This window comes from Candidatus Chlorohelix sp., assembly GCF_037138995.1.
Taxonomy (GTDB): domain Bacteria; phylum Chloroflexota; class Chloroflexia; order Chloroheliales; family Chloroheliaceae; genus Chlorohelix.
Genome location: NZ_JBAXHI010000004.1, coordinates 1 through 57,671, shown reverse-complemented (window position 1 = coordinate 57,671; position 57,671 = coordinate 1). Strand labels below are relative to the sequence as shown.

General features: G+C 46.8%; 40 protein-coding genes (1 of these 40 running past the window's edge). 22 read left to right on the top strand and 18 right to left on the bottom strand.

The features are described from left to right. The 3 genes from WCK19_RS03185 to WCK19_RS03175 form a co-directional block, all read right to left on the bottom strand. Positions 1-3,043, bottom strand: the 5' portion of a protein-coding gene (locus tag WCK19_RS03185) for a hypothetical protein (protein WP_342395909.1). 257 nt of this gene lie to the left of the window's left edge; only the first 3,043 of its 3,300 coding nucleotides appear in the window; it begins with the start codon at positions 3,041-3,043; the stop codon falls past the left edge of the window. 353 nt (positions 3,044-3,396) lie between these two features. Next, the gene (moaC, locus tag WCK19_RS03180; RefSeq protein WP_342395908.1) at positions 3,397-3,873 is read right to left on the bottom strand and encodes a cyclic pyranopterin monophosphate synthase MoaC; all 477 of its coding nucleotides are present in this window, start codon (positions 3,871-3,873) and stop codon (positions 3,397-3,399) included. Between the two features lie 163 nt (positions 3,874-4,036). After that, positions 4,037-6,598 carry a PA14 domain-containing protein gene (locus WCK19_RS03175; protein WP_342395907.1) on the bottom strand — a complete coding sequence of 854 codons (2,562 nt, stop codon included), beginning with the start codon at positions 6,596-6,598 and terminating at the stop codon, positions 4,037-4,039. 560 nt (positions 6,599-7,158) lie between these two features. On the opposite strand from WCK19_RS03175, the gene WCK19_RS03170 reads away from it, so the two are divergent. The 8 genes from WCK19_RS03170 (at position 7,159) to WCK19_RS03135 (ending at position 17,288) form a co-directional block, all read left to right on the top strand. Further along, positions 7,159-8,619: a M23 family metallopeptidase gene (locus tag WCK19_RS03170; protein ID WP_342395906.1), complete on the top strand. Its 1,461-nt coding sequence runs from the start codon at positions 7,159-7,161 to the stop codon at positions 8,617-8,619. Positions 8,620-8,865: 246 nt separating this feature from the next. Beyond that, the gene (locus WCK19_RS03165) at positions 8,866-9,159 is read left to right on the top strand and encodes a hypothetical protein (protein WP_342395905.1); all 294 of its coding nucleotides are present in this window, start codon (positions 8,866-8,868) and stop codon (positions 9,157-9,159) included. Positions 9,160-9,272: 113 nt separating this feature from the next. Continuing rightward, positions 9,273-10,454, top strand: a complete 1,182-nt coding sequence (locus WCK19_RS03160; RefSeq protein ID WP_342395904.1) for a phosphoglycerate kinase — start codon at positions 9,273-9,275, stop codon at positions 10,452-10,454. A gap of 87 nt (positions 10,455-10,541) precedes the next feature. Then, a complete protein-coding gene (tpiA, locus tag WCK19_RS03155) occupies positions 10,542-11,342 on the top strand; it encodes a triose-phosphate isomerase (RefSeq protein WP_342395903.1) in 801 nt (266 codons plus the stop codon). A 73-nt stretch (positions 11,343-11,415) separates the two neighbouring features. Further along, complete coding sequence (locus WCK19_RS03150; RefSeq protein WP_342395902.1) at positions 11,416-12,366, top strand: hypothetical protein; 951 nt, start codon at positions 11,416-11,418, stop codon at positions 12,364-12,366. Between the two features lie 29 nt (positions 12,367-12,395). Continuing rightward, complete coding sequence (locus WCK19_RS03145; protein WP_342395901.1) at positions 12,396-12,827, top strand: cupin domain-containing protein; 432 nt, start codon at positions 12,396-12,398, stop codon at positions 12,825-12,827. A 7-nt stretch (positions 12,828-12,834) separates the two neighbouring features. Beyond that, positions 12,835-13,755, top strand: a complete 921-nt coding sequence (locus tag WCK19_RS03140; protein WP_342395900.1) for a dihydrodipicolinate synthase family protein — start codon at positions 12,835-12,837, stop codon at positions 13,753-13,755. A gap of 329 nt (positions 13,756-14,084) precedes the next feature. Then, complete coding sequence (locus tag WCK19_RS03135; protein WP_342395899.1) at positions 14,085-17,288, top strand: PAS domain S-box protein; 3,204 nt, start codon at positions 14,085-14,087, stop codon at positions 17,286-17,288. Positions 17,289-17,377: 89 nt separating this feature from the next. On the opposite strand, the gene lon is transcribed toward WCK19_RS03135, so the two are convergent. The 6 genes from lon to WCK19_RS03105 form a co-directional block, all read right to left on the bottom strand. Further along, complete coding sequence (gene lon, locus WCK19_RS03130) at positions 17,378-19,984, bottom strand: endopeptidase La (RefSeq protein WP_342395898.1); 2,607 nt, start codon at positions 19,982-19,984, stop codon at positions 17,378-17,380. Between the two features lie 265 nt (positions 19,985-20,249). Beyond that, positions 20,250-21,530: a glycosyltransferase family 39 protein gene (locus WCK19_RS03125; RefSeq protein WP_342395897.1), complete on the bottom strand. Its 1,281-nt coding sequence runs from the start codon at positions 21,528-21,530 to the stop codon at positions 20,250-20,252. Next, on the bottom strand, positions 21,527-22,726 hold the full coding sequence (locus WCK19_RS03120) for a hypothetical protein (protein ID WP_342395896.1): 1,200 nt from the start codon (positions 22,724-22,726) through the stop codon (positions 21,527-21,529). Before WCK19_RS03120 ends, WCK19_RS03125 begins: the two co-directional genes overlap by 4 nt. Before the next feature lie 4 nt (positions 22,727-22,730). After that, positions 22,731-25,091: a polysaccharide pyruvyl transferase family protein gene (locus WCK19_RS03115; RefSeq protein ID WP_342395895.1), complete on the bottom strand. Its 2,361-nt coding sequence runs from the start codon at positions 25,089-25,091 to the stop codon at positions 22,731-22,733. Positions 25,092-25,327: 236 nt separating this feature from the next. Then, complete coding sequence (locus tag WCK19_RS03110) at positions 25,328-25,936, bottom strand: AAA family ATPase (RefSeq protein WP_342395894.1); 609 nt, start codon at positions 25,934-25,936, stop codon at positions 25,328-25,330. Positions 25,937-26,212: 276 nt separating this feature from the next. Then, entirely contained in the window at positions 26,213-26,539 is a 327-nt protein-coding gene (locus tag WCK19_RS03105) for a helix-turn-helix domain-containing protein (protein ID WP_342395893.1), read from the bottom strand. 327 nt (positions 26,540-26,866) lie between these two features. Here WCK19_RS03105 and WCK19_RS03100 point away from each other — a divergent pair, with 327 nt between their 5' ends. The 6 genes from WCK19_RS03100 to WCK19_RS03075 all read left to right on the top strand — a co-directional run bounded on the left by WCK19_RS03100 (position 26,867) and on the right by WCK19_RS03075 (position 35,306). Next, positions 26,867-28,120, top strand: coding sequence for an FHA domain-containing protein (locus WCK19_RS03100; RefSeq protein ID WP_342395892.1), 1,254 nt, complete (start codon positions 26,867-26,869; stop codon positions 28,118-28,120). 80 nt (positions 28,121-28,200) lie between these two features. Further along, complete coding sequence (locus WCK19_RS03095; RefSeq protein WP_342395891.1) at positions 28,201-29,913, top strand: Stp1/IreP family PP2C-type Ser/Thr phosphatase; 1,713 nt, start codon at positions 28,201-28,203, stop codon at positions 29,911-29,913. Positions 29,914-29,934: 21 nt separating this feature from the next. Continuing rightward, entirely contained in the window at positions 29,935-32,229 is a 2,295-nt protein-coding gene (locus WCK19_RS03090; protein ID WP_342395890.1) for a S8 family serine peptidase, read from the top strand. Positions 32,230-32,304: 75 nt separating this feature from the next. After that, a complete protein-coding gene (locus WCK19_RS03085) occupies positions 32,305-33,399 on the top strand; it encodes an FHA domain-containing protein (protein ID WP_342395889.1) in 1,095 nt (364 codons plus the stop codon). An 83-nt stretch (positions 33,400-33,482) separates the two neighbouring features. Next, positions 33,483-34,361: a DNA adenine methylase gene (locus WCK19_RS03080; RefSeq protein ID WP_342395888.1), complete on the top strand. Its 879-nt coding sequence runs from the start codon at positions 33,483-33,485 to the stop codon at positions 34,359-34,361. A gap of 21 nt (positions 34,362-34,382) precedes the next feature. Then, positions 34,383-35,306 carry a type II restriction endonuclease gene (locus tag WCK19_RS03075; RefSeq protein ID WP_342395887.1) on the top strand — a complete coding sequence of 308 codons (924 nt, stop codon included), beginning with the start codon at positions 34,383-34,385 and terminating at the stop codon, positions 35,304-35,306. Positions 35,307-35,464: 158 nt separating this feature from the next. Here the strand turns inward: WCK19_RS03075 and mazG are convergent, their stop codons facing one another. The 8 genes from mazG to WCK19_RS03035 form a co-directional block, all read right to left on the bottom strand. Next, positions 35,465-36,979 (bottom strand): nucleoside triphosphate pyrophosphohydrolase, encoded by a 1,515-nt coding sequence (mazG, locus tag WCK19_RS03070; RefSeq protein ID WP_342395886.1) that lies wholly within the window; start codon positions 36,977-36,979, stop codon positions 35,465-35,467. Positions 36,980-37,023: 44 nt separating this feature from the next. Next, entirely contained in the window at positions 37,024-38,175 is a 1,152-nt protein-coding gene (gene purK / locus WCK19_RS03065) for a 5-(carboxyamino)imidazole ribonucleotide synthase (protein WP_342395885.1), read from the bottom strand. A gap of 93 nt (positions 38,176-38,268) precedes the next feature. Beyond that, entirely contained in the window at positions 38,269-39,801 is a 1,533-nt protein-coding gene (locus WCK19_RS03060; protein WP_342395884.1) for a C40 family peptidase, read from the bottom strand. 128 nt (positions 39,802-39,929) lie between these two features. Further along, on the bottom strand, positions 39,930-41,306 hold the full coding sequence (locus WCK19_RS03055) for an ABC transporter substrate-binding protein (protein WP_342395883.1): 1,377 nt from the start codon (positions 41,304-41,306) through the stop codon (positions 39,930-39,932). Positions 41,307-41,368: 62 nt separating this feature from the next. Next, on the bottom strand, positions 41,369-42,073 hold the full coding sequence (locus WCK19_RS03050; protein WP_342395882.1) for an ABC transporter ATP-binding protein: 705 nt from the start codon (positions 42,071-42,073) through the stop codon (positions 41,369-41,371). A gap of 1 nt (position 42,074) precedes the next feature. Further along, positions 42,075-42,857, bottom strand: coding sequence for an ABC transporter ATP-binding protein (locus WCK19_RS03045; protein WP_342395881.1), 783 nt, complete (start codon positions 42,855-42,857; stop codon positions 42,075-42,077). 6 nt (positions 42,858-42,863) lie between these two features. Next, on the bottom strand, positions 42,864-44,015 hold the full coding sequence (locus WCK19_RS03040; RefSeq protein WP_342395880.1) for a branched-chain amino acid ABC transporter permease: 1,152 nt from the start codon (positions 44,013-44,015) through the stop codon (positions 42,864-42,866). A gap of 13 nt (positions 44,016-44,028) precedes the next feature. After that, positions 44,029-45,051 carry a branched-chain amino acid ABC transporter permease gene (locus tag WCK19_RS03035; RefSeq protein ID WP_342395879.1) on the bottom strand — a complete coding sequence of 341 codons (1,023 nt, stop codon included), beginning with the start codon at positions 45,049-45,051 and terminating at the stop codon, positions 44,029-44,031. A gap of 489 nt (positions 45,052-45,540) precedes the next feature. Here WCK19_RS03035 and WCK19_RS03030 point away from each other — a divergent pair, with 489 nt between their 5' ends. The 8 genes from WCK19_RS03030 (at position 45,541) to rsmG (ending at position 57,071) form a co-directional block, all read left to right on the top strand. Continuing rightward, the gene (locus WCK19_RS03030; RefSeq protein WP_342395878.1) at positions 45,541-47,439 is read left to right on the top strand and encodes a putative glycoside hydrolase; all 1,899 of its coding nucleotides are present in this window, start codon (positions 45,541-45,543) and stop codon (positions 47,437-47,439) included. Positions 47,440-47,453: 14 nt separating this feature from the next. After that, on the top strand, positions 47,454-49,037 hold the full coding sequence (locus WCK19_RS03025) for a putative glycoside hydrolase (protein ID WP_342395877.1): 1,584 nt from the start codon (positions 47,454-47,456) through the stop codon (positions 49,035-49,037). A gap of 11 nt (positions 49,038-49,048) precedes the next feature. Continuing rightward, positions 49,049-49,516: a hypothetical protein gene (locus WCK19_RS03020; RefSeq protein WP_342395876.1), complete on the top strand. Its 468-nt coding sequence runs from the start codon at positions 49,049-49,051 to the stop codon at positions 49,514-49,516. Positions 49,517-49,522: 6 nt separating this feature from the next. Then, on the top strand, positions 49,523-51,781 hold the full coding sequence (locus tag WCK19_RS03015) for a glycosyltransferase family 87 protein (RefSeq protein ID WP_342395875.1): 2,259 nt from the start codon (positions 49,523-49,525) through the stop codon (positions 51,779-51,781). Between the two features lie 168 nt (positions 51,782-51,949). Then, the gene (gene dxs / locus WCK19_RS03010; protein ID WP_342395874.1) at positions 51,950-53,851 is read left to right on the top strand and encodes a 1-deoxy-D-xylulose-5-phosphate synthase; all 1,902 of its coding nucleotides are present in this window, start codon (positions 51,950-51,952) and stop codon (positions 53,849-53,851) included. 124 nt (positions 53,852-53,975) lie between these two features. Continuing rightward, positions 53,976-55,031, top strand: a complete 1,056-nt coding sequence (gene fni, locus WCK19_RS03005; protein WP_342395873.1) for a type 2 isopentenyl-diphosphate Delta-isomerase — start codon at positions 53,976-53,978, stop codon at positions 55,029-55,031. Between the two features lie 21 nt (positions 55,032-55,052). Further along, positions 55,053-56,315, top strand: coding sequence for a histidine--tRNA ligase (gene hisS / locus WCK19_RS03000; RefSeq protein ID WP_342395872.1), 1,263 nt, complete (start codon positions 55,053-55,055; stop codon positions 56,313-56,315). A 6-nt stretch (positions 56,316-56,321) separates the two neighbouring features. Continuing rightward, positions 56,322-57,071, top strand: coding sequence for a 16S rRNA (guanine(527)-N(7))-methyltransferase RsmG (gene rsmG / locus WCK19_RS02995; protein ID WP_342395871.1), 750 nt, complete (start codon positions 56,322-56,324; stop codon positions 57,069-57,071). Positions 57,072-57,408: 337 nt separating this feature from the next. On the opposite strand, the gene WCK19_RS02990 is transcribed toward rsmG, so the two are convergent. Beyond that, positions 57,409-57,671: hypothetical protein (locus WCK19_RS02990; RefSeq protein WP_342395870.1), on the bottom strand; the 263-nt coding region annotated here is incomplete at its 5' end.

Here is a 57,671-nt window from a genome sequence, read left to right as displayed (position 1 = left end):
CCAGAAAAGGGCGGTTTCCGGTTTTGGGTGCAATGTAATAACCCAGCGTTTCGGAAGCTAGTACAATTTCAGGCGGCTTATTGCGCTGTTCCAACCAGTTCATTGCAGATAATTCATCTCGCTCCAGATAATAGGGCGCTGTAACACGGTTTAAATCTACAAAACGCCAACTGAAAAGATAAATAGTAGTAGGCAAAGCTATCAGAATCGCGCCAACGCAAAGTATTTTTGCCCAATCATTAACTGAAATTTTATCAATGGCAGCGTGAAGCCTTTTCGCTAGAGGGATAATTGCCACTATTGTTAGCATAAATAGGGGAACTTGCCAGCCATTCAGCATTTTGATTTGAAAATTGGCGGGAATATAAATGAGAAAACACCCTGCGATAAACCAGATTTTGACTAATCGCATTCGGTACTGAGAGTATTCCGAAATATTACTTTCTTTTACTGCGGGAGCTTTTAATGTTAGGGCGTAGAATGCCAGCAAAAGCAAAGGTCCTAACAATATTAGCAAATTAAACGGGTCTGGAGTAAATACACCTGCGTTTCCGTATTGCGCCAGAACACCCTTCCACGTAGGATTGGTAATCGTGATATAAGTAAAATAAATTGAGGGGAAAGCTGAAAGCAGACCGATAATAAGGCAAATTTTAAACCATAAAACGTCAAAGCTATGCTTAAGCCACATATGGCTGAACCAGAATAAACCTATCACGCTGTACACTATTAAAAGGTCGTAGGCATGTTCCAGACCGAGTATTAAAGCGATAAAGCCTGCCCCTACAGCATATTTAAGGTTACTTTCCTCACTCGCCAATAGTACGAGTTGGAAAATCCATAGAATCAAACTGGCAGAAAAAATCAGATGGGGATTTGCCAGCGCTGACAGGAAAGTATTCGGCTCTGATACAAATACAGCGAGAGGGTTGGAAAGTGTTCCTGAGAATTGTTTTATCAGTATCGGAAGCCAACCCCATCCGCAGCCGAACATTACTAGCAGATAAGCGGTGTTCCTAGAGAGAGGGCTGTTAAAAACAAAGCGCGTGAAGCGCCATAGCATTAAACTGAAGAATACTATCGAGAAGATGCGAAAAAGCTGGTAAACCCACTCTTGCCCAATGCCGATAATAAACTGTGCTTTTCCAAGTATCAGCCATAGCAAGTTAAAAAACGCCGGGTCGTTTTTCTCAGGTGTAAGCGGGTTGCCAATAATCCAGCTATCTCCAAAGCTTCGCATCCATGCCCAATACTGGGTCGTATCTGGCACATCCAACATAATCCCCATAAATGTTTTATTTGGCGGAGTTCTAAGGTAGCCGAACAGATAAGGCAAGGTAGAAAAAAGTATAACGAGCGTTGTTACTAGAGTAACCAGCCATTTTCCGTTTAGCCAGAAGCGACCTATAAAACTTGGCTTCGATTTTCCCATAGGTATAAGCTCATATTGCTTGACTTCAACGGCACTTTGAAAACCTATCAAGTTATTTTCAGATGTAACTTTCATGCGGCGGCGTGGCTTCTTTAAACGATATAAAAGAAGGTATAAGATACATAGCGCCAAGAGTAGAGGAAGAAAACTGTAAAATCCTTTTAATCCGAGGGCAGTACCGGGATTTCTAGCAAGATTCCCGGATAGTAATTCAGGTAAAAGAAAATCTCTTACAGGGTTTTCAAACTCATCAGAAGGCCAATTTCTTCCGGCAATTGAGCCGAACATTACCACCAATACTGAAAACACTGCCGGTATGCCAAACCAAAATCCCGCAAACTTCCATTTTTCTTTTGCTGCTTCTTTAAGCAAAAATACTATGCCGAAGCTCATAAAAGGAAGGCAACTGACGATATAGCGGGGACCAAAGGCATGACCGCCTGCCCACATTATGGAACTCGAATTGAAAGTTAGGAAAGCGGCAGATGCCCAAAGGCATACGATTGCTTCCAAACGATTACCGACATTACGCAAGCCATAATAAAAACCCGGAATTGCCAGTAGCAAGAATGGCGATAAGAGGAAAATACCTCGAAACTGGCTGAAGGTTATCCCCCATAATGCTTCAAGGTGAGGGAGAGTAAGGCTCATAAAGCCTTGTGAATGGCGATCCAACCAAAGAGTTGAGTATGAATAACCCACCGGAAAGGGTGTGCCAAAGGCTACCAAATCATAGGCAACCAAAATTATAACAGAGGGTAATATCCCGATTGCAATCCACAAAATACGGTGGAGCCAATGCAAGCGTTCCACTGTAGCCAACGAATATAATCCAAGCACCGCAGCTATCAGAACTGTCTCGTATTGTGAAATGATACTGAAACCCAGCAGAAAGCCCGAAAGTATTAACCAACCGGGTTGACCTTTACTATTTTGCAAACGATATAACAGGAAGAACCCGCTGAATAAAAGCGCGGCTGTCAGGGCATGGTTATAAAACATTGAACTATAGGGGAATAGTGTTGTGCCAAATATGAGCGCAAGGCTCAGCGCAAGGCTTGCCCAATAACGCCCGGTTAATTCGCAAGCCCACACCAAAAATAAGCATGCCATAATCGAAACTGGAATCGAAACCAAAAACATTGCCAAAACTATTCTTGCCAATGCTCCGATTAGTTTGTCACGCGATGTAGTAAGTTGTGTTCCAGTGTTGCTGCCCTCACTAAAGCTTTGACTGAAAGTTCTGGAATTACCTGCAATCTCCAACGCCTTGTCCGCCAATGGATTGCTAAGCGCCATTTTCAGCGCAGCGTAAGGTAGCACCCCTGCTAAGGCGGGACCGGGTGGTTTATCAGAGTAATAATGCCCATTATAAAAAGCATAATCACCTGTGTTGGCAATGAAAGCGTCAATCTGCACAGTACCCTTGTCCACAATAGCGCGTACAAGGTTTACTCTGGAGTTTTGATTCCAATCGCTCCAGCGTGGCGCAATATATGACATCACCAAGAATATAGCGATGAATAAGAAAACCAAATCCTTCCTAGAAGGGTGTTTGGCAATTATTTCTAATTTTGCTGCTGTTTTACTTTGTTCTATTGCCTGCCGCATGAATATTCCTGCCAATTGAAAAACAGAGATTAGAGCTTTATGCCAGTGTATTCATTTCCAATGAAAGAGTTATTAAAGGTGAAAGCCCGGATATGGCTAATTATCAATTCAAACTTTTTAGAGGATATATGCCATAAAAGCTGGTAGCGTTTCAAAAAGGGGAGTGCCTAGCAATGCAGAGGTAGCACGCTATGTTTGTGGCGGACGATTAAATATAAGTATGTGTTACTAAATGAATTTGAAAGCCCGAAAGAGGCACATCAAATTATCGGGGAATACAGCCGATTCTATAACGAGCAGCGAACTCATCAGTCTGCACCTCCGAATTCTGTGTATTGACAACTGGGCGTGCCTTATTGGGCTTCAAATGTACCGGATTTGCCGCCGCTCTTATGAACCAACCTAATATTCTCAATACTCATAGCGCGGTCAACCGCTTTTACCATATCGTAGATGGTCAGAGCAGCCGCGCTAACAGCCGTAAGAGCTTCCATCTCAACTCCGGTTTGGCTGGTAGTTTTCACTTCTGCCTCAATCAAAACTGCGTTTTTGGAATCGTCCAGTTCAAAGCGAAGATTAATCCCGCTCAAGAGTAGTGGGTGGCACATAGGGATAATTTCATGAGTTTTTTTTGCAGCCATAATCCCGGCTACCTGCGCTACTGCCAGCACATCGCCCTTCTTCACGCGCCCTTCCCTGATAAGTTGCAAGGTTTCAGGTTGCATCACTACTGTACCGCGTGCCACCGCGCGGCGGTCTGTAATTGCTTTTTCGGACACATCCACCATGCGGGCGCGTCCTTCTTCATTAAAATGGGTCAACTCGCTCATATTGTCGTCTGCCTATCTTGTAAATAATGTACTCAAACCCTACAAAAGATAACACGCTCACCCGAAGGCGACAAGTTCATTGCGCTAACACCAATAAAAAGGTCAACCCCTTGTAGAGATTGACCATTTCATTATAGCGATTAATTAATCAGGCAATATCCGGTTATCCGGCAGCAGGGAACAAGCGGTTCACAGGTATAATCTGCTTGCTCTGGCTAGGGCTAGACCAAGACAGTTTTGCTATTGCCGAACCACGGTTATCATAATATTCCATTCGGATGTAATACTTTTGCCCGGCGGTAAGTTGAATAGTACCGCTATTCTGAACAGAAGCGTGATTAGTCCAGTTATCTACCAACAATTGTCCGTTTACCCATAACCGCACCCCATCATCAGATTGGGTGTAGAAAGTGTAAGTCTCGGAGAACTGTGGTAGCACCTGACCAGACCAGCGTACCGAGAAAGTATCCACTCCGATTGAAGAGTCTGGTGAGCCATTACCCCAATTAAAGTTCACAGTCTTATCAACACGGGTGAGTTTAAGGTTTGTAAAATCAACATTGTCAAAATATTCGCCTTTGAGACCAGTGCCGACAGTCCCAGTTGGGGTTGTAGGAACTGGTGTAGGCGTATTGGTTGGAGGCGAAGTATTGCCAACTGCAATTGTCCCAACATCGCTAAACATTACCTGACTGCTCCATCCCGGTAAAAAGAGACCTACCTTGATTACACACTGAGCAGTAGCGTGATTTGAAGGCACGTTCCAAGTATCGGCATATGAGAGAGTTTGCCCGGCGGTAAATTTTTGCGAGTCGCGATAATTTTGGAAATCCTTAGTCCAGTTCACCTTATCGGTAGAGCAATATATTTCGGTATCTACCAACCAAGTAGCAGCGCTACTCCCTGCTTTTACAATAGTATTAAGCGTAACTGCTTGACCGGGATTGACCATTGTTTTAGAAGTAGTTACCGAAGTAGTAATACTCTGCCCACCTGCAGTAGCCGTAGCGGTTGCGGTTGGAATAGGCGTGTTAGAGCTAGGAGTGGGCGTAGCGGTTGCGACAGGCGCGGTGGTAGTAGGATTTGGTGTAGCCGTAGCGGTTGGTATCGCTGTTGCGGTAGGTGTAGGCGTTGAAATTACATTACCGCTCGTCAAAATAATGGCAGTCGTGGAATACGCTGGAAAAGTATAGTTAAAGGAAGAACCTGATACCGCCAACGCCACTGGCTTAATACCGTTAAGACTTCCGGCTACATCCATCATATTAACAGATACGCCATTGATTGTAGCCGGTGCCGTTAGGCTGGCAGCGCTAATATCCGCCGGTTTGGCGCTTCTCAACTGGTACAAGCTACCCGAACCGGCAGTAAAGCCTGTGGTATTAAGTGTAGTAGGCAACTCATTTGCCGAAAGGTTAGTGACCATTAGCTTTAACTTGGTAGTATCAGTAGAATCTCGCGAAGCCCATACAGATAAACGGGCATTGTCGTTGCTACTAGATTCCACCATCTGATCCCCGAAATAATTGGCATACATTAAATAGGCATAATAAGCCGGACGCGCATAAAGTTGGGTGGGATTAAGGCTATCATTCGGATAAATCATGCCGTAACCCTGTGTACCGTAACCTTCCCAACGAGTGGCAAAATCGGCACCATTGTAAGCCATACGTCCCAATACATCGGTAGTCCATAGCGCATTCAAAAAATTCCCGTTCATGGGATTATCATAATTACATGCGTCAAAGTTAAGCTCTGTAACACCCTGTGGAATCGAATCATGAGTAATCTCATTGGTAACCCGTAGCGGCATCAAATCGGCTTCTATACGCGAGTAATTATTGCGCCAAGAGTTGGTAGCCAAGCCACTATATTGATAAAGTTGTAAATCCGCAGCGGTAACGCTGTTACAGGCTTGATACCAGTGATACGATAAAGCCTTAATTTTATTACCCTTTGGAGAAACCATTGTATAGGGCTTGGTGAGATATTGAGAAAGCGTGGTAATAGTATCATTGTAACCCAACCGGGTTGCTTCATAGGGAGATGCCGCCGCCGATGCAGTAATGCTAATGGTTGGGTCAACGCTCATCATTGCGTCGGTATATTGACCAAGGCGAGTGACATATTCATCTGGGCTAGGCGTAGAGCTTGCTAAATCCAACTCATTGCCAATTTCCCAGTATTTGAACTTGTAATTATGCTCCACATTGGTGTATTTGACCATATCAGCCCACATAGTCGGGTTATTGGTGGAAACATTTACTTCAATCAGCACGTCCGCACCTGATAATTGTGCCAATTTAGCAAGGCTGTCAATTTCGCGTGGATTAAACTGGAACCAATAAGGACCGTTAGTGGCATTGGGCCACCCGGTATAGGGAGTCCGTTCTGCGGTACGATCCCAACCAAGAGTATTAGTCCAGTTCCCCCCGCCATATCGGATAAGACCGATTTTAGCAGCCTTTAAAGCTTGCGCCAATCCGGTAACATCGCCCGGATAGGGTTTGCCCCAAGCATGTTCCCAATTGACCATATTTACTCCCAGCATTTTGCTGGAAAAGGTGTGTTTTACCGCTGAATTATTAATTGTTAAAACGTTGGAAGCAGGGGTTGCTGCTTGAGTCTTAATAGTATCGGAACTGGAAATAAAGGCTATGAGTCCAATTAAGATGCTACTTAGCATAAGGAACAAGCCAAAAACGACAATCCGTTTGTTCTTCATCGCGATTCAATCCTTACTAGCTCCAAAACAGAAGTTTCTTTTGAAGCTGTTCAAATGCTACACACCCCAGACTACAAACCAAAAAAGACAATACGAATACAAGGCTGTTCGCCACTCAACTTTCTTAAAGCAAAAACAGGAAGAGCATTGGCGAGGATTTTAGTTAGTGAGCCTAGCTAACACGTATTTTAGAAATGTTAGAGCAGCTTGCGTTGTTGGTATGATATAGAGCTGGGACGTATTTGCTACCACTTTAGTAATGGAGTTTTCCTTTTACAAACTCTGTTGCTAGATATAAAAAGATTAAATATTCATACATAATTATTCGTATATATATAGTGTAATTTAAAGTTCTATATTTCACAATGTTACCTTAGTACCGATTCCCCGCTAATCTCAGCTACAGACTTCGTTAGTAGCAAGCCATTTGCCGCAATTTGGCATCCTAAGCTACCATTGAAAACTCCGCGTATAACAACTGCATTTTCAGCTAAAGTAGCATAAAATGGTTGCAGTTTTTATTCTCAAAAGAATCCACTTTGAATAGAGGAGTTCCAAAAGTGAAAGTGATAAGACCAGCAGGTGTATTTTTTACTTTGGTTTTCTTGCTATCAATATTGGTTGAACCTGTGCCAGCCTTCGCTGTAGCACTCGATCCGGGAGATAGCCTGCCCGCGCCATCTTCTACTGACCCTACTCGCACCTATTTTCCTGATACTGGGCATTACTTGAGTGGTGGCTTTCGCACCTATTGGCAGCAGCACGGAGGCTTGGCTCAGTTTGGCTTCCCACTATCAGAAGAATACTCGGAAACAAACCCGATTGATGGGAAAACTTATACCGTCCAGTATTTTGAGAGAGCGAGGTTCGAGTATCATCCTGAATTTAAGGGAACACCTTACGAGATAGAGTTAGGTTTGTTGGGAGTTCAAACTATTATTGGGCGTAAATTTGACCCAGCACCCTATGTGCCTAGTACCTCAAGCCGTTATTATTTCACCGAGACTCGGCACACTCTGAGCGCGGGATTTAAACGTTACTGGGATAGCCATGGGGGTTTGGCTATTTTTGGATTTCCCCTCTCGGAAGAATTTACCGAAGGTGGTTATACCGTGCAGTATTTTGAACGCAACCGCTTTGAGTATCATCCCGAATTTAGCGGGACTGAATATGAGGTGTTATTAGGATTGTTGGGTACAGACTCATTCCGGCTAACCGGACACCACTTGCCCCAAACTTTCAGTGTTCGCCCAGATTCTGGCGCAGTGGTGCAGGGACGCACTCTCAAAGTGCGGGCGCTAGGAAGTGTGCCTTCTAATGTTATCGCTAGTTTCAACGGTCAGAAATTAACATTCGTTTCTCAAGCAAACGAATTAGTTGCTTATACACCGGTTGCCAGTAATGCTGCTTTGCGTCCACAACTACTGCTAACAGAAATTATTGATAACACTGGGGTAGTGCGACGCTTTGAGCAGAACATAGGAATTCTGGCGGGTCAATTTGAACACCAAACCATTCAGCTTGACCCCGCTGTAGAATCTAGTCTTGGCAGCGATGCGGAACAGCAACGCGAACGTGACCGGGTTTACAGCTTTTACAATCAGGTCACTCCTGTAAAGCTTTGGAGTGGGCGTTTTAGCTTGCCCCTTACCGGACCCATCACTACGCCCTTTGGTTCTCGCCGCGATTATGTAGGCGGTGGAAGCGAAATCCATGACGCAATAGATTTTGGGATACCACAAGGTACACCGATTAAAGCGCCACAGCGTGGGATGGTTGTGCTGGCAGAATTTCAGAAAGTGCGGGGCGGAATTGTGATTATAGATCATGGGTTAGGGGTGCATAGCGCCTATTTCCACCAATCGGTTATCACTGTAAAGGTGGGTGATATGCTAAATCAGGGCGATTTAATCGGAAAAGTTGGCACAACCGGGCTTTCCACCGGAGCGCACTTGCATTGGGAAATACGAATTGGCGCTATTGGTGTTGACCCGGAGGAGTGGGTTAAGCGAGATTTCTAAACCGAGAACTTATATCTCTTAAAAGATTTTCAAACTGGCTGCCCCCAAACCCGCTTCCTGAGCATTTTTCTAAATTTGTGGGCAGTTCGCCAACGGTAGCATCCAAGCTTTAGAACCATAAGCATTTGGCTTAGTCCTTTAGCGCATGCTATAATAATTGAAACAAGAACACTAAGTTAGCTTTCTCTATCTAAAAAGTTAGTAACTGCTCCTCTACCCGGAAATCGTGGAAAGGAGATACCCTCAATGCCCAGCGGCATGGGTATTATCGGATTGAGGCGAAACGGTCGCCAAGCCTTGAAATTTCGAGTAGTACAGAACCCGGATGCAGTTTTAACATTGGCTGCGTTTAGTCTGACCGACCCTTTAAAAGCTGCCTATTTCCAGCTTTTTGATATTTACCAGCATTATAAATTTAATTCCCGATTTGCCAACCCGGTTGCTATGCCTGTTTCCCACGATTCCGGACAGGCTTTGACTTGCGCTTGTTCTACGTTAACAGTGCGTAAGAACTTATTCTTAGCGCCACCGTACAAATGAAGTTTGACGCAGTTTGCAGTTATAAATACTGAGTAACGTTAGTTCTCAGGTTGTCACCCGCAGTAAAAAGAGTAACGAAGAATATTTATGTAAACAAGGATGGGTCAGTTATTATGAACAAAAAAACTATCGAAGATGTAGTTGTCAGCGGAAAGCGCGTACTGGTGCGCGTGGATTTCAACGTACCTTTGGAAAATGGACAGATTACTGACGACACTCGCATTCGCTCTGCCATACCTACAATTAATTATTTGGCGGGAAAAGGGGCGAAAGTAATTTTAATGTCGCACCTTGGCAGACCAAAAGGGGCGGAAGACAAGTTGCGCCTGAACCCGATTGCCACCCATCTTGCCGAACTGCTCGGTAAGCCCGTGACCAAACTTGATGATTGCGTGGGCGCGGATGTAGAAGCAGCGGTAAATGCCCTCAAGGATGGGGACGTGGCGTTGCTGGAGAACCTACGCTTTCATGCAGAAGAAGAAAAGAACAACCCTGATTTTGCGAAGCAACTCGCCGCGCTAGGCGATGTGTATGTGAACGATGCTTTCGGCACTGCCCATCGCGCCCATGCCAGCACCGAAGGCGTAACCCACTACATTAGCGAGAGTGTAGCGGGCTACCTGATGCAAAAAGAACTCGAAATCATGGGCGGAGCGCTTTCCAATCCCACTCGCCCCTTGATAGCGATTCTGGGCGGCGCGAAAGTTTCGGACAAAATCGGCGTGATTCAGAACCTGCTCACCCGCGTCAAGGTTGATACCCTGCTCATCGGTGGTGGTATGGCTAACACCTTCTTTAAAGCGAAGGGCTTTGACGTTGCCGATTCGCTGGTGGAAAATGACAAAGTAGAGCTGGCTAAGGAATTGCTGGGTAGCGCAGAAGGCACTCGAATCGTGCTTCCGGTTGATGTGGTGGCAGCAGATCGTTTTGCTCCAGATGCAAGTTACAGCATTACTACCCCCGACAAAGTAGCAGCAGGCACCCGTATTCTCGATATTGGACCCGCCGCCGTAGCAGATTACAAAGCGCGTCTGAAAGATGCTAAAACAATAATCTGGAACGGACCTATGGGCGTGTTCGAGTTTGAGGCTTTTGCCAAAGGCACAACCGCAGTGGCACAAGCTCTGGCAGAAGTGGACGGCACCACCATCATCGGCGGCGGTGAGAGCGTGGCAGCAGTTGAGCAGAGCGGTTTGGCAGACAAAATGACCCACATCAGCACCGGCGGCGGCGCAAGCCTTGAATTTCTGGAAGGGCGAATTTTACCCGGTGTAGCGGCTCTCAACGATAAATAGTACATCTTGCCCCTTTTCCTTTTTCAGGAAAGGGGGTATTCTATCATAAAGCATAGAGTTTATACACTGCCGTATGGAGGAAATATTTTGCAGATTAACAGGTTCAGTTCCGGTAAACGTACTCCTATAATCGCCGGTAACTGGAAGATGAATAAAACTGTTGACGAAGCTCTCGACCTTGTAGAAGATATGATGGACGACCTTGACTCGTTTGAAGGGGTTGAAGTGGTGCTTTGCCCGCCTTTTCTTGCGCTCTTTGCCGTTCAAACCGAGTTGCTGGAAGATACAGAAATAAAATTGGGCGCGCAGAATATGTACTGGGAAGAGGAAGGCGCTTTTACCGGCGAGGTCTCTCCGCTCATGCTTCGCGAGTTTTGCGATTACGTTATAATCGGGCATAGCGAAAGGCGCACCCTATTAGGGGAAACCGATGCCGATGTTAACCGTAAGGTCAAAGCCGCTTTTAAACATGACATCACGCCAATTATTGCGGTAGGTGAGAATCTGGAACAGAATGAAGCCGGGCAAGCTCAAGCAGTGGTAGAGCGGCAAGTGCGCGGCGCGTTTGAGGGCATTAGTCGCCAAGACGCAAGTACAGCAGTTATTGCCTACGAGCCTATTTGGGCAATCGGTACAGGTAAAGCGGCTAACGGTGAATACGCCAATACCATATCCGCTCATATCCGCAAGGTACTAACCGAGCTTTACGATGCAGAATTGGCAAATGCGGTGCGTATTCAATATGGCGGTAGCGTAAACGCTAAGAATATCGCCGAGTATTTAAGCCAGCCTGAAGTTGATGGGGCGTTGGTGGGTGGCGCAAGCTTGAAGGCTAACGATTTCGTACAGATTGTGGCAACTACCCTTGAGGTATCTGCCCGCAAATAAGGGGTTGTGCAGCTTTTGACGGGGCAGGGATTTCCGCCTTGCACCCGTTGCATTTTTACAGCGAAGCAACAAGATGTTTTGCATATATTGCGGATTTAAAAATAAAACCGAAGCAACAGATTGTGCCAATTGCGGGAAACCCCTACTAACCACTAACGCTTCTTCTGGCACACTCGAAATTTTAGCGCGTCTGCTAGAAGAACAAAACCAGACTCATATTAGCCTACCGCCAAGTATTTTTGACGAGAATTACAACTCGCCCTCCAGTAATCCTGATAATTTATGGGCGATACCCAAACCCCCCTTTCCCGAAATGGCTTCAATTCCTGAATCCAAAAATTCGCAGGAAGTTCCTACTCCACCAACCTTACAGTCTTTAAAATTGCCACGTCAACCGGTAAATATGGATTCTTTGACCAGTTCTACCGTTGCCAGTTTTGGTATAACTGAGCCGCGACCCGGCAGCGTTCTCTACGAAGGCAATTTTACTTGTCCAAATTGTCGCCAAATCAAGCCGTTGGCAACCTCAGTTACAATTAAAGGCTTCATGGGGTCAAGCAAAAAGATTTGCTACGAGTGTGCCAGCGCCATTTCTCTACAACAAATTTACTCTGCGCCCGGTACTTTCTCCCATGCTGCGGTTGGCTTTCTGGTAGGAGTAATTTTTGGCGTTTTATGCGCTGCGCTTTTTGGAATAGCCAGTCTGATTACGCGGCAGGTCTTAATGGTAAGCTTTGCAGTAGTGGGCTTCTTAGTGGGCGTTAGTACGCGCTCCGGCAGCGAGAATCGTCAAGGTATTCTGGTAATGTTGGCAGCGGTACTTGCCACATTGTTGACTTTTGGATTATGTCTTTACGCTTCAATTATCGGCATCAACAATCTGAAGTTTGTAAGTTGGGTTGAATTTCAAGATATGTTGGCAAAACAGCAGATTCTTCATTACTGGGACTGGATTAGTCTTGGAGTGGCGCTGGTAATCGCTTTTCTGATACCGCTCAAGCCCGGCATTCGCGATATTGAATAAGTGTTTGGCTTAATAATGAGGATAAATAAATGAGCGAAATACAGGAAAATCTTAAGGCTGTAGCCGGGTTTTATAACCTTGACAACATTAAGCCTCTCGAACTAGCACAAGGTATTAAAATGCAGCTTTTCAGCGGTGAAAACGTGACGATGAGCTTTGTCACTCTCGAACCCAATGCGTTAGTGCCGCTACATAGCCACCCTCACGAACAGATGGGTACTGTGCTGGAAGGCGAATTTATTTTTTACATTGGCGATCTGGCAGAGGAAAACGGCAAGCGCGTAACCAAAGGTGATATATACCTTGCTCCCGGCGGGGTTTTGCATGCCGCACGGGGTATTGGCGATAAACCTTGCCTTACCCTCGATATTTTCAGTCCGGTCAGGGAAGATTATATTGCCATGTTCAAGGCTACCCATGGACATGAGGTAAACGGTTTGCAAGTTAATGAGCAGGAGTAAAAAATAAATGACTGGAAAGAAAATCACTCCTGCCAATTTAGCCGGAGTAATGCCGCCCCTACCTACCCCTTTCGATGCACAGGGTGAACTAGCAGTAGAATGCTTGCGTGAAAACCTCGAAACCCTGAGCCGCTTTGGGTTGACCGGATTTGTGATTCTAGGCAGTAACGGCGAATATGTATATTTAGAAGAATCTGAAAAGCTGGCAGCAATTGCAACAGCGCGAAAATCTATACCATCGGATAAGCTGTTGGTCGCCGGAACAGGCGCGGAATCCACCCGCGCTACTATTCGCCTAACCCGCGCGGCGGCGGAAAACGGGGCAGATGCCGCAATAGTTATTACGCCCGGTTACTATAAAAATGCTATGACCGGGGATGCTATGGTAGCGCATTTTACCGCCGTTGCCGATGCTTCGCCCATCCCAGTGATACTTTATAACATGCCCGCTTATGCCGGAATTGACATGAGCGTGGAAACCATTCTCAAACTTGCCGCCCACCCTAATATTATCGGCTTGAAGGAAAGTTCGGGAAATCTGGTAAAAATCAGCGAGTTAGTGCAAGGTGTAGAGGAGCGCGAGCTAGATTTTGCGATACTGGCGGGGTCTGCTTCGTTCCTATTGCCAACGCTGGCGGTAGGTGGTGTGGGTGGCGTGGCAGCGTTAGCAAATATTGCGCCTCAACAATGCCTCGATATTTATAATTACTTTCGGAACGGTCATCTGGTAGAAGCGCAGCAATTACAATTGCAGATACTTGCTCCCAACGCAGCAGTCACAACCCGTTTCGGAGTCGCGGGCTTGAAATACGCGATGGATAAACTCGGCATGTACGGTGGCGCAGTACGCCCGCCTTTATTATCGGTGAACTCCTCCGCCGCAAGTGAAATTGATGGAATCGTTGAATCGTTGAATCGCTTGAAATAAGCGATTTGTTTAACGTAGTTGCGTGGAGATATAAAAGAAACATTTTTAGGACACCGACCTCCTGCTACCCCTTTTCCGAATTTGCAAATTTCCCTATAAAATTTATTGGAGTTAAAAAGTGTTCAAAAACCTTTCTTTAAGATTTCTAATTTGCTATAATAACTTTATATAAATAAAACCTAATATATTTAGGCAAATATCTAAATGTTATCTAGCTGTTTGGGAAATGCTTACATTAGGAAACCAGATTCTTTGATAGGCTTTGTTTTATTCCCAAATTAATTACAGAAACCATCCTAACCAATATAAATAAAATCGAAAGCGACAGTATGCAGCACAGCGCCACAAATCATAATAGGAACCAGCACGAGGAAGAATTAGAACGCCTACGTGCCAGAGTAGCTGAACTGGAACAATCCGAAAGCGATTTGCATTCACGCGAAGCAGAACTCCAGCAATCCAACCAATTCTTGAATACCATCATCAATAGCCTGCCTGTATTTGTCTTTGCCCTTGACCAAAATGGTGCAGTTTCGTTCTCAGAGGGCAAGGGGTTGGAACGGCTTAGCCTTACACCTGAACAGCTAAAAGGCAATTGGCTTCACACGATACATGATGATACCGAAAAGGCGCTGGTAAATAATATCACTGCGCGATTCTTGAAGGAAGAGATTAAAGAAACCGTCAAGATGGGGAACAGTTGGTACGATTTTCACAGTAACGTTCTAAAGGATGAGGCTGGAAACATCAAGGGTGCGGTAGGTGTGGCAATTGACGTTACCGAGTATAAGCAAGCAGAATTCGCTCTGTACGAGAGTGAGAATAAATATCGGCAGATTTTTGAGCTGGAAAAGGAAGCTGTCTTCCTGATAGAGCAGGCTACCGGATTAATTCTGGATGCCAATACTGCCGCTACCGAAATTTACGGCTACACCAAAGAAGAATTTTTAACCTTACGCAATACTGATATATCCGCACAGTCTGAAGAAACAAAGCGATTAACCGATAACCCGGTTATCGGAAGCTCGGTTATACCTCTGCGCTACCATCGCCGTAAGAATGGCACGATTTTTCCCACCGAACTATCAATGCGAACCTCTGAATGGCAAGGCAAAATAGTATTTGTGGTGGCTGCCCGCGACATCAGTGAGCAGATAAACGCCGAAACAGCTTTGCGCGAAAGTGAGAAGCGTTTTCGCAACCTGTTTGATACTATGACGCTGGGCGTAGTTTATCAAGATGCAAACGGGCTGATAACTGACGCTAACCCTGCTGCCGAGAGGATTTTAGGGCTATCGTTGGCGCAAATGCAAGGGCGAACCTCGATTGACCCAAGCTGGCGTTCTATACATGAAGATGGCTCGCCCTTTCCCGGTGAAACACACCCCAGCATGCAGGCGTTGGAAACTGGGCAAGAAGTGAGAAATGTCGTGATGGGGGTTTTCAACTCTGCCATAAACAGCCCTGTCTGGATTAATATTAACGCTGTGCCACAATTCCGTGAGGGTGAAGCAAAGCCGTATAGGGTGTATGCCACTTTCGAGGATATTACCGAACGCAAACTGGCAGAGGAGGCATTGCGCGAGAGTGAACAGCGCATGTCCCTAACCTTTAACAATACTTCGGATATGATTACCTTGTATGAAGTTAAGGAGGGGATTCCGAGGGTGCTTGTTACCCTTAACGAAAGCATGTTTAGGGTTATTAACAGGTTTCAACCTGACGTGACCTTAGCGGATGTTGTCGGCAAAGATTGGAGATTTCTGCACTATATTTCCGGTTTCGATGAGGAATATATTGAAAAAGAGTTGGCGCATTATCGAAGAGCAATAGAATTGCGCCAGCCCTATCAATACGAATACAAAATCAAACCAGCAGGACAAACTTTTTATGGGGAAGCTACTCTCACGCCAGTGATAGATGAGGGCGGTAATTGCCGCTATGTGCTGCGTTCTGCCCATGATATTACCGAGCGGAAGAAAGCAGAGCAAGCTCTACGCAAGCGTGAACAGGAATTCAAAGCTCTAGTCGAAAATTCGCCCGATATAATAAGCCGTTTGGATAAACAGGGCTTGTTTCTCTACGCGAATCCGCCAATGGCGCAGATTATAAATCGCCCGGCTGAAACGCTAATCGGCACTGCCATTGCAGAACAGGCTTTTAGCCCGAAAGATAAAGAAAAAATTTACAATGCCATTATAACCCTCCTCGAAACCGGCAGAGAAGGCACCGTAGAATTTTCCTATCCTTCTCCTACCAAAGGCGAAGTATATTACCAAGCGCGGATTGTCCCAGAATATAGCGAAACGGGCGAAATTGAGTCGGTGCTTACTATCTCCCGTGATATAACCAGCTTGAGAGATGCCCAAGATGCGCTTGTAAAGAGCCAGGAACAACTGTTTCAGGCGCAAAAACTGGAGTCGGTGGGGCGGTTGGCAGGGGGAATTGCCCATGACTTTAATAATATCCTAACTGCTATCATCGGTTACGCAAATCTGTTGAGTTTTGATATGCCTGAGACCGACCCTAGTCGTGTCAGTCTGCTCGAAATCGAAACTGCCGCAAATAGAGCGGCTTCCCTAACCCGGCAGTTATTGGCTTTCAGCCGTCGCCAAATGCTCCAGCCCAAATTAATGGATCTGAATTATAGAATTCAAGAAATGGGTCGTATGTTAAAGCGCTTGATTGGAGAAGATATTATTCTAATCGAGAAGCTTGCCCCGGATTTGGGTAAAATAAAAGCTGACCCCGTTCAAATAGAACAGGTTATTCTGAATTTGGTAATCAATGCTAAAGATGCAATGCCAAATGGCGGCAAAGTAGAGCTAGAAACTAACAATATCGAGGTTGATGAGGCTATGGCAAAGCTTCATAGCGAATTGAAGCAGGGACCTTATGTGCTGATTACCGTCAGCGATAATGGGTATGGAATGGATGAGGCGGTTCTAAGCCATATATTTGAACCTTTCTTTACCACCAAAGAACTCGGCAAAGGCACAGGCTTGGGACTGGCTACGGTGTACGGCATTATCCGACAAAGTGAGGGTATGATTCTGGTAGATAGTCAGATTGGGGTTGGCACTACTTTCCGGATTTATTTGCCGCGTTTCGAAAGCAACGAGAAACATGAACCAGTGCAGCACGAAGTAGTATCGTCAAAATCCGGTTCGGAAACCATCTTGTTAGTAGAAGATGAGGAATTGGTGCGGCGATTGGGGCGTACAATTCTGAGTAAAAAAGGATTTAAAGTGTTGGAAGCCGCTAATGGCAAGGAAGCGCTGGAAATTTGCCGCCAATACAAAGAAGAAATCCACTTACTAATCAGCGATGTGGTGATGCCCGAAATGGGCGGACTAGAACTGATTGACTATTTGCATAAATATTTCCCGAAAATAAAGTTAATGTTGATGTCCGGTTATAGTAGCGATTTGGTAGAACAGGTTACTACTAATGGTAAAGCCGAATTTATCCAGAAGCCCTTCACCCCAACGGTTTTATTAAATAGAGTACGGGAAGTGCTTGACAAAAAATAATTAAAAAAAGCGGTTCGCATGCACCCAGTAGTGGGGGTTACGAACCGCTCTTTTTATCCGCCAGACTACCTTCGGTTTTCCCCGATTGGTTAATTCCCTTCGCTGTTAGCGATAGGAGGCTCTTGTGTCGGCAATATTTGTTCCGGCAACTCAGTATTAATGGGAGCTTTAGAACCCTTTGAATTTTGATGGGGCGCGGTGGGTTCTGCTGTCGCCATCGGCAAACTCTCTTCAACCTTATCAATAAGAGCGGGCGGTATATCCTCTGTGACAAACACTTCGCGCATTACTTCATCCATACTATCAACCCAGAGCCACTCCAATTCTTTAAGCACGATTTTCGGCAATTCCGGCATATCGCGCCTGTTAGCGGCAGAGGTGATAATGCGTTTTATACCGGCACGATGCGCCGCCAGCGATTTGTCTTTCAAACCGCCAATGGGTAACACACGCCCGCGCAAAGTAATTTCCCCGGTCATTGCGGTATCGGTGCGTACCCGGCGATGACTGAGCGCGGAAATAAGCGCAACAGCGATGGTAATACCCGCACTTGGTCCATCTTTAGGGGTTGCGCCTTCTGGCAAGTGGATATGCAAATCGAGCTTTTCCAGAGCCGCCACGTCTATACCCAATTCATGGCTGCGACTCTTAGCATAGCTCAACGCGGCTTTCGCCGATTCCTGCATCACCTCGCCTAATCGTCCGGTGACAATCAGGTTGCCGCGACCCGGCATAGTGACCACTTCCACCGGCAGAATTTCCCCGCCATGTCCGGTTACGCCTAAGCCTAAAGCTATACCGATTTGGTTATGCCCTACTTCGGGGGTCATAGCGAAATAAGGGATACCCAAAAATTGCTCAAGATAATACGGGCTAAGCGCCAACCGCTTGACTTTGCCCTCCACCAGCAGGCGTGCGGTTTTGCGACACACCGTAGCAAGGCGACGTTCAAGGTTGCGTACGCCTGCTTCCCGCGTATAGTTGCGAATGATAGTACGCATCATTTTCTCTGGTACTTGCAGCGTGCCGGATTCGAGCGCATGGGCTTCCAGTTGTTTGGTAAGCAAAAAACGCCGCCCGATTTGCAATTTCTCTTCTTCGGTATAGCCACCGATTTCAATTAATTCCATGCGATCCAGCAGCGGGCGTGGAATATTCGGCACGTAGTTGGCGGTGGTAATGAACAGAACTTCGGAAAGGTCGAATGGCAGGTCTATGTAGTGATCAACAAAAGTACCGTTCTGCTCCGGGTCAAGCACTTCTAGCAGGGCAGCGGTAGGGTCGCCCTTAAAATCGCTGCTCATCTTGTCCACTTCGTCCAATAGCATAACCGGGTTGCGCGTTCCGGCTTGCTTGAGTGCAGCAATCAGGCGACCGGGTAAGGCGCCCACATAGGTGCGGCGATGCCCTCTAATTTCTGCTTCGTCACGCACACCACCCAAACTGATGCGTACAAACTTACGCCCCATAGCGCTTGCAATGCTATGCCCTAAACTGGTTTTGCCCACACCGGGAGGACCCGCAAGGCACAGAATTGGTCCCTTCATCCGTTTCTCCGCCTTAGCAGTCAATTGTCGCACTGCCAGAAATTCGAGGATGCGGTCTTTAACTTTTTCCAACCCGTAGTGGTCAGCATCCAGCACAGATGCAGCATGTGCTACATCGAGATTATCTTCGGTTGACTCGTTCCAAGGCAGCGCCAATACCCAATCCAGATAGGTACGTACTACGTTGCTTTCGGGCGAAACGCTACTCATACGCTCAAGCCGATTTAGCTCTTTCAACATTTTATCGGTGACATCGGGCGGAAGATTCTTTTCTTCAATCTTTTTGCGTATTTCTAGAATTTCGTTTCCGGACTCGCCCGATAGCTCATCGTGGATGGCTTTTAGCTGCTCGCGTAGATAAAACTCGCGCTGGTTCTTATCAATCTGCTGTCGTACTTTGTTACGAATACGCCCGTCCAACTCCAACAATTCAATCTCGGTAGCGAGTATCACACATATGCTGTTGAGCCGCGCTTCTACATCCACTTCTTCCAGAATCGGTTGCTTTTCCGGCACAATGCGTTCGGTGGAGGCTTTTGGTAAATGGGCAGCGATGTAATCGGCTAGATAGCCAGAAGAGCGAATAGTGGAGGCGTATTCCAACGATTCGGGGCTAATACGGTTGGTCAACCCGGCGAGTTGGCTGAATAGTTCCTTGGCATGGCGCATCATGCTTTCAATCTGGGGCGAGTAGGGTGTATTTATCTCTGGCAGATTTACGGCTTCTACCAATTGTACTCGGTTTGGATGAGCGTTGAGAGATAAGAAGCGGGTAATTTTTACCCGGTTTATCCCTTCCACGCCGATTTCAGTAGTGCCGCCCGATTCGGTAGGACGCTGCACGCTGGTTATAGTCACCAACGTCCCGACATGATACAGTTCGTTACGATAATTAGCCGGAACGGGAGGCTCAAGGTCATTGGTAGCGGGCTTTTCGCGTTGTGCCGCCACCACAATTCTGCCCCCATAATGCTGTTGCGCCTCTTCCAACGCTATCATACTGCGCGAACCTATAACCAGTTTTACCGGTACACCGGGGAATACTACCACATTTTTTAAGGGAATAAAGGGGAATTCATTTTCTTTTTTGGATTCTTTCTGAGGCTCTTCCTCAGTAAAAGGCGTTTCCCCTTTGTCAATATCACTCATTTTTTTACCTCTTGCGCCGCAAATTCTCACCGAGTGCAAGCGCATATGTAATCGCGTAAGGGTGTTCTAACGTTTCTTACAACTTATTGTTTCATCCATAGAATATTATATAGGAGATGAATAATAAAAGAAACTGCTACCGTTGGAAATTCAGGGCTTTTGCATAGTCGAAAATGGGGTGTCCCCTTGAACTCCCCCTTCTCTCCGGCGAGTGCCGCAGGTTATCGCCTTAAATAAGAATGGGCAAACGCCTGCTCTCGTTTTTCTAACCTGCAAAATACCAATGCGACATAATTATGGACATATAACCCATCATCGGCACGAAAATCACCATAACAATTTTATCAATCATGGGATTCTTGCCCCATTTCGCCAGCAGCAGGAAACAGGGAATCAGCATTAGAATATAGCGTGTCATGCTACCAACTGACCCGGTGCTGAGCGGTACAAGGAAGGTGAGCAACGCATATATTGAAAAAGTTGGGCGCAATTTGAACAGTGTAATAATTACTAAAACCCCAAAGCCCAGCGTAGAAAGCAAGTTAAGCAGGGTGCCAGTATCAAATTGCCCTGCCATAAAATTTTTGCCGATATTCAGATGGGTTATTGTATCGCTTATAATCTTGGTGAAGCCTGCCCCTGAAACTTCACGCCCCCACGTAGCTTGCACATGGATAAAGCCTAACGGGTCGCCAAAGGCATTTGCCAGATAAGCCATATAGCCTATCAATCCGACAGGTACAAATGCGGCTGCCAGAAAGCTCCGCCACGCTTTTGGCACAATTTTTACTTGAGCAAAAAAATGTCGTTTCAAAGCAGCGCGTTTCCAACGTGGAGGTTTAAAGCGAAATCCCGCCTGATACAACCCTTCCAACGCAACCGAGAGCGCAATTATTACCCCCGTATTGCGTGTGCCGGACGCCACCGCTCCCGCAATTGCTGCTTTATCCCATTGACCCTCACGGGTATAGTAGAAAGTGGCGAGAATGGCGAGCATAAAAACGCTCTCGGTGTACATTGCGGAGAAGAAAACAGCGGTGGGCGCAGCCGCAAAGTAAAAAACTGCTCGCGCTGCGGTCTCATCATCAAATTCGCGCCGCGCCAAGCGGTACATATATACTAAAGCAAACAGGAAAGCAACATTAGAAACGAGTATTCCGGCAAAAAAAACATCACCGACCAATGCGCTAACAGTCTTTACCAACAATGGATAAACCGGAAAGAAAGCTGTATTGCCCTGCGCCCCGGTCTGAATATTGCCCATATTGTAGCCGCGCGTAGCAATATTATGGTACCACCAGCTATCATCTCTTACCAGACCGTCCATAACCAAATTGTCCGGATTTGAGTACAGGTATGCGCCCAACCGCATCGGGATAGTAGTTGAAGATAACAAAATAATAAAGAAAATCATCAGTCGTGTTATCACAAAAGTGAGCAAAACGACTTTCAGAGTTTTAAGTTCTATATTTAGCCCCAACACTTTCAGGTGTGTGCGGCGCGGCTTCGCAACGTCAGGTTTAAAGTTGCGTACATCGGTTATCACTGCGTACTCTCCACTTTAACATTATCAAAATTGACTTGAGAGGTTGAAACCAACAGCCCTGCATAGCCACCCAAAGTTCCATTTATCGGTATTTTGCTTCCTAGCGTCACCCCATTTAAGCTCACCTCATAGAGGTTGCCGGTAGTTTTAACTGCTAGGGTATAAGTTTTGCCATCTTGACTACTTTGTACAGATGCGCCGCCTTGATATTGGTACAATCCGGCATTATCGTAATAGCCCCATTGCAGGTAGGTACCCTTGCCGGTAAAGCTGACCATATAGGCGCCGCTTTTTGTATCCACTTTTGGCGCATTAAAGACCAAGCCTCCGCCCATGTCTCCTTGTGCATATTTAAGGTCAGCCTGAATCCTTATATCTCCAGCCAATGGGGTAGTAAACATACTAACAAGGTCAAATTTACCAAGCTCACTTTGTACATAGCTACCGCCTGTAAAATTCCACTGCCCGTTGATTACTTTCCATTGCTGTGCGGCTGCCTGTGGGTCAGTGAAATCCAATTGGACTTTAACCGGACCGGTTTTTTGATTAGTCGCTGCGGTAGTACCAGAGGCTTGTGCTGTTGCTTTGTTAGTAGTAGCGCTGCTTGAAGGGGCTACGGTCTGTGTTGTGTTTTTTGCAGCAGCAGCAGCAGTAGTGGCAGCCTGTGTTGCGCTGTTAGCCGGAGCAGCAGCTTGTGTGCTTTGTCCGGTTGCCTGACTGTAAGGCTTACCGTCCAGATATATTGTGTATTTGGAAGGGTCTTTAATATCCGAAGCCTTGCTTATTAAGACTATTTGCCGGTAAACTAGCATAGGAAAATCATAGAAGTCAATTGATATTGCGATATTTTCGCTAGTAGGAACGGCTGTTAATTTACCCCCGAAATATTGCAGGAGGTAGATACCCCAATCCCTTACACCTTCAAAGGATTGCCTGCCTTTTACCGAATTTGGTCCCCGAATCAAATCAAGCGAAATAAATGCGCCCTGACTGGGGAAATATGCCCCACTGGCGCGTTCTGCTTCGCTATCCTGTAAGGAGTAAAGGATGTCTTTTACCTGTTTCTGAGCAGGATGGCTCAATGTTGGTGCATCCGCATCTGCCATGCGCCACATTACTGTTAATACCAATACCAGCGCGAATAGCAGCGCCATCCCTTTATTCAAGAATATTTTTCGAAATTTCTCTTTGTCCATATCGCTATCCTAGCGCTACTACACTTTTTGAACGGCGTGTCATGAAATAATCCCAGACCAGTAATGCCAACAGTAAGCCACTCATAACTACCAATTGTACAATAATTATATGGGATAATTCAGTGTGGAACAGCCATATTCCACCAACTTGGCAAATCCCCGCCAGCACCGCAAAAAAGCTTCCCGCTCCATTTCCCAGCGAAAGGCGATAATTGATAACCACATTAGCCATAGCGTAAACGGCAGTTAAAAGAGCGTAAAGCCACAAAAGACCAGCATCCTCCAAATAACTTTCACCAAAAAGAACCAGAATAATTTGGTTTGGAATAATTATCGTAGCCAACACTATAATGCTTGAGATTGCTCCAACTATACCTAGCCCAATCCAAAGATAGTGCCGATGAGGTTTCCCTTTCTGGTGAGCTTGCGCCACTATGGGGAAAAGAATGGTTACAATTGACCAAGTAGCGAAAAATACAATGCGTCCGATTAAGGCAACTGCCGCATAATGTCCCGCCTCTTGTGAAACAAAAAAGTGCTTGACCATCAATATATCGCTGTTATTTATTACTACTTGTCCGATTAATGCGGCACAAACAGGACCAGAATAAGTCAGAATATGGAGTTTTTCTTTGCGGGTTAGTTTCTCACCTTTTGGCAAACCGCTGCGTGCTTTGGTTGAAACCAGCCATGAAACAGCAAGCGATAGGGTTATTGCCCCAACCGCTCCGTTTACCGCAAAGCCAAGCGCTACTAATATAATAATTCCGATTAAGCGAGTCCACATTTCACTCTGATAACTCAGCGAAAGTGTGCCGAAATGGATACGCCCTTGCAAAACACCTCTATCAACTCCCAACGCTAGATATATAGGCAAACCAATACTCAAAACAACAAATGGAAGGGGTGAAGCAGTAGAGAAGAAACTAGCCCATAATGGTGCGCCCAAGCCCAGTATCAAGCCCAGTAATATGCCTAAACCCCATGCCCATTTTCCTATCAAAGCACGTACCGCATAAATTTTAGCGGGTTGGCGTTCAGCCGCGTACATTGCGGTGAATTTGGCAGAAACCATTTGCAGGGTAGAGCTAATAAAAGCTACTACCAGTAAAAGTGTTACCATTAAGCTGAAATCGGCAAACCCTGCCGGTCCTAGCCATCTGCCGAGTAGCAGATTTGAAATATAGTTTCCGGCATTTACAATGGTGGTGCTTACCAGAAGGATTGAGCCACTTTTAATTATGCTGCTGCCTTTTGGTGACTCAGCTTCCTTGCGTGCCGCTTCAAAATTTGAAGACGCTTTCTTTTTGATGTCCGCTACTCGGTTTGAAATTTGGAGGGAAATATTCTGGCGCATTTGCCATGCTGTTTCAATTACCGCTTTTAATTTACCTTCTTTTAGCTCCTGTGCAGTAAGTGAAAGTCGGCTCAAGCCAAGTTCGGACATAAAATTGCCCACTTTTACTTCATAATTAATTGCTACAAGTGGGACATTTTGTATAGCGCCGAAAATTAAGCCATGAAGCCTCGCGCTTAAAATCAAATTCGCTCTCTTAAAGGCGGCTAAAGCTACACGCGGTTCAGAAACAGTCCATATTCGGGCTTCTTGCCCGTAGCGCATCATACTTTTGATTTCTTCCGAAGCCGCTACATCATCAAATTTTTTGGAAAAACCTACTTGAAAGGGTATTAATAAAATTCGTGCTGCGTAGCGTTCGACCATAAGGTCACAGGCTTCTGCAAAAGCGCGTTTTTCTTCTTTTCCAAGTGAGTATCTTGGAATTGCTATTACGATAGGATTTTCGGTATTTTCAAAGGGAAAGGCGTTTTCTGGTTTTAGTTCGGCCGGCTGCATCAAAAATACCGGATCGGCTGTTACCAACACCTTACTTTTTACGCCTAACTCTTGTAGGAGTAAAGCCGAAGCGTTATCACGTACACAGATTAAGTCGGTCATATTTGCCGCAAACAAGGATAACCTTTTGTATATCTTTCCATGTAGCGGTCCCATGCCAACCCCCAGCATAAAGGTTTTTTTACCAAATATGCGGGCAGCTATCAACAGCAGAATTATACGCAGTAAATAGGCGATTTTACGTAGTTTGCTGCCTTCAATTTCCTTTAGCAAACTGCCCCCGCCAAATACAATTGCTTGCGAGCGGGAAAAAGCCTTAGGGCGGGCAAAGCGTGGTATTGATAAATAGGTTGGAACTGTTTTTACCCCAAACCGTTTTTCGGTATCAGCAGGACGGGCAGAATTAAATATGAGATTATATTCTTTAAGTTGCTCTTTAAATACTTCAAGTAGCGCATCATCTCCGATGTTATTCTGACCGTAAGCGCCTAAGACAAATATTTGCTTCATCTGTTCTATTTCATTATTATTATGATAAATTATCAATCAATATATCAATTAAAAATACAATATTATTGTTACGAATTGCCTTACAAAGGCATATAATTTTATTAATTAGTGTCCGATATTTTTGCTTCCCACTAGGTTTTGAGTATATACCAATGCTTTAAAAAGAAAAATCCTGCCCAATAGCTGTTCAAGCTTGCCATTTTACTATAACCGAAACCTGACCGCTATACATCAGCTTAGCGTTCTATTGTAAGCTGAGTAGAGATAAAATCGAACAGAGCTTGATAATTTATTTTTGAAAAGTCAGTTGTATCTACTTCAAACAAGCTATCGCCAATTTCCAGATTGCCCTGCCGTCCCCTTAATAGAAGTGGCTCAAGATAGCTTTCAATTTCGTGATCCACGTGTCCGGGATGGCGGATACCCGATTTGGCACGCTGCCTAAATCGTTCCAGCAACACAGCCCCTTCAGCAATACATTGTATCTGAATATATTTACAGCCATATTGCTTTTGTAAATCCAGAAAGCGGGACGTATCGAATTCTGGTTTGAAATTGCATTCGAGAATATGATTGCATTTCGCGACGAGTTGCGCCCCTGCTATTTGATACAAAATTTCCATGCTGGCAAAATTCAGTTTTCGAGACCTAGCAATATCGCCCCAGCCCAACTTATCAAATAGTATTTCTTTAATACTATCCTTGTTAAAATAGGGCAAAGCAAAATTCTGAGCAATTTTTAACGCCAGATTGGTTTTACCGCTGGCGGGTGGTCCCGATACAATAATAACAACGGGTTGTCTGGTATCAGGGCTTTTAACCTGCGCGTTTCCAAATTTTTCCATCCGGTTCAATCCGTTCTATGCTGGTTCTCGACTCGTAAAATATCAGAAAGTGTGAGCTTGTCCAAAAGCCTGTGACCACATTTACTACAGGTTTGGCTAGTGTAGGCAGGGGTTACAGCAATAAAGTGTAGCCAGCCTCTTCCGCTTTGCTAAGCAACATTGCGAAAGAAGCATGGGTTCGCAATCTCAGTTTCATCCGAGAGGGTGGCAAAGGTGTTAAGCCCAACGTCTATACCCACAACGCTCTCAAGTTTAGGCAAGCGTTTAGGTTCTACTTCAACAGCCCTTAAAACGGGGATAACCGGGTTCTTTGTCGCCCGATTTAACCCGCCGAAAATAGGTTTGGAAAGCCAGTTCTACCCGTTCGGTAACATTTTGAAGTACCTGACTGTGCTCGGTTGCCAAAGATGGGAGAGAGGCTTTAAGTACAGGAATACGCCGTTTGGTTTCGTAGTAATTGGCAATACGTTTTTCTTCTTCCAACGCCTTTTTACGAAAGCTCAAAGTATCGTTGTAAAGCCAGCAACACTCTTCAAGGCTTGCCTCAAGAATGTGCGAGGTTCGTTTGTTGGGGAATATCCTGCACATAAAAGCTTTTCGCATAAGAACAATCATACTATAGCTTTAGGTAAATGTAAAACTGTTGCCTAATGCCTCTCAAGGCGATTCAGTGTTTAACAATTTGAACTTGCTACCCTCTCCGAAATTTTACTCTTTACCAGGAGGTTGTGTTCACCGATTGTAAAAAGTATTATTCTCTGAATCGCCCTGAACCCGATTCGGTCACTATTGATTTTATTTATGGGATACCTTAGAATATAACAAGGCTTCACAGCGTCAATTTTGAGCAGAAATCCCACTCTTAAGGGATAATAAATAATTCACTTGTGCGGCAAAGAAATCCTCAAATAGCCAGAACGGGAGCCAAAAATGCAGCTAATCGTGCAGAGCGGTTCGGACGCTGGAAAGTCTTTCAACTTAGATAGCCAGCTAGTGGTTTTGGGTAGGCAGGTTGGTTGTGATATTCTTCTGAATGATTCGCAAATATCTCGCCGGCACGCCCAATTTGAAAACCGTAACGGTACTATATTTATAATCGATTTAGGTTCTGCTAACGGAAGTTATGTCAATAACCAACGGTTAACGCCGAACACTCTCCGCGCTTTGCAACCGGGAGATAATATTAAAATCGGTGATAGTAGCATGCAATTTGCGGCAACTGTCGCCCCTACCCAGATGGCGATGCCAAGAGCGCCAATGCAACCCCCGGTTTACCCTGCCCAACCGCAGGCTTACCAACCTTATAGCGTGCCTCCTGTACAACCCCAACCTCAAGCCTACCAACCGCAGGCTTATCAGCCACAAGCTTACCAACCTTATGCGCCTGCTCCCGCTCCTAAGAAAAAGGGCGGCGGTGGCATAATTGTGTTGATTGTGGCTTTGCTGGTATTGGTTGGTGGTGGTGCCGCAGCGGGATTTTTTATCCTGAACGGTAACAAGGATAACACGCCAACTTCCGGCGGTACGGCAATATCCAATACCACCGCTTCCGGTGTTACAGGGATAGCCAACACCACTGGAGGAGCGAATAATACAACTAGGGCAGTCACAACCGCCATTATAGCGACTACCGTTGCTACCGGAGCAAGCGGCACCAACGCGCCGCCGCCATCACCAGCGCCTTCTACGGTTGCAGGGGGGGCTACTACCGCACCAATTGTTAGGGTTACAACCGTAGCCTCAGTTGGCGGGTCGGGAGGTACAGTTAATAATTTTGGCGTTAGCGTTACTTTTCCTGACGACTGGAAAACCAGTTCGCGTGAAGAAACAAATAACGTAGGAACTATACAAGGCATCAGTCCAGATGGAGCTTTTGTATCAATCCTACGCTTTCCCGGATTGGGCGGAGACTTGACAGCGCGTGCCGATCAATTTATCACCGCCTTCAAAAACCAGAACTCAAAGCTTACTGTCACGGTTCAACCGGAAGTCAAGCGCAATGGCTTAGTAACTTTCGAGGTAGAATATCCAAACCAGAATTCACAAACCTATTACGAATATATTCTTTTGACCCAAAATTCAAACAAGGACGCTTATTTGATTGAACTGGGCGCAGAGAAAAGCAAATTCAGCTCCTTTGAAAACACTTTTGGAGATATTCTGGATTCACTCCAATTTAGCTAAAGGTAAAGGGGTTGTTACCCTTAAAGTTTTCCGGCGTATTTCTGGTTGTGCCGATGCCCACGTTTCGGAGGGATAGATAATTGCTCAAGCTTGACCCTGTTGCGCTTACCGATGTAGGACGCAAACGTGAACATAATGAAGATTACCTCGGCGACCTTTTAATAAAAGGTGAACCTGCCTTTGACCCGCTTAAGGTGGAAGAAAAAGGGCATCTCTTTGCCGTAGCCGATGGCATGGGGGGTTATGCTGCCGGTGAAATTGCCAGCGAATTGGCAGTAAATACCCTTTTTGACCGATATTACAACGGTCCTAGTTCGGGGCGGCTTGATAATGACCTGATGCAAGCCATCATTACTACCAACGCTGAGGTTTATAAAGCCGGTACCGAACCGGGCATGGGGCAGATGGGTACTACTCTGACCATTGCGGTAGTTAAAGGTAATCGGGTATTGGTGGGTAATGTCGGGGATAGTCGTACCTATCTTATCAGGAAAGGGGTTCCGTTACGTATTACCCGCGACCATTCGTTGGTGCAGGAACAGATTGAAATGGGTGCGCTAACCCCCGAACAAGCTTCAAAAAGCCTTATCCGCAATATCATCACTCGCGCTATCGGGCATCGAGACGAAGTTGAACCCGATCTTTTTGAGCAAGAACTCCAACAGGGGGATGTAATTCTTTTGTGTTCGGACGGATTGCATGGACTGGTCAAAGAAATGGAGTTGGGTACAATTGTAGCGGCAGCACCTAGTCTTCAAAAAGCCTCGCAGGAGTTGATTGACCTTGCTAACTCACGCGGGGGCAGTGACAACATCAGCGTATTATTGATTGGAATTAAAGAAGTGGGTTCGGTAATACCCTCATTTCTTGGCGCTACTAGCCCACAAACCAACGGCAATGCCGCTACTTTGGAAATTCCCGCAATTGACCAAATAACCACTCGCACTCCTAATGCCGCAGAAACTCTAAAAGTTCCCGCCCCGCTTGATAATAAGCCTACTGTTCAGACTACTGTGTCGGTTAAAAAATCCAAAGGCTCAGGTGGCTTTATTTTTGCGGCTTTATTTGTTTTGTTGGCAGCGGCGGCAATTGGGGCATTTTTATACTTTAATTCCAACGCAGCCACTTCGGGAAACGCAACCCAAACCCAAACCCCGACTACTACTACTGCTATCAATACCGCCAATTCGGCGCAAACTATAATTCCAACTGTTACCCCCGCTGCGGCGGCTGTTACCAAAACAGACGCGCTGCCCGTAGCCGTAGCTACTACCAATCCCGCTGTCTCTGGCGGTAACGCGCCAATCCCGCCCGTTTCACCGGGTATTCAGCTTGACCGAAGCCAAATAAAGCGGCTTGAAATATGGCTGACCGTTACAGGGTGGTCCTCAACTGTAGAGGCTAAGGATTGTGTATTTAGGCTTGAGCGTGGTCCCAGTTCTGGACTATCATTAGGCTACGTGGGAGACCAAATCCTTGATGGTAAACAGTATTTTGTATTCAGTACCTCTAAGGATGCCAACCTTGAATTAGCCGCCTCCACTTATATTGTCAACGCTATTTGCCAAAGCCAGCCCGCCGAAACATTTGGGTTAAAATTCAGCAGTAAAGATTTACGTATCGAGGATAATAGTGTTAATGTCGGTTCCGGCGTACAACTTAAATTCGACTCCGGTGTCCTGAAGATGCTTTACAGCCTAGAAACTGCCGAAAGCGGTTTGCGGGGTGAGGTGGAACCATCTTCTTCAGGGGCAGCGCCTTTGCCGCCCAGCGCTACAACACCCCGGAGTTAGACCTATTTTTGTATAAGATTTATGCTATTAAAATGGTCGGTAATAAAACGCGGGTTACCGCCCGTTTTTTTCCTTATAGGGGTGTTACTCACCAACCTATTGCTATTGGCTTGCGGCGCAGACCCTACTCCTGCACCACGCCCGGTAGTTATTGACAGCAAGACCGATACGATACTATCGGATTTATTGCTAAAGTACAACACGGGCGGTCTGGAAGCAGCTAGACAATTCGCCCACGAAAGCGGTTTGCTAGATGAGCAAGATAGGGTGCGTTTTGAGATAACGCTAGATAGCAGCACAAACTTGCTGCCTGTTAGGCAAAAGCTAGAACAGATGGGAGCAACTCTGACGGCTGCCTACGAACGTTACATGTCAATACGGGTCAGCCTACCGGAACTAGTCAGACGCAGTGGGCAACAAGATTTCTGGAATGACCTAGGCTCTTTAAGCGCAGTACGCGATTTAAAAGTGATTCTCCAACCGCCCACCGCCGATATTTTTGTACCGCAGGAAGGGTTGAAAGCGACAGGGGCAGAAGTTTGGCAACAGGCTGGTTATAACGGTAACGGTGTTAGAGTAGGAATAATAGATAGTGGTTTTGCCGGATTCCGCAATTACTTCGGAAATGGGCTGCCGCCGCGCAATCAAGTAACCTTCAAATCCTTCATTTATGGCGATGGAGAAGGCTCTGGAAAACATGGCGTAGCGGTATCGGAAATAATTAGTAGCTACGCCCCGGAAGCTCCATTGTATTTGGCGGCTATCGAAGATGAGGTCGGATTTGCCAGAGCAGTAAATTGGCTGATGGAAAACCAAGTACAGATTATTCAAGTTTCGCTGGCGTGGGGCGGTTTGTGGCCCACCGATGGTAGCAGCCTACTTTCTTCAAAGCTGACTGAGGCGCGAAACGCGGGGGCATTGCCAGTTGTATCGGCGGGTAACTACGGGCGGGCGCATTATTCAGGCAATTTCAAGGCTGATAGCAACGGCTTTAACCGCTTTGGTAATACTGAGGGAGCAATAACCCTGAAGTTTACCGCGACTTCGGATAATTGCTGGGTTTCGTTGCGGTGGGATGAGAATTGGGACGCGCCAACAACGAATCTAGACCTTTACATTTTGGATGAGAATAAGCAGCCTAAAGGCAGTTCTCGTAACTTGCAGGGAGAAGGCAGCAATAAGCCCCCGGTTGAATTGGCGCCATTTCTCGCGGCGCCAAACCAGAATTATTATATTCAGGTGCGTAACGCGGGTAAAGGTGGCGAGGGTGTGCGCTTTAACCTGTATGCCTATAACGCTAGTTTCGAGGAATATGACCCATCGGGTAGCCTTGCTACTCCCGGTGATGCAAAAGGGGCAATTACAGTTGGCGCAATATCTTGGCGTGACAATGCGCTTGAGTCCTACAGTAGCCGAGGACCTACTCAGGATGGACGCAAGAAGCCGGAAATGGTCGCGCCAACAGGGGTAACATTGCGTAGCATTGGGCAAAATCAGGTGTTCAGTGGAACAAGCGCGGCAGCGCCACAAGTAGCCGGTATAGCCGCAGTAATTTTGAGCGCAGCACCGACTTTGAACGCGAACCAATTGGAAACTTATCTTCACCGCAACATTCAGCCCTTCAAGAGCGAAGACCCAAACGCCATCGGATGGGGAGAAGCTCATTTTGGAGCAATTGCGGCGTTACAGGGTGGCGTTGCAGAATTATTAGGGGCTGATGTAGCTGGACCGGTTGTGAACGACAACTTTACCGATTATCGAGGAGGTTTGCCGGATAATTATCAGGCGTATTACGGCTCCTTGCCTGATGGCACAACTGCCTATTTTGTTAGGGTAGGCAAGCCAAACGAACTTAACTGGAGTGTGTATTCAAATCGGATTTACCGTGAGTTCAAAATAGATTTCACGGCAGGATTCTCAAATTTGGTTAAAGAAGATGGTTATTTTTACGGGTTATTATTCTGGCAACGCAGCGCTACTGCTTATTACATGTTCTGCGTAAGCGGTAGCGCCTTTGCAGTGCTTGAACGTACTGGGGATAGTTGGAGCGAGATTGTGCCATGGACAACAAGTAATATTTTCAATATAAATAGCGGGAATTTGCGGTTTAGTCTTGAAGCAACCGCTGGTTATCTTAAAATAAAAACGCGGGGGTTGGATTTAATCAGTGTGCCGCTCCAGAATCCCCCGTTAGGAGGAAATATGGGTTTCGCTACGGGGAAATTCGGAGATAAAGCTTCTTTTAGCGGTGAGTTTTTTAATAATCCACTGGCAATGTTCAGTGATTTAGCAATTACACCTTTATCCAGTCAGTAAAATATTATTTAGCAAGCAAACAGCAGCGTGAATATTATTGCGGGGTAGCCCGCTACATAATTCAGGAGAATTCAAATGGCAAATACTTTCTTCATTGTACAGCGGGGACCAGATATAGGCAGACGCTACGAATTGGAAAAAAACCAGATTACCATCGGACGCAGCGATGATAACGATATTTCGTTTGACGACCCGTATGTTTCACGCTACCACGCAGTTATTAAAGCACTGTCGGGAGAGTGGGCAATAATTGATTTGGGGAGTGAAAACCCGGTATTAATCAAGGATACCGCGCTCGAAGCGGGTACGCCTTATAACCTCCTGCATCGTGACATTGTACGAATCGGGCAGAATATTTTAAGCTTCCAGAACCCGGCTACCGCTCCGGCACGCCCAGTTGTAACTGCTCCGGAAAGAGTATCAGTAGCAGACTCATTAAAAATGCCTGAACCATCGGAACCTATTTATACTGCGCCCCTTTCGGGCTACAATGCGCCTACTCCACCGCCGGTGCAAGCATATACGCCCCCTGCTGTCCCCGATGCAGGAGCAACCGTAGTTGGTACTAATTACGCAGCGATACTAGCAACGCCACAGCCCGCGCCGGAACCTGCTCCGATTCCCCAGCCCATACCTGTTTTTGAAGAACCTGTTGCACCCACTCCGCCGGTGCAAGCTTCGTACCCGGACGAAAAACCCACCGACCCTCCGGCTTCATATGCGCCACCCGTCCCTGAAGAGGATGCCGGTTCTACTATGGTCGGCAATTACAACCAGTATAACCAACCTTACCAACCCGTGCAGCCACAAACCCCGCCAGCGCCACAGCAGCCTGAGCAACAGAATTACCAGTATAATCAGTACGGGCAATATGGGCAGTATGGTCAATACGGGCAGCAAAATTACCAGCAATACGGACAGCCACAATACGAAAGTACCTTGCCAACCGAAAACGACTCTACTAAGGTAATTGGGGGCAGCAACACCAACAAACTGACTGAAAACGAAGAAGCGCCTACAAGTTATGTAAATTATAACCAATATAACCCGCAACCGCCCTCGCCACCTGCACCGACTCCTCCCAAAGAGGAAAAAAAAGAACCTGAGTATGACCCGGACGATGCGCCTACTACCGTTATTAGGATTGATAAGTCCAAATTTCAACAATAAGATTGTAGTGCGGGGACAGGCTAAGAAAGCTGTTCCCGCCCTTTAGCTTTTATAGAAACTAGTAGATGATGGAAAATAACTAAATGCAACAAGTTGAGGTTCAACTAAATCTGGAAGGGTTCGCTCTAAAAATAAAACCAGAACCAGTTTTGAAATGGGTTGGAGGCAAGGGACAACTTTTGGCACAATTCCAAAAATTTATGCCAACTCATTTCAATCACTATTTTGAACCGTTTGTTGGTAGTGCCGCTTTGTTTTTTCATCTCCAACCAAAAGTTGCTACATTGAATGATTTTAATCCAAACTTGATAGGACTGTATAGAGATGTACAAAATCAGTTGGAAGAATTATTGCAAGTGTTAGCCCCATTGAGAGCATGCTATCATTCATTATCACCGGAAAGTCAGGAAAAGGAGTATTATCGGCTTAGAAACCGCTATAATCAACTGCCAACCGGAGTTCTGGAAAAAAGCGCGTTGCTTATTTTCCTCAATAAAACAGGATATAACGGCTTATACAGAGAGAACTCACAAGGTGGATATAATGTGCCTTTTGGACGTTACGATAATCCTAGTATGTTTAGTGAGGAAAAATTAAGAGCAGTTGCCGTTGCTTTGGAAGGTGTTCGATTGCTAAATAGCGATTTTGAACAGGCAGTAGAGAATGCAAGCAAAGGCGATTTTGTGTATTTTGATCCACCCTACATGCCTTTAAGCAAAACTTCCTCCTTCACCGGTTATACAAAGGAGGATTTCGGGCAGAGTAGTCAAGAAAGGCTGGCTGGAGTTGTGCGACGCTTGGTTGAACGAGGGGTTCAGGTAATGCTTTCAAATTCTGATACCGAATTTATCCGAAAATTATATTGGGATTTTCAAATCCATGAAGTAAAAGCCAGTCGTGCCATCAATAGTAAACCAGATGCGAGGGGTAAAATAACCGAGTTAGTAATTACCAATTATTGAACAGAAAGGCAAATACCCGGAATGAAGTATGCCCCGATATACGAGAAAACTATAAATTGTGCTAATTCAGTACAAGTATTTGATTACTTGATGGGTACTCTTGTAAAATCCATCAAATATTGGGATTATTTCGTTGCATGGAACAAAATTAAAGACAGTGTAAAACCTTATGAAATCGACCTTAATACTATAAATTACTTGGTAGGAAAGCAGGAAATTGAGAAAGAATTCAAAATTCTGATTAGCTCGCATCCTACTGTGGTGAGAATACTCCCTCTTTTAATAGCGTGTCGAGAAAATAATTTTAGTATTCTAGCCGAATTTTCCACAACAGGACCTCAATACGATAACTTTACGTTTGACTTAAAATCAACTCTCACCCCAACTGAAATTGATAATATCTGCACCTTTGCCAAAAATACAGGGCTTTTAGATATATTTAAAAATCGCAATATAAAAAGTGTGCCGGATTATGTATTTGGGGTAGAAGTTGGCTTGGATAGCAATGCCCGAAAAAACCGTAGCGGCACTGCTATGGAAAATATCGTAAAAAGCCTGATTATTAAAGCCTGTGCTGAAGCTGGTTATGAGTTTTTACCGCAGGCAAAACCAAAACAATTAAAAGCAAAATGGGATATAACAGTTAAATTTGATAAAGCTAGTAGGGATTTTGACTTTGCAGTAAATTGTAACGGAACTCTTTATTTAATTGAAACCAATTACTATGGCGGTAATGGGTCAAAGCTTAAAGCTACAGCGGGGGAATACAAAAAACTGCATGATTCTTTAATTGAGCAAGGACATAGATTCATTTGGATAACTGATGGCCTTGGTTGGGAAGCTTCGCGGAATCCTCTCGAAGACGCATTTAATCATATAGACCATATACTTAATTTAAACATGGTAAATCAGGGAATTCTTCAATATATTTTAGAACATAGCTGACAACTTAAAGATTCGACTGACTTGTTAAGTTCCAAAACACGAATTTGTGGCTTTTCGTTATCAACCAATCATTTTTACCGAACATTACCCGGCTTGAGTAACAGCATAATTGTTTGACAAATTCGGTTGGAGCTTAAGTTGCCACCTATGCCCTTAACTCACTTCCCCGTTCTTTTGCGGGCTTCTTGCCAAAGCGCTTCCAGTTCAGTCAGTTCCATTTTGTGACCATCCAAATTGCGCTCATGCAGTAGCTTTTCCCACTCGGTGAAACGCTTGCGGAATTTCAGGTTGGCAAGGCGCAGGGCTTCTTCCGCATCCACCTTCAGGTCGCGGGCAACCGCACACATCACCATGAACACATCGCCGATTTCCTCGACCAATTCATCGTAATTGGTGGTGTGGCGCACTTCCTCGATTTCCTCGACCAGTTTGTCCAGAACCTGATCTAGATTGCGCCATACAAAACCTAGACTGGCAGCTTTGCGCTGCAAGTTTTGCGCTTGCAACAGTGCGGGCATTTCGTGTGGTACACCCCCCAACACCGATTGCTCTTCTTCGCTTTTTCCGGCGCGTTCGGCTTTTTTAAGCTGTTCCCAGTTATGCGCTACCGCTTCCGCATCCTCTACGCTGGCTTCTCCGAACACATGAGGATGTCGGTGAATCATCTTGAGCGAAAGCTCACGCATCACTTCGCGAATATCGTACTCGCCCTCGTCCGCTCCGATTTGCGCGTGTAACACTACCTGTAATAACAGGTCGCCAAATTCCTCTACTAATTTCTCCGGTGCTTCGTCCAGCGCGTGAATCACTTCGTAGGTTTCTTCTATAAGGTAGCGTTTCAGGCTGGCATGGGTTTGTTCACGATCCCACGGACAACCACCCGGTTCACGCAACCGCGCCAAAATATACTGCACATTGGCGAAGCTGCCTGTTGCCTCAAGAATTGGCATTGATGGCACATAAACACAGGTCAGGTGGTCAGTCCATTCGGGGTGTCGGTCTAGCTCAAAGAGTGGAATATCCAACCGCGCCTGTTCGCCCGGCACGCCTGCTCCCCGCAACAATGTAACCTGATGCCCGTCTGGGTAGTCTTCCATAAGAGCTAGTTTAACTGCGCTGGCAAGACGCTGGTTATACACCTGTCCCACCAGCAACGGACGCAAAATCGGCAACTCCAGCCCCTTTTCGCGAGGTAGGTGGCTTTCAGGGCGTGTTGCCAATTCCAACGCATCCAAAATGGTTAGGCTATCTTGTAAAGGGTCAAGATTCAGCATATCAAGTGCTGGTTCGATAAAACTCAACCCATCCACGATTTCAACAGCTATCCTTGATTCGCTCGCTTTTGCTAACAGTCGGGTGACGCTACTTTCGCCCACCAACGGATGCCCCGGCACAGCGTAAGCTATCGGCTTGCCACTCTCTTTTGCCAGTGCCAACAACTTGTCCACAATTGCGCCATAAACCGACTCGAAGCTCTCAAATCGGTCGTAATAATCATCAAACGACTCCAGTTTAACTTCGGGTGGCAAATGCGAAACGGTGGGATGCTTGGCGGTGCGTAGCCAAACCGTGCCGGCTTCGCGCATCGCTTTTAATGCGCCCAACGTTAAGTGGTCGGGATTGCCCGGACCCAGCCCGATAACAATGATTTTAACGGTTGGAGGATTTTCCATTTTTAACCTATTCATTGATAGTCACACAAATGAGCAAAGCGTTGCTAAAATACAAGATAATCAGCCGCTTCTTGTGCGATTTTTAGCGCGTCTGCCGCAGTACCACCGGGCGCAAGGGCGGTGATATGCCCCATCTTGCGCCCCGGACGCGAATACTTTTTGCCGTAAATATGTATATTTGCGCCGGGGACTGCCAGTGCCTTCTCCATGCCCTTTGCCGAAACAGGCGCAGCATTTGTGCCTAGCAAATTTACCATCGCGGCGGGCGCAATCAGTTCAGGGGAACCCAACGGCAAGTTTAGCACGGCGCGTAGGTGGTTCTCAAACTGTGAGGTGAGGCAAGCTTCAATGCTGTAATGACCGCTATTATGGGGGCGTGGTGCTAACTCATTTATCACCACCCGATTGTCATAGGTCAAAAACAATTCGATGCCGTAAATGCCGATTCCACCGATTGACTCGATTGCCTTGCGCCCAATTTCGGCGGCTTTCTCTGCCACCGAAGGCGGTACTGCGGCTGGTGCAGTTACGATATGGCAAATATGGTTTTTTTGAACTGTTTCTACCAATGGATAAACCACCGCTTCACCTAACAGATTGCGTGCAACCATCAGCGCCAATTCTTTGGTAAATGAGATATACTGCTCCACCATCAGGCTACGTTCTGCCGCGCCCAATCGCAAAAAGCCTTCTTCTATATCGGCTTTGCTACGGATTGTAAAATTTCCGCGCCCGTCATAGCCGTTGCGCCGCGCTTTCAATACTAGCGGATAACCGTATTCCGCCGCGAATTTTTCCACATCCGCCACTTGCTGTACTCTAGCAAAAGCCGGAACCGGCAAACCGGCGCTAGATAATGTTTGCTTCTGCCGCGCCTTGTCCTGCACCAATGCCAGCGTTAAGGCAGAGGGATATACCGGCTTTCCTAGCGCCTCTAACTCACGCAATATTTGAGAATCGACAAACTCGTTTTCAAGTGTAATAACATCGCTGGCAGCCGCAAACCGTTTCAGTAATTCTCGGTCGCTCCATTTGCCGGAGAACTCATAGGCTGAAATCTGTCCTGCCGGACTGTTTTCTTCCGCTTCGAGTATTGCCACGCGCATCCCCAATCGGCTGGCAGCATAAGCAGACATCCGCGCCAGTTGTCCGCCACCTAGAATCCCGATGGTCACATTTGGTAGGTTCCAGTTCATCTAGCATCCATCATCAAAAATATAGAGGCGACATGTAGCGTCGCCTCCAAGGGTTAATCTCTCAATCCAACTATTATACAACAACCGCTTTTTCTATACACCTACCCGCCGGGCTGCGTAAAAGCGAGGACCATAGTACGAATCGTTAAGGTAGTCAATCGTTACGCCCGAACTTTCGTTTTCGGCATGAACGAAACGTCCGCCCCCGATGTATATTCCGGTATGTGAAGGTCCCGGCATATAGGTATTGGCAAAAATCAGAATATCTCCCGGTTGCAAACTATCCTTCGGTACGGCAACTCCGGCTGCTAGATTTGAGGCTGCGCTACGTCCCGGATTCACTCCTGCCACCTGAGTCATCACCCAATAGACAAAACCGGAACAATCAAAACCGATGTCTGGGCTGGAGCCAGCATAAATATAACGATAGCCTACAAATTTCAGCGCGTAGTCAGTTATTCGACTGCCAAGCGAACCGTTGGTAGGGGGTGCAGGAATCGCCTTTACTTCCAGTTTGGGTGAGGTGGTGACGACAGTGGCAGCGCTATTGGTACGCTGCAAAAATGCGCCATCTACATATCCCACTTCACCGTTGCGATCTAGTTTGTACCAAGTTGTTCCGGCTGAATCCTTGAAAGGACCTGCCAACAGTTTTAGAACCTGTCCTTCATAGACATAACCGTTTTCGGCAAATTGCTTGCCTGTACCTGTCCTGAAACGAATGGGATCGCCACCAGTATTGGATATTCGCATGAAACCGCCCGTACCGGCAACCGCATTGTTACTAGCGGTAGTAAGGTATTTACTACTGATATACCCTACAGAACCTGTCCATTCTACCCGAAAATAGCTGTTGCCTTGACTGTCATTGAAGGGTCCCCCTAGAACCGTGACCAACCATGTTTCGCCCAGAATTGCAAGCGTGCCGGAGAGCGGGTTCGATTGTTGGCGCATTCGCACTCCCTCGCCAGCCGTTCCACTAACCCGCGCTTGCCCCCCGATTTTCAGGCTAGGTACAGCAGAAGCGGTAGTAGTTCCTTTTCCAGCAAAGATTAGGTAATCGGTTATAACGTAGCCGATTTTGCCTGCCCACTCGATTTTATAAAAACTGTTGCCCTGATTGTCCTTGAATGGACCGCTCTGCACAGTGGCGAGCCAGTTTTCACCTAGGGTAGCCACCAGCGTAGAATCGGCGGTAGGTTGCGCCCTCATATTCACCCCATCACCACCAGTTCCGCTGACACGCACCTGACTACCCGGTGCGATACCGCCGGTTCCGGCGCGGCTGAGATATTGGGTCATTATGTAGCCAGTTTTGCCTGTCCACTCTACTTTATAGAAAGTATTACCTTTGGAATCGGTGAAAGTCCCACCCAGAATAGTTACGCGCCATGTTTCGCCCAGCATACTGATAGTGCCGGATTCGCTACTTGGTTGCTCACGCAATCGAACGCCGTCGCCATTTGTGCCGCTAACTTGCGCCTGTGTACCCGCTTTTAGACCAGTTTCAGCAAAAGCCGGGCTAATAGTTTGGAAGAACAGGCTAAAGAGGATTATGAGAAGGGAAAAGGAAGCAATCCTTAATAGTGTATTTCTAGCAGATAAGAAACGTAAATGTGCGTTCAAAACGAAATGAAAACCTCCTGAATTGGTAAAGCATAGAACAAAGGCATATTAACAGGGGTTTAAACTGCTGTCAAATAAAAAGAAGCCTCATCCCACATGATAGTGGATGAGGCAACTATTCAAAAGAATTACTTGTACTCGATTGGGTCGCTTACCTTGACGGTTTTGCCGTCTTTTTGCTGCAAGAAGAACAGCGATTTGAACGGTGAGCGATTGTCTTTGCCGTAGGTAATCGGAGTAACTGAAACGCTGCCAGTCCAGTTATCGAAAGACTCAAGCGCGGCAATCAAAGATTCGCGGCTAAGGTCTTTACCTGCGCGTTTAAGAGCTTCTTCCATAATCTGAGCGCCGATGTAACCCCACAATGCGAAGTTACCGACCTGCTCGTTTGGCAGTGTCTTCTTCATAAACTCGCGGAACTTGACTACTTTCGGGTCAGTTGAGTCCGGCAGAGGAGTAAAGGAGGTGGTATAAGCGCCTTCAGCCGCAGTACCGGCGTTAGTCCAGAACTGAACATCGTTCTCTACATAAGCCAGTTCCAATTTGGGTTTGTAGCCGAGTTTGTCCATTTCCTTAACAGCAGTTGCGCCCGGACCGGGTACTGCGTTAACAAACACCAGTTCTGCCGCCGCTTGCTGCAACTTCAGAGCCTGTGAACTGAGATCGGTTGCGCCTGCTTCGTAGGGTACTTCCACTTTCACTTCAAGCTTAAGCTCTTTAGCTTTCTTGACGAAAGACTGGTAGGCTTCCTTGCCGAAAGCATCGTTCTGGTACAAAACCGAAACGGACTTGACTTTCAAGGTATCGGCGGCGTATTGCGCCAGAATGTTACCCTCGAAAGTGTAGTTTGGCAACACGCCGAAAGCATTCTTCTGGAAACCTGTCGGGTTGACCAGCAAGCCGGAGCCGGTAGCAAAGCCTACGTTCGGAACCATGCCGTTTTCCTGCAAATAATCCTTAAATGCAAGGTTATTGGCAGTACCGATGTTGCCCATTACCGCAAACACTTTGTCCTGCTCCACGAATTTCTTCATGTTTGCTTGAGACTTTGCTGCCGCATAGGCATCATCCTCGTAAAGGTACTTGATTTGGCGACCATAAATACCGCCGGCTGCATTCACTTCTTTCCAGTAGGCATCCTGTACGCGGGATACGATACCGTAAGCGGCAGCGCCACCGGATTGAGGAGTTGAGCTACCGATTTTGATTTCGGTGTCGGTCACGCCGGTCTTGTTACCGTTCGCTACCGGTGCAACAGTCTGAACCGCGCCAGCAGCGGTAGTGGCTCCTGCAGCGGTGGTAGCGGCAGCAGTAGTAGTAGCTCCAGCAGCAGCGGTGGTAGCGGCGGCAGTAGTACCAGCAGCAGTTGTAGCAGCTTTGGTAGCCGCAGCGGTAGTGGCAGCTACAGGCGTAGCGGTATTGTCACCGCAAGCTGCCATTAACAAGGTCAGTAAGGACATGAGCGCAATCACAGCGCCAAGTTTTAGCGATTTAATTCGCTTCATTCAAGTGTCTCCTCTCTGTGAACTTTCACAAAGCACCACTGCTTTGTGCTAACTAAAAGAACCTATCTGCCAAGATATGAGTGTCTGACTTCGTCGTTGCGACGCAGTTCATCTCCCGTACCCTGAAGCGCTACTCTGCCCGTTTCCAGCACGTAACCGTAATGGGCAATGTGCAATGCTTGGTAGGCGTTTTGTTCTACCAACAGAACAGTAACGCCCCGTTTGTTGATTTCCTGAATTATATGGAAAATTTCCTTCACCACTAAAGGGGCAAGCCCAAGTGAAGGCTCATCCAGCAAAAGTATTTTTGGGCGGCTCATCAAAGCCCGTCCCATTGCTAACATTTGTTGCTCACCACCGGAAAGTGTTCCAGCAAGTTGGTTAATGCGTTGTTTAAGGCGCGGGAAATAGTTAAAAATCATATCAAAATCTTGATTGACTTCGCTTTTATCCTTGCGCGGGTAAGTACCCATCCGCAAGTTTTCCATTACTGTCAGGTCGGTGAAGACCTGCCGTCCTTCGGGGGATTGGGCAATGCCTTGCTGCACTATTTTCTGAGGCGGATATTTCTCGATGTTTTTGCCGTCATATTCAATCTTACCGGCAGATGCCTGTACTATACCGGAGATAGTGCGTAGCATAGTAGTTTTGCCCGCCCCGTTTGCGCCCAGCAACGTGACAATTGTGCCATCCTGTACTTCGATGCTAACTCCCTTTAAGGCGTGAATTCGACCATAATAGGTATGAATGTCGTGAAGTTTCAGCATACTAATCCAGAACCTCCTCATTGTCACCCAGATACGCCTCGATAACTGCCGGATTTGACTGGATTTCGGCTGGCGCTCCTTCGGCTATTTTTTTGCCAAAGTCCAGCACATATAGTTGCTCACAAATGTCCATCACTAGCGACATATCATGCTCTACCAGCAGCACGGTAACGTTATAGGCGTTACGGATGTGTTTAATCAGGGCGGATAATTTATTAGTTTCATTCGGGTTTGAACCTGCAGCAGGTTCATCCAGCAAAATGAGCTTTGGGTTAGAAACCAGCGCCCTAGCCATTTCCACCATTTTTTGCACCCCGAAAGGTAGCATAGCAACTGGCTTATTGGCATATTGCTTAATACTCAGTTCCTGCAATATTTCTAACGCCCGTTGGGTACTTTTCTTATCGCTAGAACGGCTCGAAGGCAAGGATAGCGCATCCTCAATTACTGTGTTTCGCATGCGGGTATGCTGCCCTAATAACAGATTTTCCATCACGGTCATGCTCTTGAACAATTCAACGTTCTGGAAAGTTCGCGCTACTCCCATTTTAATTACATCATCGGTTCTTTTAGCGGTTAAATCCTGCCCATCAAACACGATGCGTCCTTTGGTAGGCTTATAAAAACGACTGATACAGTTAAATACGGTGGTTTTCCCTGCCCCGTTTGGACCAATTAAGCCTACAATCTGTCCTTTTTTAACGGTCATACTGAAATCGCTGATTGCTTTCAACCCACCGAAAGTCATCTCAATATTCTGTATTTCTAGCAAAGTTTCGCTCATATTCGTCTAAACTCCTTTGCGCGCTTCGTTAATAACTTCTTCCGATATAGGCAGATTATTTTCTTTGGTCGGGTCAAGCATTGGTTCTCGTCCGACACCGCGCATCCACTCAGCTAACTTTTTGAGGGCACCAAATATTCCATTAGGCATGTAGAAAACACAGAGTATTATTATCAGACCATAGAAAATTGACTCGAAATTCTCGATTGAACTTCCAGTCATTTCCCGCAATTGGGTTTTCAGTGATTTGATTAATTCAGGTAGTATTACCAGCAAACCAGAACCGATGATAGCGCCGGGTATTGAGCCTAAACCGCCCAGAATTATGGCAGCCAGAAAGAGTATTGATTCTGCTGCGCCGAATTGCAAGTCTTTGGCATCGAGTTGCCCAATCTGCGCCATATACATCGCCCCGGCTACCCCGGCGAATATGCCGCTAAGGGAAAATGCCAGCACTTTATAGCGCCCAATATGTACACCCATTGCCTGTGCCGCTGTTTCGCTATCACGAATAGCGCGGAACGCTCTTCCGGTGCGGCTTCTCCACAACCCTATCGCCAGAAGTACCATCACGGTAGCGATTATGAGAAAGAGATAATATCTTGAAAGGTCGTCTCTTTTGGTAAACTCGAATATAGGAAGATATTGTTTCTCAACCTTCACCACCCCCAACTTGGTAGCTAGGTCGTTCGGGTCGTTGAAGAGGTCGTTAAATTGCGGGTTAAGTGATAAAAATTCCGGCACGGCAACCGCAAATCCAAAAGTTGCAACCGCTAGATAAGAGCCGCTCAATTTTAACGCCGGAAGCCCTAGCAATAAGCCGATTAACCCCCCGACTATAGCAGCCAAAACGATAGCAATTGGGTAAGGTAATGAGATTTTTACTACCAGATAGGCTGCCGCATAACCGCCAAAGGCAAATATAGCGGAATGTCCTAACGAAATCATCCCGGTTAAACCTACCAACAGGTTCAAACCAATCGCAGTCACACTCAAAATAACCCATTGACTAAGCAATGAATAGGTGTAGTTATTACCCTGAAACATTGGAATTACGGTGATTGTTACCGGTAATGTGATCAGGAATATGCCTAGCAAGGGTAAACCGATATAGGGCTTTCGCAACAAATCGTAAATTATATTGGATATCTTATTCATTGTTTTGAAACCCCTATACTTTCTTTCTAACGACTTTGCCCAACAAGCCGTTAGGTCTGAAGGTAAGTACCACTACGATAATCAGAAACGCCAGCATGGATCTCAAACCGTCCGGTAGGTAGAAGCCCACCAGATTATCAATAATCCCTACCAGCAAACCTCCAACTACCGCTCCTACCAGACTGGTCATCCCTCCTAGTACCGCCCCGGCAAAGGAAAGAACGGCTACGTTTGCCATCATCAGCGGCGAAAGGGAAATTTTGGGCGCAACCAACACACCTGCAATAGCCAACAACATCATGGCAATCATCCAAGTTAGCCCTGTCAGGAAGCCTACATTTACGCCCATGAGTTTGGCGGTCGTAGGGTTTTGCGCCATTGCTCGCATTGCTGTACCCACCAGCGTAAACTTGAAAAAGAGATAGAGCAGTAGCGACAAAAACGCACCAATGAGCATTGCGGTTATCATTTCTCCTGTTATCGAGATAAAGGCATTGTCCACATTAATACGGATGTTTGCGCTTTTGACCGCATCCAGTTCGGAGAAGGGTTTGTTATCGGCTTTCCAAATGAAACTGGCAATACCAAACAAGAAAACACCTAGACCAATAGTTACCATTACTTGGCTCAAAACCGGAGCTTTGCTCAGAGGGCGCAATAGAATACGCTCAATCATCAAGCCTAATAAACCGGCGAAAACCAGTGTTGCAACAATGGCAAGCAGGTAATTGCCCAATCCGATGGTTTCCGGTAATGGATTATTGCCTACCCGCCCAACTAAAACACTAAGGGATGAGAAACACACAAAAGTGGCGAACATACCCATTTCGGCTGTTCCGAAGTTAACCACATCAGAAGATTTGTAAATCAGTACAATACTAAGCGCAACCAACGCATAAATGCTACCAAACGTTAGTCCATTAACAATATTACGTCCAAGTGTAACTAAATCGAAACCCTTGCCACTATCAGCCAGAATGGTTGCCACAGCAGCGCCACCAGCATCAGCAAGGTAGGCAGTAATCAAAGCAGACATTGTCTCCCCCGAGCTATTAAGGTTTAAACCAGCACATAACTAACTAACTATTAATGAAGCGTGGGTTTACTTAATTCGGAGCCGGTTGCGTAACCCGGCATTCTTTCTCTCGACAGCGTGGGATATAATACTAACCAATCCCTATGATTGTATGAATTATGGGAAAGATTACCATAATCTAATTATCTTTGCACAATTATTCCGTTGTAGAATAGGTCATTTTGACCTTGAAATTATTAGGGAGAGATTAAAAAAAATAATTAAGGATTGAATCATAGCGTCTATTTTTTTTTCTTGCTTTTCTGAACCTGTCAGCTATAAAAACTTGACAGTCCTTCATACGCTGCTTTAATATGACTTAATTATTGCTCTGTGTAACGAAAATAGATTTAGATTGAATCTTACGATGTTGCACGAGTGTTTTCTGGGTTATATCAAGTGCAATCAGTTGAGATACAGCGCACATAATACTATGGAGGAACTCTAACATTGAGTAGAAAAAGAACCAATATGCTTGGACCGGGAGGTATGACAATAGCCGCCGGTCTGGGAGTGGTAACTGTTCTCTTTTTGTTATCGCAGTTCGTTATACCATTTTTCTTCAATCGCTCCGAACCCGGAAAAGTCACAAAGACTTTGATTACGGGCAAGATTCTCGATTCTGTTACAGGCTCTCCGGTTCTAAGTGCTACTATAATGTCAGGCAATAATAAATTGGCTGAAGTAGATTATAGCGGCACATTTACAATAACTCAATCGCTTCCACAGAGTCCTATAAATGTGGTCGCACCAGGTTATATCCCTGCCGCTTTATCCAGCAAACAAACCACCTTCTCAATGGAACTCAAGCCCAATACTCTCAATGGGCAGCTTATAGATACCGATACCCAGAAACCGCTTGCCGCTCGTTTAGTGCAATCCACCAGCCTTGGTAGCGTCATCACGGATGAGGAAGGGCGTTTTACCTTCTCGCGTATTACCCCTAATGAGAAGCTAAAAGTTCAGCTTATCGGCTACGAAAAGGTGGAAGTGCCGATAGACCTCAACAGCCTAGATTCAGTTGTCACCCTTTCGGTGCGTTCAACCGTTCTCAGTGGGCAGATTTTGGATGCCGAAACCGGCAAGGGTGTGCCAAATACCTACATTTCTATCGTGGGAAGCTCCACCGCCGCAGGTAGTGGCAGCAGTGTATCTGGTGATAGAAACGGCAAATTTAATATGAATGATGCCCCGCGTGGTGCAGGGGTTCAACTTAAAGTACGCGCTCCCGGCTATAAAATCCAGACCTTTCCGGTAGAGCAAGTCGCTAAAGCTGATATTAAGCTTGTACCGTTCAAGTTTCAGGGTGTTGAAGTACCGGGCATCTTTGCCCTCAAGCCCAACTATGCTGAGCTTTTTACCCCCTTTCTTGAATTGGCACGGCAAGGCAAAATAAATGCCATCGTGGTAGATATGAAACACGATGATACCGGCAAGCTCTTATACGATAGCAAAAATTCCCTTGCTAACCAGTTAGGGCTAACCTATGATGTAAATGGATTTCTCCGCAAAGATTTGATTGATGTTCCCAAACTGCTAGACGATGCTCATAAAGCGGGTCTTTATGTAGTAGCTCGTATGGTAGTCTATCGGGACCCGGCGCTTGCCAAAGCTAAGCCGGAATGGGCGCTCCGTAACCGCAATACCGGGCAACCTTGGAAAGACCTAAGTGAGCTAGTCTGGCCCAACCCGCTTATACCCGAAGTGGGTGATTATAATGTGGAAATTGCTAAAGAAATCGCTGGGCTTGGTTTTGACGAAGTGCAGTTCGACTATATTCGCTTCCCCACCGACGGTAAACTGGCAGATGTAGATTACGGCAAAGGGCTTTCGTGGTCGGTGTTGGGCAAGATGGAAAACGAAAAGATGCGTACCAGCGTTATTGAACGCACTGTCAGCAAAGCTTATGATGCGTTACGCTATACCGATACTTATTTTTCGCTGGATGTATTCGGCTATAGCCTATGGTTAGCCGATGATGTGGGTATTGGGCAGCAATATAATAACCTAGTTATGCTGGCAGATTACATTTGCCCGATGGTTTATGCTACTCACTTCCAGAACGGTACACTTGACCTAACAAAATTCCCCGGACCGGTGGGTAACTACCCCGGTGAAATTGTCGCCCGTAGCGGCAAAATCTCAAATCTTATTGAGGAAAAAATAGCAACGGTAGCACGCTATCGCCCATGGCTCGAAGATTTCGCGCTTGCTCCGGTGAAGCATACACCTGAGAGGGTCAAAGCGCAGATAGAAGCAGCAACCACTAACGGCGCATCTGGCTGGATTCTTTGGAACGCTTCCGGAAAGTATTCAACCACTGTTTTACCATCCGCTCAACGCAACTAGGAGGTCTTATTCTTATGAGGCGCCGCCGACGCGGTTTGAGCTATCTACCGCCAGAACCGACGCGCACTCCTTTTCTTATATATCTGCTAGTGGCAGGTCTCTGTTTTGGCGCAATCTTCTTTTTCAAAAACCAGATTATTAAGCCCGTTAGCGGGAAAGTATTAGATGCTTACAGCGGTAAGCCCGTTGTAGGTGCAACTGTTCTGTTGGAAAATGACCAGCGCTTAGCACGAACCGCCTCGATTAGTGATACTCTTAACGCTCTTACCGACCTTGATGGTAGTTTTAGCTTTGATAAAGCTACCGATAACCTCACGCTAAATGTGTCTGCAAACTATTACCGTCCTGAAAAAGTCAATACTAACCCGTCTGCTTCGCTTGAAATAACTTTGCGCCCCAAAACTCTGCGCGGTATTGTGAAAGACCCGCAGGGGAAACCGCTTGTGCATGCCAGCGTCACCTCCGCTGACAAAAATGTGTTGACGGATTCGGACGGTTCTTATGTCATTGATGATGCGCCGGAAGAAGGACAACTGGTAGTTAAAGCCGCTGGGTATAAACCTGCCACTGTACCATTCAAGCGTACTCAAACACAGGATGTAACCGTTCAGAATCTTGTGGTTAAGGGCGTGTATCTGCGGGCGGCGGTAGTTGCCGATGGGGCAAATTTCCAGAATATTCTGAACCTGATTTCCGTCACCGAGTTGAATACAGTTGTTATAGATTTGAAAGATTCTAACGGCTGGACTTACTTCGACAGTAAAAACCCATTGGCGCGACTTGTGCCTGAAGGTAAAGGGAAAATCTCCAATTTACCTGCGGTAGTGAAAAGCCTGAAAGAAAAAGATATATATACCATCGCCCGTATTTCGGTGTTTCAAGACGGCAGCCTAACCGATGTTAAGCCGGAATGGGCTATCAAAAGCCGCAGTACCGGCAAATTGTGGGCGGATTCAGCGCGTTTTAACTGGGCAAATCCTTATTTAAAAGAGGTTTGGAATTATAATATTGACCTTGCCAGAGAGGCAGCAATTTCCGGTTTCGATGAAATCCAGTTCGCCTTTGTACAATTTCCTTCTTCCGGGCAACTAACCGATATTGATTACGGACGTTCCAGCAATACCGAATCGCGGGTTTTGACCATAAGCGGTTTCCTGAAAGAAGCAAACTTGCAACTAAACAAGTTGGGGGTTTTTGTTTCGGTGGAGGTGATGGGGCAGAGTGTTTTAGAAAGTGGTGATCTCGGTATTGGGCAGGATATAACCCAGATTGCCGATCAGGTGGATTATATTTCTCCGGTGCTTTTCCCAAGCTATTTTGGGGCTAACAGTTTTGGCTTTGCCAGCCCTGCCGCCCAACCCTATGAGGTAATAAATAAAAGCCTGACCTATGCCCGCACCAAACTGGAGGGAAAACGCGCCCAAATGCGCCCTTGGTTGCAGGATTTTAGCGCAGAAGGTACAACCTATAGCCCTGTCGAAGTACGCGCTGAAATTCAGGCAACGGAAGATGTGGCAACAAATAACAAGTTAATAGCAAGTTGGCTGTTGTGGAACGCGGAAGCTCGTTATAGCGCTGCGGCTCTTCGCAAAAAATAGAGAAAGAGATTATGAGCCAAACCGCCGAAGAAAAAGAAGCTCTCGATTTTTTGCAAAATCATATCAAGGCTATCATGGAAAATGATACTGCCACTTATGCTGCTACCACCAGTCCCGACCTTTCACTTTACGAATGGTATATAATGCCTCATCGTATAGATGGGCTGGATTTTCACTACTTTATAATGAATGAAGCCGCCCGGCGTGGCACAAATTTTCAAGCGCAGGTTAGCGGAGAAGCCGCCTCAACTGAGAAGCCCCATACCCGCTTTGACCTTTGCAACTTGCGCCTACAACTTTATGGGGATACGGCTATCGCTAGTTATACTCTTTTGCAAACTACCGGAACCGCGCTTGGCGTGACTACTTCTAGCCATCACGAAACACGGGTGATGCTCAAACGTGATGGTCAATGGCAAGTGGTGCATGTGCATAAAAGCCCCTCATGGAGCGCACCCTATATGCCTCCTGTCCGGTAACGTAGCATGAAACTCAGTCTTCCCCTACAAGTTTTACTTATTGCGCTGGTGGCGCTATGTGCGGCATTGGCGGCTGAATTGGTGCGCCCTGCCTTTGTAATTGATTTTGGCGCGGATGACCGGATTGACCAATTATATTTTCAGGTTGATAATGACGGCTTTTATAATCCTGAAAAACGCCCCGGTGAAGATTCCACCTATCGCTGGATTGGCAAGGAAGCGGTTTTGCGCCTCCCTTGGACGCTTGAGTCTATCCCTCTTAAAGCTACTTTGCTGGCTACCGCCCCGCGCCCCGATCGCGCTCCCGATAAAATTGGTACAACTCTGAACGTTTACAGCCTGAACGGAACGAACACTGCCAGAATCGGTGCTTACGAACTGATAGGGCTGTTTGAGGGTAGTAAACTCATTTTCCAAATCCCTGCCAACCTGATTCCTGATTTCGAGAAACCGCGCCTACGCTTTGAAACCCTAGAAGCTTATCAACCGGGTAAGGGGGACACGCGCCAACTTTCTGCAATCATGCTGAACCTTACCTTTCAGCCGGATTATGCTGCTTTTGGTTGGAAAGACTGGCTAGGGCTATGCGTCCGTCCGCTTTTGTTGGCAATTATCACGCTGAGTGTATGGGCTATAGCCGGGCTATTCACAAGGCGAAATGCGATACGGTTGGCTTTGGAAGCGGGCGCGAGCGCAACGTTGGTAGCAAGCCTATTATTTTGGCAGGAAGGGGCAGAACCTTTTTATGCGTCTTGGGCAGCTTTGCTACCGCTGGCATGGTTGTTGTTGTGGCTATCCGGTAAGTTTGCTGCCGCCGCGCCCTGCTTGCCTGCTCCACTGCTATATGCCGCAACTTTGCTGGCGGGTATGCCGTGGGCGCAACTGCTTTTCGGGCGCATGCCATGGGATTTGCAGAACTCCAATACGCTTTCATTTATAGCATATAACGCGGCGTTATTGCTCTCCCTTGGAGTTTATTTGTTGGCGCGTTCTCGTTTTGAGAAGGTATTTATGTGGACATTTCTGGGTGTGGCGGCAGCCCTATATGTTTATACTCATTGGTATGTATTTGACCAGAACCTTTATCGTGGCGCAGACTTCCGCAATTACTACCGCGCCTTGCTAGACGCGCAAGATGGGCAACGCGCTTTATATCTCATTGATGAAATGGGCGCTGCTCCGGGTAGAGCAATACGCTCCTCTCCGGCGTTCGCCTTATTTTATGAGCCACTAGTGTGGTTGTTTGGGCGCGATATTCCTTCGGCTATCTTTTGGTGGCGACTGGCTAACGAATTATTGCTGTTGCCCACTGTTCTGATTCTCATGAAAATTTTCAACGCTTTTGTACCCGGCAAGAAGATGTGGGCGACAGTTCTATTTCTGACACTTGGCTTTGGACAATTCGCCGAAACTATTGCCTATGGTCAGCAAAATAACCTGATTCTGTTTGGGCTGGCATTGACCGCGCTATGGGTTAAGCAAAAGCGGGATACTTTGGCGGGATTCGCTCTTTCTATTCCGGTTTTGGTTAAATTGCTGCCAGCCGTATCGGGAGTATTCTTCCTGATTGAGCGGAGGTGGCGCGGCTTTCTTGGTTTGGCGGTGGGCGCGGCTTTGGTTAACGCCTTGACCATTCCGGTGGTTGGCTGGGATAATTGGTGGTTCTATTTTACCCGCGCAATGTGGAATGTAAACGCGCCCGAATTGGGCATCACTAACCAATCTTTCTGGGGATTTATGGGGCGCGTGGTTGCGCCGGAAGTACACGGCGATTTTACCACTCCCTATCCTGCCGGGCTTGCTCCCATCGGCTATTTGGTATCAGTATTCGCTTTTGCCTTGACTATGCTAGTAGTGTGGCGGGCGCGTGGCGGTAACGAATTGTCTCACCAACTAATGCTTGGCGCGTTAACGGTAGTAGCATTATGGACATCGCCCTTTAGCTGGATGCACTATATTGTACCGGGGCTAGTCGCGTTTGTAGCGCTGGCGGCGGCGTTAAGTAAAACCACAGAGTCGCGCACTCGCTTGATGCTATTTGGTTTGGTCTATGCTGTGCTGGCTTACGGCGGGCACAACGAATTTTTCTTCACCGACGCGGTAGGGCTGGAAAAGCTCGGCAGCAGTTATCGCTTCTTTGCCACCTTTGGGCTGTGGGCGCTAAATTTATGGGCGCTGTGGAAGCTTCCTTCTGAAACGAAATCCGCTTCTTCTGTCGCTTCTAAAGCGGTAGCTTTGCCGCTAACAACTGATGGGCAGAAATAAACCCACTTTCTTTTATCTTAAAGTTTAAAAAATGTAGAAAGTAGTTCAGAGTCTGGATTATATTCGTTTAGAATGTATTGAATGTTAAAAAGTTGACAAACGTTCGATACGGCAATAAAATCAATCCACGATGTTAAATTTCCTCAAAATAGGTAAGGTGGTGAGTTAATGAGCGGGTATCTATCTAAGATTAAAGATCCCTCCGACATTAAACAGTTTTCAATTGCCGAACTCAAAGAACTGGCTGATGAGTTGCGCTCCGCTATTCAATCGACAGTTTTTAAAACAGGCGGTCATTTCGCCAGCAATTTTGGTGCTATTGAGCTTTCAATAGCAATGCACTATGTGTTTAACAGCCCTCGCGACAAACTAGTCTGGGATACTGGGCATCAGGCTTATCCTCACAAACTGCTGACGGGGCGATATGACCGCTTCGATACTATTCGTCAGTATGAGGGCTTGAGCGGTTTCTTGAGCCGAGAAGAAAGCGTGCATGACTCGTTTGGGGCAGGGCATGCCAGCACTTCTATTTCCGCCGCTTTTGGCATGGCGATGGGTCGCGACCTCAAGGGCGAAGACTATGATGTGATTGCTATTATCGGAGACGGGGCGTTGACTGGTGGCATGGCGTTTGAGGCGCTCAACAACGCCGGAACTCACAAATCTCCTTTTATCGTAGTATTGAACGATAACGAGATGAGTATTTCTAAGAATGTAGGCGCTCTTTCAAAGTATCTTGACAGAGTTCGCGCAGACCCGATGTATTTGCATGCAAAGGATGAAGCTGAACATGCTTTAAATAAATTGCCGATGGGCGGAGAGATGGTCAATCTGGCGAAGCGGGTTAAACGCGGGTTTAAAGATTTGGTAGTGCCAAGCACTATCTGGGAAGAACTGGGCTTTATTGGGTTAGGTCCGGTAGATGGACACGATATAGAACTCCTGATTGAAACTTTTGAATTGGCTCGCAAAACCCGACTGCCCGTTTTTATACATGCCATTACTGTTAAGGGTAAAGGCTGGGCTGAAGCAGAAGCCAGTGTGCAAGGTCGAATTGATTATCATGCTCGCAGCAACAAACTGAGCGTGACTCCTGCTACTACCGCGCCCAATTATGATAAAGTTTTCGGCGATACTATGTGCAAGATTGCCGAAAAAGACCCCAAGGTGGTAGCGATTACCGCCGCTATGACCGAAGGCACCGGGCTGCTTGATTTTGCCAAGCGTTTCCCTGAGCGTTTCTTTGATGTGGGTATTGCAGAGCAGCACGGGGTAACTTTCGCGGCAGGGCTTGCCTGTGAGGGCATCAAGCCGGTTGCCGCAATCTATAGTTCGTTCTTGCAGCGTGCTTTCGACCAGATTGTACACGACTGCTGTATCCAGAACTTACCGGTTGTATTTGCAATGGATCGCGCAGGGTTAGTGGGAGATGACGGGCGTACTCATCAGGGTACGCTAGATATTTCCTATTTGCGCTGCTTGCCCAATATCGTCTTGATGGCTCCCAAAGACGAGAACGAATTGCAGCATATGCTTTATACCGCTGTAAACTACGGGCTTGGACCTGTTGCAGTGCGTTATCCCCGTGGCGCGGGCTATGGGGTAGCAATGGATGGCGAGTTTAAGGCTTTACCCATCGGTAAGGGGGAAGTGTTGCGGCAGGGTGGCGACCTAGCAATTGTGGCATACGGCTCGGAAGTATATCCCGCGCTCGAAGCCGCTACTCTTTTGGCAGAGCATGGCGTGGAGGCGGAAGTAATCAATGCCCGTTTCGCCAAGCCTCTGGATGAAGAATTATTGCTTGACTTAGCGCGTCGCCACACTCGAATCGTTACCGTTGAGGAAGGCTCATTAATTGGCGGTTTTGGTACCGGCTTGCTGGAACTGTTAGAGCAGAAAAATATGCAGAATGTGACGGTAAGGCGTTTGGGAATACCTGACAGCTTTATCGATCATGGACCGCAATCTTTGATACGCGAAAAACTTAAGCTCAATGCGCTTGGAATAGCCGACCGAATACGCGAATTATACCCAGAACTTGCCAAAGGCTTGCCAGCCACCCTTAACTAGGTGGGTTGCGGTATCAATTTCGAGAAAACCCAATTTATATAGTAAAAACGGGTGTACAGGATACACAGGATGGAATATAATTTCCTAACCCTGTGTATCCTTTTTAGTGTGGAGTGATTATTATATGTCTGCTACTGAGAGTGAAGCGCTGGCAACCAGCGAACGAAAAGTTGAACACTTGCGGATTTGTTTGTATGAAGACGTGCAGGCAAAAGGAATTAGCGCGGGTTTGGAAAGCTATCGCTTTATACATCAGGCTTTGCCGGAAATAGACTTGGCAGAGGTGGATATTTCGCTTGAACTATTCGGGCGCAAGGTTAACGCCCCTATACTCATAAGCTCGATGACCGGGGGCGCGGATTGGGCGGCGCGAATTAATCGCAATTTGGCGTTGGCAGCCGAAAAATGGGGCGTGGCGATGGGGGTTGGTTCGCAGCGTGCCGCTATCGAGGATGCCGCCTTGCGCTACAGCTATGCTATTCGTGAGCTTGCCCCCAATATACCCTTGCTTGCCAATATCGGCGCGGTGCAGCTAAACTACGGCTATGGACTGGAACAATGCCTTGCGGCGGTGCGGATGCTAGAAGCGGACGCGCTTTATTTGCACCTTAACGCCCTGCAAGAAGCGGTACAACCTGCCGGAAATACCAATTTCAAGGGTTTGTTGGGGAAAATCGGTGAAATGTGCGAAGCTCTGGCAAAACACAATATTCCGGTTATCATCAAAGAGGTAGGCAACGGGCTTTCACGGGAAGTGTGCCGCAAACTTTATGGTGTCGGCGTAAGCGGATTTGATATAGCGGGTAGCGGCGGCACAAGTTGGAGTGAGGTTGAAAAATTTAGGAACAAACGACAGATTGAGCGCAACACCGCCGGGAATTTCGCCGATTGGGGTATCCCTACCTCACAAAGTGTAATCTGGGCGCGAGAAACTGCGCCAAAGGCGACCGTAATCGGTAGCGGCGGGATACGCAACGGCGTGGATGTAGCAAAAATTATCGCGCTGGGAGGTGATGTGGCAGGCTTGGCAATGCCCTTTCTCAAAGCGGCGGAAGAATCGAGTGAAGCGGTAGAAGCGGTAATTGAGCAACTTGTTCGCGAACTGCGGGTGGCGATGTTTTGTATCGGCGCAAAGGATTTGAGAGAACTGCGCGAAACCCCCCATTTTGTAAAAATATAATCGAACTAGAAAAGTAGAATAATGGCGACCAAAGTTACAATAAAAAATCTGGAAGGCACGCGTGATTTTTACCCCGATAAAATGCGCTGGCGAAATTGGCTGTTCAACCTTTGCCGCGAAGTTTCCGAACGCTACGGCTACGAGGAATTTGATGGGCCCTTTCTCGAACCGTTCGAGCTTTTCGCTGCCAAATCGGGCGAAGAACTGGTAAACGAACAAACCTATACTTTCGAGACCAAAGGCGGCGATAGAGTAGCAATTCGCCCCGAAATGACCCCGACTCTGGCGCGGATGGTAGCCGCAAAACAGAACGAATTACGCAAGCCCATTCGCTGGTACACCATTCCCAATATTTGGCGGCATGAACGGGCGCAACGCGGGCGCAAGCGCGAATTTTACCAATATAACGTTGATATTTTGGGCGTGGACAGCATTGATGCCGATGCCGAGATTATGGCGGTGGTAATTGATATTATGCGAGCGGTAGGGCTGGACAAGCAGGATATAAAGGTGCGGGTCAGCAACCGCTACTATTTGGAAGAATTACTTCACAGTCTTGGCGTTGATTTGAGCTTGAAAGAACAGGTATATCGCTGGATAGACCGCATCGAAAAGATTAAGCCCGAAGCCTTTCGCGCCAACCTGCTGGAAGTGGGACTAAATGAGCAACAGGTTGAAGGATTGGAAGCTCGCCTACGCAGTCGCGATTTTAGCGGCTTCAAGCCGTTAGAGGAGTTCTGGGAGAAAGCCACACAGTACGGTTACGCCGAATTGCTGGAGTTTGACCCTAGCATTGTGCGAGGTTTGCTCTACTACACCGGAACGGTCTTTGAGGTGTGGGATGCCACCAAACGCTTTACCCGCGCTATCATGGGTGGCGGACGCTATGATAATCTGGTAAATGCGGTGGGTGGACAGCCTCTCGCGGGCGTGGGTATTGCCTTCAGTGATGTGGTGATGGAAGAAATGCTGACTCAGATTGGCAAAATGCCGACTTTGCCCCGCCAAATTGACGTTTATGTGGCCCAATACTCGGCGGCAGAGCGTCCTGAGTCTATTAAGGCGGCTACTATATTGCGCGAAGCGGGCTTGAAAACCGAGCTTAATCTGCTCAATCATGATTTGGGTAAGCAACTGAAAGCTGCCAGCGGTTGTGGGGCGCATTTCGCGGTTATTCTTGCCCCCGAAGAATTGGCGCGAGGTGAAGTGAACGTCAAAAATCTGCTAACTCGTGAGCAATTTAGCGTGCCGCTCGACAAACTTGTCGCGACCATCAAAGCCTGATTGCCGATGACACTCGATTTGCTAGTTTCCGGGGCGCGTTCGCTGCTCAACATCGAATTGACAGAGGAGCAACTTGCTCGTTTCCAGTTGTATTATGAAACGTTAGTGGATTGGAACGAGCGTATTAACTTAACCGCCATCATTGCCTACGAGGAGGTGCAGTTAAAGCACTTTCTCGATTCCCTCACGCTTGCCAGCCCTCGATTGCGTGGCGACCCTCCCGGTTTTACCCTAGACCTGAACAATGCGGCGTTGGTGGATATTGGCGCGGGTGCAGGCTTCCCCGGTTTGCCGCTAAAAATTCTCTATCCCGGCTTGAAATTAACTCTGTCCGATTCGGTTGGTAAGAAAACCGCTTTTTTAACGCATCTGGTGGGAAAATTACAGTTGCGCGAGGTGCAGATAATTAACGGGCGTGCCGAAGAATTGGGGCAAAACTCGGCGCATCGCCAAAGATACCAGATTGCTACCGGGCGGGCGGTAGCGGCTCTCAACGTATTGTCGGAATATTGCTTGCCGTTGTGCAAGGTGGGCGGGTTATTCATTGCCCCCAAGAAGGGCAACCTGTTTGAAGAATTAAAAGCGGGCGCGCCGGTTGTACCGAAACTAGGGGGACGCTTGCGCCAAACCCCCATCTTTGACCTACCCGGTGAAGATAACAGCGGACGTAGGCTGATTGTCGCGCAGAAAATCGCGCCTACCCCTGCTATTTACCCTCGCGGCGTGGGTGTTCCTGCCAAAACCCCCCTCGGTTAGTTAAGGATTTCGGGCGCAACGGAAGCCTAGAGTGTCGTTGGTGGTATCGGGACGGTCAATGCGCCATACAACATGGAGATAACCGGGACGAGTTGCCCAATGGTGAGTTAGCAAAACCGCACAGCTGTTCGGCAAGTTCGCTGGGACGCGGGGTATTCAACTTGAATTCGACGGTGGTGGTTTCGCCACTCTCCAGTAAAGCCTGTATCTGCCCGGAATCCAAAGTAGGGAAGCCTTTCCGCTAATACACAATACCGCACGGTAAATACTGCAATGTCGCTATGGTTAGAGGGAAAATAGCTCTCATTGTTTTCGCGAAAGCATTTTGAAATCAAGACTACAACTTCTCAGGGTCTATTCCCAACTCCCGCAGCTTTGCCCACGCCGCTTCTTTCTCCAACCGTTCTCTCTCTGCCTTTTGTTGGGCTACTTCGGCGCGTTGGTATTCCACCTTTCGACCAACTTCCTCCGCTTCCCCTTTGGTTAGACGCATCGCCCCGGTGTGGTCGTATAGGCGCAAATACCCACCGTCCTCTATCAGCCAGCTTTCCAATTCCTCGCTCCACATTCGCCCTTGCTCATCCGGTTCTATCGGCGCGG

Coding starts and splice junctions, on each gene's coding strand:
- WCK19_RS03020 (WP_342395876.1), top strand. CDS start 49,049: ATGAGCCAAACCGCCGAAGAAAAAGAAGCTCTCGATTTTTTGCAAAAT.
- WCK19_RS03075 (WP_342395887.1), top strand. CDS start 34,383: ATGAAGTATGCCCCGATATACGAGAAAACTATAAATTGTGCTAATTCA.
- WCK19_RS03105 (WP_342395893.1), bottom strand. CDS start 26,539: ATGCGAAAAGCTTTTATGTGCAGGATATTCCCCAACAAACGAACCTCG.
- WCK19_RS03055 (WP_342395883.1), bottom strand. CDS start 41,306: ATGAAGCGAATTAAATCGCTAAAACTTGGCGCTGTGATTGCGCTCATG.
- WCK19_RS03015 (WP_342395875.1), top strand. CDS start 49,523: ATGAAACTCAGTCTTCCCCTACAAGTTTTACTTATTGCGCTGGTGGCG.
- mazG (WP_342395886.1), bottom strand. CDS start 36,979: ATGGAAAATCCTCCAACCGTTAAAATCATTGTTATCGGGCTGGGTCCG.
- fni (WP_342395873.1), top strand. CDS start 53,976: ATGTCTGCTACTGAGAGTGAAGCGCTGGCAACCAGCGAACGAAAAGTT.
- purK (WP_342395885.1), bottom strand. CDS start 38,175: ATGAACTGGAACCTACCAAATGTGACCATCGGGATTCTAGGTGGCGGA.
- WCK19_RS03115 (WP_342395895.1), bottom strand. CDS start 25,091: ATGAAGCAAATATTTGTCTTAGGCGCTTACGGTCAGAATAACATCGGA.
- WCK19_RS03145 (WP_342395901.1), top strand. CDS start 12,396: ATGAGCGAAATACAGGAAAATCTTAAGGCTGTAGCCGGGTTTTATAAC.
- WCK19_RS03050 (WP_342395882.1), bottom strand. CDS start 42,073: ATGCTGAAACTTCACGACATTCATACCTATTATGGTCGAATTCACGCC.
- rsmG (WP_342395871.1), top strand. CDS start 56,322: ATGACACTCGATTTGCTAGTTTCCGGGGCGCGTTCGCTGCTCAACATC.
- WCK19_RS03025 (WP_342395877.1), top strand. CDS start 47,454: ATGAGGCGCCGCCGACGCGGTTTGAGCTATCTACCGCCAGAACCGACG.
- WCK19_RS03090 (WP_342395890.1), top strand. CDS start 29,935: ATGCTATTAAAATGGTCGGTAATAAAACGCGGGTTACCGCCCGTTTTT.
- WCK19_RS03080 (WP_342395888.1), top strand. CDS start 33,483: ATGCAACAAGTTGAGGTTCAACTAAATCTGGAAGGGTTCGCTCTAAAA.
- WCK19_RS03175 (WP_342395907.1), bottom strand. CDS start 6,598: ATGAAGAACAAACGGATTGTCGTTTTTGGCTTGTTCCTTATGCTAAGT.
- WCK19_RS03040 (WP_342395880.1), bottom strand. CDS start 44,015: ATGAATAAGATATCCAATATAATTTACGATTTGTTGCGAAAGCCCTAT.
- WCK19_RS03110 (WP_342395894.1), bottom strand. CDS start 25,936: ATGGAAAAATTTGGAAACGCGCAGGTTAAAAGCCCTGATACCAGACAA.
- WCK19_RS03045 (WP_342395881.1), bottom strand. CDS start 42,857: ATGAGCGAAACTTTGCTAGAAATACAGAATATTGAGATGACTTTCGGT.
- hisS (WP_342395872.1), top strand. CDS start 55,053: ATGGCGACCAAAGTTACAATAAAAAATCTGGAAGGCACGCGTGATTTT.
- WCK19_RS03135 (WP_342395899.1), top strand. CDS start 14,085: ATGCAGCACAGCGCCACAAATCATAATAGGAACCAGCACGAGGAAGAA.
- WCK19_RS03165 (WP_342395905.1), top strand. CDS start 8,866: ATGCCCAGCGGCATGGGTATTATCGGATTGAGGCGAAACGGTCGCCAA.
- WCK19_RS03035 (WP_342395879.1), bottom strand. CDS start 45,051: ATGTCTGCTTTGATTACTGCCTACCTTGCTGATGCTGGTGGCGCTGCT.
- WCK19_RS03100 (WP_342395892.1), top strand. CDS start 26,867: ATGCAGCTAATCGTGCAGAGCGGTTCGGACGCTGGAAAGTCTTTCAAC.
- moaC (WP_342395908.1), bottom strand. CDS start 3,873: ATGAGCGAGTTGACCCATTTTAATGAAGAAGGACGCGCCCGCATGGTG.
- WCK19_RS03120 (WP_342395896.1), bottom strand. CDS start 22,726: ATGGACAAAGAGAAATTTCGAAAAATATTCTTGAATAAAGGGATGGCG.
- WCK19_RS03150 (WP_342395902.1), top strand. CDS start 11,416: ATGTTTTGCATATATTGCGGATTTAAAAATAAAACCGAAGCAACAGAT.
- WCK19_RS03160 (WP_342395904.1), top strand. CDS start 9,273: ATGAACAAAAAAACTATCGAAGATGTAGTTGTCAGCGGAAAGCGCGTA.
- WCK19_RS03085 (WP_342395889.1), top strand. CDS start 32,305: ATGGCAAATACTTTCTTCATTGTACAGCGGGGACCAGATATAGGCAGA.
- dxs (WP_342395874.1), top strand. CDS start 51,950: ATGAGCGGGTATCTATCTAAGATTAAAGATCCCTCCGACATTAAACAG.
- lon (WP_342395898.1), bottom strand. CDS start 19,984: ATGAGTGATATTGACAAAGGGGAAACGCCTTTTACTGAGGAAGAGCCT.
- WCK19_RS03140 (WP_342395900.1), top strand. CDS start 12,835: ATGACTGGAAAGAAAATCACTCCTGCCAATTTAGCCGGAGTAATGCCG.